55 protein-coding genes and 1 tRNA gene (1 of these 56 only partly in view) are annotated in these 56,217 nt (G+C 59.7%); 32 read left to right on the top strand and 24 right to left on the bottom strand.

Annotation, left to right across the window (positions count from 1 at the left end; all coding sequences use genetic code 11):
* From AC27VO_RS12610 to AC27VO_RS12590, 5 genes are all read right to left on the bottom strand, one after another.
* Window positions 1-311: the 5' portion of a methyl-accepting chemotaxis protein gene (locus AC27VO_RS12610; protein WP_488667064.1), read on the bottom strand. The gene continues 1,279 nt to the left of window position 1, outside the view; the window shows 311 of its 1,590 coding nt (coding positions 1-311); the start codon lies at window positions 309-311; its stop codon lies off the left edge, out of view.
* A gap of 447 nt (window positions 312-758) precedes the next feature.
* Window positions 759-2,348, bottom strand: coding sequence for a methyl-accepting chemotaxis protein (locus tag AC27VO_RS12605; protein ID WP_488667063.1), 1,590 nt, complete (start codon window positions 2,346-2,348; stop codon window positions 759-761).
* A 626-nt stretch (window positions 2,349-2,974) separates the two neighbouring features.
* Window positions 2,975-4,252 carry an amidohydrolase family protein gene (locus AC27VO_RS12600; RefSeq protein WP_488667062.1) on the bottom strand — a complete coding sequence of 426 codons (1,278 nt, stop codon included), beginning with the start codon at window positions 4,250-4,252 and terminating at the stop codon, window positions 2,975-2,977.
* Between the two features lie 95 nt (window positions 4,253-4,347).
* Window positions 4,348-4,791 (bottom strand): nitroreductase family protein, encoded by a 444-nt coding sequence (locus tag AC27VO_RS12595; RefSeq protein ID WP_488667061.1) that lies wholly within the window; start codon window positions 4,789-4,791, stop codon window positions 4,348-4,350.
* A gap of 23 nt (window positions 4,792-4,814) precedes the next feature.
* Window positions 4,815-4,979: a nitroreductase family protein gene (locus AC27VO_RS12590; RefSeq protein ID WP_488667060.1), complete on the bottom strand. Its 165-nt coding sequence runs from the start codon at window positions 4,977-4,979 to the stop codon at window positions 4,815-4,817.
* 577 nt (window positions 4,980-5,556) lie between these two features.
* On the opposite strand from AC27VO_RS12590, the gene xth reads away from it, so the two are divergent.
* Window positions 5,557-6,333: an exodeoxyribonuclease III gene (gene xth / locus AC27VO_RS12585; protein ID WP_488667059.1), complete on the top strand. Its 777-nt coding sequence runs from the start codon at window positions 5,557-5,559 to the stop codon at window positions 6,331-6,333.
* An 80-nt stretch (window positions 6,334-6,413) separates the two neighbouring features.
* The gene (locus tag AC27VO_RS12580; protein WP_488667058.1) at window positions 6,414-7,670 is read left to right on the top strand and encodes an MFS transporter; all 1,257 of its coding nucleotides are present in this window, start codon (window positions 6,414-6,416) and stop codon (window positions 7,668-7,670) included.
* A 70-nt stretch (window positions 7,671-7,740) separates the two neighbouring features.
* Here AC27VO_RS12580 and rarD read toward each other — a convergent pair whose 3' ends face one another.
* Entirely contained in the window at window positions 7,741-8,640 is a 900-nt protein-coding gene (rarD, locus tag AC27VO_RS12575; RefSeq protein WP_488667057.1) for an EamA family transporter RarD, read from the bottom strand.
* Between the two features lie 189 nt (window positions 8,641-8,829).
* On the opposite strand from rarD, the gene AC27VO_RS12570 reads away from it, so the two are divergent.
* On the top strand, window positions 8,830-9,642 hold the full coding sequence (locus AC27VO_RS12570) for a pseudouridine synthase (protein ID WP_488667056.1): 813 nt from the start codon (window positions 8,830-8,832) through the stop codon (window positions 9,640-9,642).
* Window positions 9,643-9,730: 88 nt separating this feature from the next.
* Here AC27VO_RS12570 and AC27VO_RS12565 read toward each other — a convergent pair whose 3' ends face one another.
* Entirely contained in the window at window positions 9,731-10,744 is a 1,014-nt protein-coding gene (locus tag AC27VO_RS12565; RefSeq protein WP_488667055.1) for a DHH family phosphoesterase, read from the bottom strand.
* Between the two features lie 349 nt (window positions 10,745-11,093).
* Here AC27VO_RS12565 and AC27VO_RS12560 point away from each other — a divergent pair, with 349 nt between their 5' ends.
* Together AC27VO_RS12560 and AC27VO_RS12555 are read left to right on the top strand one after the other, a co-directional pair.
* Complete coding sequence (locus tag AC27VO_RS12560; RefSeq protein ID WP_488667054.1) at window positions 11,094-12,284, top strand: M20 aminoacylase family protein; 1,191 nt, start codon at window positions 11,094-11,096, stop codon at window positions 12,282-12,284.
* A 59-nt stretch (window positions 12,285-12,343) separates the two neighbouring features.
* Window positions 12,344-13,339 (top strand): Bug family tripartite tricarboxylate transporter substrate binding protein, encoded by a 996-nt coding sequence (locus AC27VO_RS12555; RefSeq protein ID WP_488667053.1) that lies wholly within the window; start codon window positions 12,344-12,346, stop codon window positions 13,337-13,339.
* Here the strand turns inward: AC27VO_RS12555 and AC27VO_RS12550 are convergent.
* Both AC27VO_RS12550 and ylqF read right to left on the bottom strand, forming a co-directional pair.
* Window positions 13,326-15,200, bottom strand: a complete 1,875-nt coding sequence (locus tag AC27VO_RS12550; protein ID WP_488667052.1) for a putative bifunctional diguanylate cyclase/phosphodiesterase — start codon at window positions 15,198-15,200, stop codon at window positions 13,326-13,328. The genes AC27VO_RS12555 and AC27VO_RS12550 overlap by 14 nt on opposite strands.
* Before the next feature lie 160 nt (window positions 15,201-15,360).
* Entirely contained in the window at window positions 15,361-16,305 is a 945-nt protein-coding gene (gene ylqF, locus AC27VO_RS12545) for a ribosome biogenesis GTPase YlqF (RefSeq protein WP_488667051.1), read from the bottom strand.
* Window positions 16,306-16,386: 81 nt separating this feature from the next.
* Between ylqF and AC27VO_RS12540 the strand changes: the two genes are divergently transcribed.
* Window positions 16,387-16,632 carry a hypothetical protein gene (locus tag AC27VO_RS12540; RefSeq protein ID WP_488667050.1) on the top strand — a complete coding sequence of 82 codons (246 nt, stop codon included), beginning with the start codon at window positions 16,387-16,389 and terminating at the stop codon, window positions 16,630-16,632.
* Window positions 16,633-16,693: 61 nt separating this feature from the next.
* Here AC27VO_RS12540 and AC27VO_RS12535 read toward each other — a convergent pair whose 3' ends face one another.
* The 3 genes from AC27VO_RS12535 to AC27VO_RS12525 form a co-directional block, all read right to left on the bottom strand.
* Window positions 16,694-17,134, bottom strand: a complete 441-nt coding sequence (locus AC27VO_RS12535; protein ID WP_488667049.1) for a hypothetical protein — start codon at window positions 17,132-17,134, stop codon at window positions 16,694-16,696.
* Between the two features lie 219 nt (window positions 17,135-17,353).
* Entirely contained in the window at window positions 17,354-18,883 is a 1,530-nt protein-coding gene (gene gshA, locus AC27VO_RS12530; RefSeq protein WP_488667048.1) for a glutamate--cysteine ligase, read from the bottom strand.
* Window positions 18,884-19,068: 185 nt separating this feature from the next.
* On the bottom strand, window positions 19,069-19,989 hold the full coding sequence (locus AC27VO_RS12525; RefSeq protein ID WP_488667047.1) for an SDR family NAD(P)-dependent oxidoreductase: 921 nt from the start codon (window positions 19,987-19,989) through the stop codon (window positions 19,069-19,071).
* Between the two features lie 604 nt (window positions 19,990-20,593).
* Between AC27VO_RS12525 and AC27VO_RS12520 the strand changes: the two genes are divergently transcribed.
* The 12 genes from AC27VO_RS12520 to AC27VO_RS12465 all read left to right on the top strand — a co-directional run bounded on the left by AC27VO_RS12520 (window position 20,594) and on the right by AC27VO_RS12465 (window position 31,133).
* Complete coding sequence (locus tag AC27VO_RS12520; RefSeq protein WP_488667046.1) at window positions 20,594-20,890, top strand: 2Fe-2S iron-sulfur cluster-binding protein; 297 nt, start codon at window positions 20,594-20,596, stop codon at window positions 20,888-20,890.
* Window positions 20,891-21,106: 216 nt separating this feature from the next.
* On the top strand, window positions 21,107-22,228 hold the full coding sequence (ribBA, locus tag AC27VO_RS12515; protein WP_488667045.1) for a bifunctional 3,4-dihydroxy-2-butanone-4-phosphate synthase/GTP cyclohydrolase II: 1,122 nt from the start codon (window positions 21,107-21,109) through the stop codon (window positions 22,226-22,228).
* Between the two features lie 5 nt (window positions 22,229-22,233).
* Entirely contained in the window at window positions 22,234-22,698 is a 465-nt protein-coding gene (ribH, locus tag AC27VO_RS12510; protein ID WP_488667044.1) for a 6,7-dimethyl-8-ribityllumazine synthase, read from the top strand.
* 2 nt (window positions 22,699-22,700) lie between these two features.
* Window positions 22,701-23,240: a transcription antitermination factor NusB gene (nusB, locus tag AC27VO_RS12505; RefSeq protein ID WP_488667043.1), complete on the top strand. Its 540-nt coding sequence runs from the start codon at window positions 22,701-22,703 to the stop codon at window positions 23,238-23,240.
* A 102-nt stretch (window positions 23,241-23,342) separates the two neighbouring features.
* Entirely contained in the window at window positions 23,343-24,527 is a 1,185-nt protein-coding gene (locus tag AC27VO_RS12500; RefSeq protein ID WP_488667042.1) for a pyridoxal phosphate-dependent aminotransferase, read from the top strand.
* Between the two features lie 11 nt (window positions 24,528-24,538).
* Window positions 24,539-24,952, top strand: a complete 414-nt coding sequence (ybgC, locus tag AC27VO_RS12495) for a tol-pal system-associated acyl-CoA thioesterase (protein ID WP_488667041.1) — start codon at window positions 24,539-24,541, stop codon at window positions 24,950-24,952.
* Window positions 24,949-25,659: a protein TolQ gene (gene tolQ, locus AC27VO_RS12490; protein ID WP_488667040.1), complete on the top strand. Its 711-nt coding sequence runs from the start codon at window positions 24,949-24,951 to the stop codon at window positions 25,657-25,659. Before ybgC ends, tolQ begins: the two co-directional genes overlap by 4 nt.
* A 14-nt stretch (window positions 25,660-25,673) precedes the next feature.
* A complete protein-coding gene (locus tag AC27VO_RS12485; protein ID WP_488667039.1) occupies window positions 25,674-26,102 on the top strand; it encodes an ExbD/TolR family protein in 429 nt (142 codons plus the stop codon).
* Between the two features lie 39 nt (window positions 26,103-26,141).
* Window positions 26,142-27,287 (top strand): cell envelope integrity protein TolA, encoded by a 1,146-nt coding sequence (tolA, locus tag AC27VO_RS12480; protein WP_488667038.1) that lies wholly within the window; start codon window positions 26,142-26,144, stop codon window positions 27,285-27,287.
* Between the two features lie 183 nt (window positions 27,288-27,470).
* Window positions 27,471-28,847 (top strand): prephenate-dependent tRNA uridine(34) hydroxylase TrhP, encoded by a 1,377-nt coding sequence (gene trhP / locus AC27VO_RS12475; RefSeq protein WP_488667037.1) that lies wholly within the window; start codon window positions 27,471-27,473, stop codon window positions 28,845-28,847.
* Between the two features lie 198 nt (window positions 28,848-29,045).
* Window positions 29,046-29,918, top strand: a complete 873-nt coding sequence (locus AC27VO_RS12470; protein WP_488667036.1) for a plasmid replication/partition related protein — start codon at window positions 29,046-29,048, stop codon at window positions 29,916-29,918.
* Between the two features lie 111 nt (window positions 29,919-30,029).
* Window positions 30,030-31,133, top strand: a complete 1,104-nt coding sequence (locus tag AC27VO_RS12465; RefSeq protein ID WP_488667035.1) for an NADH:flavin oxidoreductase/NADH oxidase — start codon at window positions 30,030-30,032, stop codon at window positions 31,131-31,133.
* 235 nt (window positions 31,134-31,368) lie between these two features.
* On the opposite strand, the gene acnB is transcribed toward AC27VO_RS12465, so the two are convergent.
* The 4 genes from acnB to AC27VO_RS12445 all read right to left on the bottom strand — a co-directional run bounded on the left by acnB (window position 31,369) and on the right by AC27VO_RS12445 (window position 36,820).
* A complete protein-coding gene (gene acnB, locus AC27VO_RS12460) occupies window positions 31,369-33,960 on the bottom strand; it encodes a bifunctional aconitate hydratase 2/2-methylisocitrate dehydratase (protein ID WP_488667034.1) in 2,592 nt (863 codons plus the stop codon).
* Between the two features lie 64 nt (window positions 33,961-34,024).
* Window positions 34,025-34,591: a hypothetical protein gene (locus AC27VO_RS12455; RefSeq protein ID WP_488667033.1), complete on the bottom strand. Its 567-nt coding sequence runs from the start codon at window positions 34,589-34,591 to the stop codon at window positions 34,025-34,027.
* Between the two features lie 49 nt (window positions 34,592-34,640).
* Entirely contained in the window at window positions 34,641-35,639 is a 999-nt protein-coding gene (locus tag AC27VO_RS12450; RefSeq protein WP_488667032.1) for an HpcH/HpaI aldolase/citrate lyase family protein, read from the bottom strand.
* 194 nt (window positions 35,640-35,833) lie between these two features.
* Window positions 35,834-36,820, bottom strand: coding sequence for a malate dehydrogenase (locus AC27VO_RS12445; protein WP_488667031.1), 987 nt, complete (start codon window positions 36,818-36,820; stop codon window positions 35,834-35,836).
* Window positions 36,821-37,047: 227 nt separating this feature from the next.
* Here AC27VO_RS12445 and AC27VO_RS12440 point away from each other — a divergent pair, with 227 nt between their 5' ends.
* The 8 genes from AC27VO_RS12440 to map all read left to right on the top strand — a co-directional run bounded on the left by AC27VO_RS12440 (window position 37,048) and on the right by map (window position 44,113).
* A complete protein-coding gene (locus AC27VO_RS12440; RefSeq protein ID WP_488667030.1) occupies window positions 37,048-37,842 on the top strand; it encodes a GntR family transcriptional regulator in 795 nt (264 codons plus the stop codon).
* Between the two features lie 134 nt (window positions 37,843-37,976).
* Window positions 37,977-38,411, top strand: coding sequence for a succinate dehydrogenase, cytochrome b556 subunit (sdhC, locus tag AC27VO_RS12435; RefSeq protein ID WP_488667029.1), 435 nt, complete (start codon window positions 37,977-37,979; stop codon window positions 38,409-38,411).
* Between the two features lie 15 nt (window positions 38,412-38,426).
* Window positions 38,427-38,792, top strand: coding sequence for a succinate dehydrogenase, hydrophobic membrane anchor protein (gene sdhD, locus AC27VO_RS12430; protein ID WP_488667028.1), 366 nt, complete (start codon window positions 38,427-38,429; stop codon window positions 38,790-38,792).
* Between the two features lie 36 nt (window positions 38,793-38,828).
* The gene (gene sdhA, locus AC27VO_RS12425; protein ID WP_488667027.1) at window positions 38,829-40,634 is read left to right on the top strand and encodes a succinate dehydrogenase flavoprotein subunit; all 1,806 of its coding nucleotides are present in this window, start codon (window positions 38,829-38,831) and stop codon (window positions 40,632-40,634) included.
* A gap of 30 nt (window positions 40,635-40,664) precedes the next feature.
* Window positions 40,665-41,369, top strand: coding sequence for a succinate dehydrogenase iron-sulfur subunit (locus AC27VO_RS12420; RefSeq protein ID WP_488667026.1), 705 nt, complete (start codon window positions 40,665-40,667; stop codon window positions 41,367-41,369).
* Window positions 41,370-41,372: 3 nt separating this feature from the next.
* The gene (locus tag AC27VO_RS12415) at window positions 41,373-41,648 is read left to right on the top strand and encodes an FAD assembly factor SdhE (protein ID WP_488667025.1); all 276 of its coding nucleotides are present in this window, start codon (window positions 41,373-41,375) and stop codon (window positions 41,646-41,648) included.
* Between the two features lie 60 nt (window positions 41,649-41,708).
* Entirely contained in the window at window positions 41,709-43,019 is a 1,311-nt protein-coding gene (locus tag AC27VO_RS12410; protein WP_488667024.1) for a citrate synthase, read from the top strand.
* A gap of 287 nt (window positions 43,020-43,306) precedes the next feature.
* Window positions 43,307-44,113 carry a type I methionyl aminopeptidase gene (map, locus tag AC27VO_RS12405; protein ID WP_488667114.1) on the top strand — a complete coding sequence of 269 codons (807 nt, stop codon included), beginning with the start codon at window positions 43,307-43,309 and terminating at the stop codon, window positions 44,111-44,113.
* Between the two features lie 157 nt (window positions 44,114-44,270).
* Here the strand turns inward: map and AC27VO_RS12400 are convergent, their stop codons facing one another.
* The 3 genes from AC27VO_RS12400 to AC27VO_RS12390 form a co-directional block, all read right to left on the bottom strand.
* Window positions 44,271-44,930 (bottom strand): nitroreductase, encoded by a 660-nt coding sequence (locus tag AC27VO_RS12400; protein WP_488667023.1) that lies wholly within the window; start codon window positions 44,928-44,930, stop codon window positions 44,271-44,273.
* Window positions 44,931-45,108: 178 nt separating this feature from the next.
* On the bottom strand, window positions 45,109-45,984 hold the full coding sequence (gene cysE, locus AC27VO_RS12395) for a serine O-acetyltransferase (protein ID WP_488667022.1): 876 nt from the start codon (window positions 45,982-45,984) through the stop codon (window positions 45,109-45,111).
* A 36-nt stretch (window positions 45,985-46,020) separates the two neighbouring features.
* Window positions 46,021-46,821 (bottom strand): RNA methyltransferase, encoded by an 801-nt coding sequence (locus tag AC27VO_RS12390; RefSeq protein ID WP_488667021.1) that lies wholly within the window; start codon window positions 46,819-46,821, stop codon window positions 46,021-46,023.
* A gap of 201 nt (window positions 46,822-47,022) precedes the next feature.
* Between AC27VO_RS12390 and AC27VO_RS12385 the strand changes: the two genes are divergently transcribed.
* Both AC27VO_RS12385 and AC27VO_RS12380 read left to right on the top strand, forming a co-directional pair.
* Window positions 47,023-47,913: an inositol monophosphatase family protein gene (locus AC27VO_RS12385; protein WP_488667020.1), complete on the top strand. Its 891-nt coding sequence runs from the start codon at window positions 47,023-47,025 to the stop codon at window positions 47,911-47,913.
* 123 nt (window positions 47,914-48,036) lie between these two features.
* Window positions 48,037-48,357, top strand: coding sequence for a hypothetical protein (locus AC27VO_RS12380; protein WP_488667019.1), 321 nt, complete (start codon window positions 48,037-48,039; stop codon window positions 48,355-48,357).
* Between the two features lie 71 nt (window positions 48,358-48,428).
* Here the strand turns inward: AC27VO_RS12380 and AC27VO_RS12375 are convergent, their stop codons facing one another.
* Complete coding sequence (locus AC27VO_RS12375; protein ID WP_488667018.1) at window positions 48,429-49,073, bottom strand: DUF6988 family protein; 645 nt, start codon at window positions 49,071-49,073, stop codon at window positions 48,429-48,431.
* A gap of 285 nt (window positions 49,074-49,358) precedes the next feature.
* Between AC27VO_RS12375 and mutS the strand changes: the two genes are divergently transcribed.
* The 4 genes from mutS to AC27VO_RS12355 all read left to right on the top strand — a co-directional run bounded on the left by mutS (window position 49,359) and on the right by AC27VO_RS12355 (window position 54,190).
* On the top strand, window positions 49,359-51,953 hold the full coding sequence (mutS, locus tag AC27VO_RS12370; RefSeq protein WP_488667113.1) for a DNA mismatch repair protein MutS: 2,595 nt from the start codon (window positions 49,359-49,361) through the stop codon (window positions 51,951-51,953).
* A gap of 69 nt (window positions 51,954-52,022) precedes the next feature.
* Complete coding sequence (locus tag AC27VO_RS12365; RefSeq protein WP_488667017.1) at window positions 52,023-52,844, top strand: proteasome-type protease; 822 nt, start codon at window positions 52,023-52,025, stop codon at window positions 52,842-52,844.
* Between the two features lie 35 nt (window positions 52,845-52,879).
* Complete coding sequence (locus tag AC27VO_RS12360; RefSeq protein ID WP_488667016.1) at window positions 52,880-53,710, top strand: alpha/beta fold hydrolase; 831 nt, start codon at window positions 52,880-52,882, stop codon at window positions 53,708-53,710.
* A gap of 111 nt (window positions 53,711-53,821) precedes the next feature.
* Complete coding sequence (locus AC27VO_RS12355; RefSeq protein WP_488667015.1) at window positions 53,822-54,190, top strand: hypothetical protein; 369 nt, start codon at window positions 53,822-53,824, stop codon at window positions 54,188-54,190.
* Between the two features lie 35 nt (window positions 54,191-54,225).
* Here AC27VO_RS12355 and AC27VO_RS12350 read toward each other — a convergent pair.
* The 4 genes from AC27VO_RS12350 to AC27VO_RS12335 all read right to left on the bottom strand — a co-directional run bounded on the left by AC27VO_RS12350 (window position 54,226) and on the right by AC27VO_RS12335 (window position 56,126).
* Window positions 54,226-54,299, bottom strand: a tRNA-Gly gene (locus AC27VO_RS12350).
* Between the two features lie 379 nt (window positions 54,300-54,678).
* A complete protein-coding gene (locus AC27VO_RS12345) occupies window positions 54,679-55,143 on the bottom strand; it encodes a hypothetical protein (RefSeq protein ID WP_488667014.1) in 465 nt (154 codons plus the stop codon).
* A 61-nt stretch (window positions 55,144-55,204) separates the two neighbouring features.
* Window positions 55,205-55,813 carry a glycoside hydrolase family 108 protein gene (locus tag AC27VO_RS12340; protein ID WP_488667013.1) on the bottom strand — a complete coding sequence of 203 codons (609 nt, stop codon included), beginning with the start codon at window positions 55,811-55,813 and terminating at the stop codon, window positions 55,205-55,207.
* Between the two features lies 1 nt (window position 55,814).
* Window positions 55,815-56,126: a hypothetical protein gene (locus tag AC27VO_RS12335; RefSeq protein ID WP_488667012.1), complete on the bottom strand. Its 312-nt coding sequence runs from the start codon at window positions 56,124-56,126 to the stop codon at window positions 55,815-55,817.
* Between the last annotated feature and the right edge of the window lie 91 nt (window positions 56,127-56,217).

The raw sequence follows: 56,217 nt of genomic DNA, 5'->3' as shown, positions 1-56,217 counted from the left end.
GGTTCAATCTGCTTGAGCACATCGGCCGTGCTCTTGGCCGTGGCTGCTGCTTCTGCCGCCAGGAAAGGCACCAGGCTCGCATCGCTGCTCTTGGCAATCGCTGTGGTGCGCGCCACAGCCACGCTGACATTGCTGTTCCAGTCGCTGATCAGTCGCTCCTTGGACAGGGGCTCCTGCATCATGTGCTTCGTGGCCAGCCCCACCGAATGCAGCTGCCACATGCCGATGGCCGTGATCACGACGGCAAACGCCAGCACAATGGCGAACCCCAGCCCCAGGCGGGTACCAATGTTCAGGTTGGAAAATTTCATCGCTTCAATCCAAAAAAGGTGCGCACAACCTCAGTGCGTCATACCGCGCTTGGCAGTGACTGCGGGCTAAACAAAGGGGGAGGTTGGCAGGCCGTGCGGCGCTTACCGCAAAAGTAACAAAACGTTTTGCCGATTATCAATGAATCGGCTTTGGCCTGCAGATGTTGGCGTTGCCTCACTCCGCCAGCGATGCAGGTGCTGCGGCACTGGCACCTGCTTTGAATACCGCAATCGCATCAAAATAAATAGCTAATTGCACACAACTGGTGCGTGCCAGCCCACAAAAAGACTGTGATTATTATTAGGATCGATAAAGACCATTACCAACCCGATTGAGGCCCCAAATGCCCCCTTCGGAGCCAACCGCTCGCACCAAAGTCGGGGTTGTAAACAGGGTTAAACCCAAGGGCTGGCGCCCTCGCGCCCCAGCAGGTTTTCACCAAAGCCTTAGCGCAGACGCAAGCTGGCGGCGATGGCACCCTGGCCCTCACCTTGCTTGAGACGGAAGACGCTGACCATCTGCGACAGATCACCGGTTTGCTGCTGCATGGACTGGGCCGCCGCAGTCGACTCTTCCACCAGCGCCGCATTCTGCTGGGTGACCATGTCCATCTCGGCCACGGCGCGGTTGATCTGCTCGATACCGCTGGTCTGCTCCAGGCTGGCCGCCGTGATCTCGCCCATGATGTCTGTCACGCGCTGCACGCTGCTGACAATCTCGTCCATGGTGCGCCCAGCCTGGCTGACCTGCTCGCTGCCTTCTTCGACCTTGTCGACCGAGGCGTTGATCAGCAGCTTGATTTCCTTGGCCGCTTCCGCACTGCGACCGGCCAGCGAACGCACTTCCGAAGCCACCACCGCAAAGCCACGGCCTTGTTCGCCAGCACGGGCCGCTTCCACGGCGGCGTTCAGCGCCAGGATGTTGGTCTGGAAGGCGATGCCGTCGATCACGCCAATGATGTCGGCGATTTTCTTGGACGAGGTGCTGATGGCGCTCATGGTCTCCACGACCTGGGCCACCACACGGCCACCCTTGACGGCCACGTCCGAGGGGGACAGGGCCAGCTGGTTGGCCTGGCTGGCGTTGTCAGCGTTTTGCTTGACGGTGGAGGTCAGCTGCTCCATCGACGCAGCGGTCTGCTGCAAGGCGCTGGCCTGCTCTTCGGTGCGCGAGGACAGGTCGTGGTTGCCCGAGGCAATTTCACTGGAAGCGGTGGCAATGTTGTCGGTGCCCTGGCGCACCTGGCCCACCAGCTTGCCCAAGCTGGCATTCATGTCGTGCAGCGCCTGCAGCAGCTGGCCGGTTTCATCGGTGCCGCTGACGGTGATCTGGGTGCTCAAGTCGCCATCGGCCACACGGCGGGCCACGGCCACGGCGTTGCGCAGCGGGGCCGTAATACCCACCGTCAAGCGCCAGGCGCACAGCGCACCCAGGGCTACGGCCAGCACCGCCAAAATCACAAAATACGTCTGGCTCGTGCTTTCAATCGCTTTCACGTCGGCCGCATTGGCATCGAGATTGCTGCGCTGCAGATTAAGCAGCTGGTCGAGCTGCTGCAGATAGGCCTGTGCCACCGGCGTGTAATCGCTCGCCAGAGCGGCTTCGGCCTCTGTGGCCAGCCCATCGGCTTTGAGTTGCCCCACCTTGTCACGTGCGGCCAGATAGCCCTTGCGGATCTCCAAAATTTTGTCGAGGATAGCGCGCTCTTGCGGCATGGAGATGCGCTTTTCAAAGCTGGTGAGCAGCTCCACCGAGTTCTTGGAAGAAGCGGCAGCCTCGGCGGCGAAGAAAGGCACCAGGCTGGCATCCGTGCTTTTCGCAATGGCGGTGGTGCGCGTCACCCCCACCGTGACGAACTTGTTCCAGTCGCTGATCAGGCGCTCCTTGGTCAGGGAATCCTCCAGCATCTGCTGCGTAGACTGGCTGACCGCATGCATCTGCCACATGCCAATCACCGTGATCACCACGGCAAACCCCAGCACCATGGCAAAGCCCATGCCCAGCCGGGCGCCAATATTCAACTTGGAAAAATTCATTGTCTCGACCCATTGTTTTAATAGCCACCTACCCGCACGCGCTGCCATGACTGCAGTGCTGCGCCGGGCCGTTGAAAGCGACAGAAGGTACGCCGGCCACGGAGTAAGTAACAGAAAGTAAGGGTAATTATCGAGAGATCGCGACCTTTTATCACCTGTTGAACCGCTCCACCATCCGATCTCACAGATAGCTTGACGTTCCAGAAAATCTATGAAACGCCATATATTTCAATGATGTAAGCGCAAACAAACGCCAAAATCTGTCACTTGCCAGCGGTGTAACTGTGCCTGATCTGCCACAGTTTTCAGCAGCCAGACGATGCCCGATGCATACCGCCACTGCCCAGCCACCAAGAGAAGTACAAAGCCAACGACGGGCTGTCGCCTGCAGCCTCAGCATCCAACGGTGTGCCCCTGCGCCAGCACCGCGCTTTACGGGGACCACATGCCCATCTCAACCACGGCAGCGCCCCACCACTGCGCAGTGTTCATCTCGCCCCAGCTCTTGCAGCGCTCAAGCCGCGTTGCCACACGCCACGGCGCAATGCAAAAAGGCCTGGCTCCTTCACGGGGCCAAGCCTTTATTGTTTCGATGAATTGTTACGGTGAATGAGGGCTTCACTCTGTCATGGCGCTCGTCGATCCACCGCCACCTTCCCATCCTTGATGAGCAGCTGCACACGGGTCAGTGCGTTCAAATCTTGCAGCGGATTGCCGTCCACCATGATCAAGTCGGCCAGTTGCCCTGGCTCCAGCGTCCCGAGATCTTTTCGCCCTAACAGCCCACGCGCGGCATCGCGGGTTGCAGACAGCAAGATGCTACGGTTGTCGATGCCCACACCCGACATCACGCGGATGACTGTGGGCACGACGTCTTCAGGCGGCAGGCCTGGCATGTCAGAGGCAAAGATAGGCATCGCGCCCGCCTTCAGCATGACTTTGACATTGGTCAGCAGCGTGTTGTACTCCTCCAGATCTTTCGGGGTACCGTAGCCTTCTGCCAAATAGCGCTGAAAGAACCCCAAAGTGATCGCCAGCGGCAATTGACGCTCTCCCACAATCGAGAGCAGCTTGCCATCCACATCGCGCGTGACAGTCGGCGGGTGCACAAACCCGTCCACACCTGCTTTGACCATCGCAGCCGCATCTTTCGCATTGGCATTGTGCGAAACAATGCGCAAGCCATGGCGATGGGCTTCGTCCACCATGCTTTTGAATGTCTCGGCATTGAATTGAGGCTGGTTGGTCACGGCATCAAACACCGCCACATCCGCACCATCTTTGACCAGTTGCTGAATCGCTGCACGGGCTTTGTCTGGCGTATCGTTGAACAGCGCAATGTGCTCGTCACACCATTTTTTGGCAGCAGGCTGCTCTGACGCACACGCGTAATGTTCCCCTTTGTTCACCAAAATAGGCCCCCCCACAAACAGCCGGGGCCCTGCAATTTGGCCACTGGCGAGTTGGGCCCGCAGGTCGTAGATGTAGGGCCAAAAGTCGATGGGCGAGAACAGCGAGGTGATGCCGTGCGACAGGTGGCCTTGGAGGCGAGCAGGCATCTTGTCGCGCAGGTAGGCACGGGCTTCTGCATCACTACCGGCAGGGTTGCCACTGTTGCCGGAGTAGTAGTCGAACATCAAATGAAAGTGCCCGTTGATCAGGCCAGGCATGACCGTTTTGCCCGCAGCATCGATGACCACTGGGGCTGTGGCTTGCGATGGCCCTTGCTCCACACGCAGTACGCGCCCTTTTTCGATGGTGATGCTGGCGTTGCGCAACATGTCACGTCCGGTCCCATCAAACACGGTGGCGTTGGTGATCAGAATATCTGCGGCCTGCGCAGGCAGTGCGCAACCCAAAGCCAGAGCAAGCACCGGGCCAAAACGACGGATAGAGAGATGCATAAGAGATGTATTCCAAGTTGTGCAGGGCTGCTGCAAAAGTGCGGGTCACGCACAGGCTCCATCTGCCCACCTTAGCCACGGTGAGCAAGGAGGGATCAGTTCATTTCAATGACAAATTCACTGCGAGGAATTCGCACCTTCTGCAGCGTCACCAGACAATCGTTTTCGGCCGAACGACGCCCCAACGCCAGCAGCGCCACAGACTTCAACCCGAGCTTGTCCAGCTCCAGCAGCTTATCAATGCCCTCGTTGTCAAAGCCTTCCATGGGCGTGGCATCGACCTTGAGCAAAGCCGCTGCAGCAATGGCCATCCCCATACCGATGAAGGCCTGCTTGGCCGAGTGGTGGTATTGCTGCTCCTTCGTGAAGCCTGCAAACAGATTTTTGAGGTTTTGCACCACATCCATGGTCACATCCACGGGCTGGTTGCGGATCGCACGGCCAAACGCATCGCGCGCTTCAATGCGCGCGTCGTCCATTTGGTCCCACGAAGCGAAGGCCAGCAAGTGGGAAGACTCGATGATTTGCGGCTGATTCAATGCAACCGGGGAAATCGCCTTTTTCAACGCCGGGTTGCTGATGGCGATGATGTGAAAGGCTGCAGGCCCGCAGAAGTGGGCGCCAAGCGCGCAGCCTCCAAAGCCTGATCGACCAGTGCCTGATCTATCTTTTCACCCGTCATGCGCTTGGTTGCATAGCGCCAGTTCAATGCATTCAGAAGTTCCATGGGGCTCCATAGCGTGAGAAATAGACAAAATCGGTGCAACCAACGTAACGTGCATGGGGCGTACCGACCAAAAAATGAGGTCTAAAGCCACCTTCGATGCGAGAAGCTTTTGCGGCCTGTCTCGCCGCACGTTGCTGTTTCTGTCTTTGCTTCCCATCGTGATCGCCTTTAACACTGCGCTACGTCCCCTTGATCAGCTTGGCGATTTAGTCCGACAGCGTGGCAATAGCAGCGAAAAGGCTCCGGCCGCGTGACGGCTTGCGCGCCCCCACAACACGGACCTGGGATTCGGCGGCGTAAGCTATCCGCCCAACAAGTCATGCACCTGGTTAATGGCCTGGCGTTGTTGTCTGGCTTGTCCTTGCGACATGTGGTTGATCCGCTGGCGTTGTGTTGCCATGAGCCACAGCGTTGATTCACGGCGATGGTTTGGGAGAACTCACCGCACGATGGCTTTATGCAGCAACTCAAAGGCACAATCCATGGATTGCTGCATCAATGCCCTCTTGCGTAGCCCGCTGTGCAGCGGCCATACGAACTTCCCAAGCAGTACATTGATTTAAAAAAATTTCAAACCATGCAAATTGCCACCTGGAACATCAACTCCCTGAACGTACGCCTGCCCCAGCTGCTGGATTGGTTGCAAGCCAACCCTGTCGATGCGGTGGGGCTGCAGGAACTCAAGCTCACGGATGACAAGTTCCCGTTCATGGAGCTGGAAGCTGCTGGCTACCAAGCGGTATGCCACGGCCAGAAGACCTACAACGGCGTGGCGATTGTGAGCCGCCACCCCATGCGCGACGTGGTGCGCAACATTCCTGGCCTGGACGATGAGCAGGCCCGCGTGATTGCCGCCACCCTGGACACCCCGCTGGGCGCTGTGCGCCTGATCAACTGCTACTTTGTGAATGGTCAGGCACCGGACTCCGACAAGTTTGTCTACAAGCTGCGCTGGCTGGCGGCCCTGGAAGCCTTTGTGAAGGCCGAGGTGGCGCAGCACCCGCAGCTGGTGCTGGTGGGCGACTTCAATGTGGCCCCCGAAGACCGCGACTCGTTCGACCCCGAAGGGCTGCGCGGCACCATCCACCACACCCCCGAAGAGCGCGCGCATTTCCAGGCGCTGCTGGACTTGGGCCTGACCGATGCTTTCCGCATGTTTGAGCAGCCCGACAAGAGCTTCTCCTGGTGGGACTACCGCATGCTGGGCTTCCAGAAAAACCGGGGCCTGCGCATTGACCACATTCTGGTCAGCGACGCCCTCAAGGCCCAAACCACCGCCTGCGTGGTCGACCGCGCACCGCGCAAGAACAAACAGCCCAGCGATCACGCCCCCGTGGTGGTCACACTGGCCTGATCCTGCCCCCTACTGCAGCCGCTGCCCCAGCGGCTTTTTTGCGCGCCTCGCACGGTGCGCACGTTTTTTGGTGATCTGTTGTGCCCAGCCTCTCGCCCTTTCGCAACGCGGCCTTGCGCCAGCCCGGTTTCCTCTCGTTTCTCAGCGCCCGCATGTTCGGGGTCTTTGCCCAGCAAATGCAGGCCGTGGTGGTGGCCTGGCAGGTCTATGAGATCACACGCGACCCCATCTCTTTGGCCTATGTGGGGCTGGCGCAGTTTCTGCCCATGCTGTTGCTGCTGATTCCCGCCGGCGATCTGGCCGACCGCATCAGCCGCAAACGCATGCTGGGTGCCAGCTGGAGTGTGGCCGCGGTCTGTGCGGCGCTGCTGTGGTGGCTGAGCTCGCTGGGTGAGCACGGTGTGGGCGGTATTTATGCCGTGCTGGTGCTGTTTGGCTGCAGCCGCGCCTTCACCGGCCCGGCCATGCAAAGCCTGCTGCCGCAAATCGTGCCCCGCGAATACCTGGCCCAGGCCCTGGCCACCAACAGCATGCTGATCCGCATGGCCACCATTGTCTCCCCCATTCTGGGTGGAGTGCTGTTTGGCCTAGGCGGGGGCGAGCTGACCTACGCCGTCTGTGCGCTGGCGCTGGGCCTGTCCGTGCTGCTGCTGTGGCGTGTGCCGATCAAATACGCCGCGCCGCGCCAGGTGCTGGAAGGCACGATGTGGCAGCGCGCAGCCGATGGTTTCCGCTTCATCCGCAGCCGCCCGATTGTGCTGGGCACCATCTCACTGGACTTGTTTGCCGTGCTGCTGGGCGGCGTGGTGGCACTGCTGCCCATCTATGCCAAAGAGGTGCTGCATACCGGCCCTGAAGGGCTGGGCCTGCTGCGCTCGTCCATGGCCGGGGGCGAAGTGCTGATGGGGCTGTGGCTCAGCGCTCGCCCCATCCAGCGCCACGTGGGCAAGGTGATGTTTGCGGCCGTGGCCGTGTTTGGCCTGGCCAACCTGGTGTTTGCGCTGTCGCACTGGTTCTGGCTGTCCATGACCATGCTGGCGCTGGCCGGAGCAGCTGACATGGTGAGCGTGTACATCCGCTCGGCACTGGTGCAGTTCTCCACGCCCGACACGCTGCGCGGGCGCGTGAACGCGGTGAACATGCTGTTCATCAGCTCTAGCAACGAGCTGGGCGAGTTCCGTGCCGGCGCCATGGCTGCGGCACTGGGCGGCGTGCCGGCCGCCATCGTCGGCAGCCTGTGCACGCTGGGCGTGGTGGGTACCTGGACGCAGCTGTTCAAACCGCTGCGCGATGTGGACCGGCTGGAAGATGCCAGCCGCTCCACGCCAACGCCTTAAAAAGCAGAGCTGCAAGCGCTGGTTCTGCCTGGTTTTGAAGGTGTTTTCATCCTCATCGCATTGAAAGATCTCAGGCAGCCACCGCTGCCGGGCGGCGCAGCTGCAGCGCCCCTTCCAGCGCCAGCACGGCCACGGCCGCACCGATCAGGGCATACATGGGCTCCTGCCCCGGCTGCACGCGCTCGCCCATGAGCAAGGCGGCCAGCACCAGCAGCATGGGCTCCACATACGACAGCAGGCCAAACAGGCCCAGCGGCAACAGGCGGCTGGCCATCATATACAGCGCCAGCGCCACCGCGCTGATCACACCCAGCAGCGGCACCATCCAGTTCAGCACCTCGGTGCTCCACACAGCCTGCCAACCGGTCATGCCCGCCGATGCATCACCCAGCGCCAGCCAGGCGCACACGGGCAGCATCAGCAGCACATCCAGCCAGTGCCCTGCCAGGCTGTTGGTGTGCAGCATGCGGCGCAGCACAAAGTACGCGGGGTAGCCAATCACCACCACCCAGGTCGACCAGGCCAGGCCACCGGCATGCCAGATTTCCCAGGCCATGCCGCAGGCGGCCAGGGCCGTGGCCACGGTTTGCCAGGTGGTCAAGCGCTCTTGAAACACCAACCGCCCCGCCAGCACCATGGCCAGCGGCAACACAAAGTAGCCCAGCGACACCGGCAGCGCATGGCCGTGCAGCGGCGCCCACATGAACAGCCACAGCTGCACCCCGGCCAGTGCCGAAGACAGCAGCAGCGCCAGCGCAAAGGGCCAGTTCCGGCCCACACGCTGCAGCAGCGCCCACACCGCCGCGCCCTGCCCGCTGTAGAGCAGCCAGGCCGTGGTGAACGGAATCGTCATCAACATGCGCCAGCCGAAGATTTGCTCTCCGGTCAACGGCTGCAGCAACGGTGCCAGGTAGTAAATCGCCCCAAAAATGCACGATGCCACCACCGATGCCACAACGCCCTGAAACATGCCCCACCCAACTTTCTTGCTTAGTCCTGCAGGGCGCACCCGCAGTGCCACGCCCCCACGGTGCCCATGCACCAAACCGGGGATTCTCTGCCAAATTCAGCCCCCCATGCACGCACATTGACCGCCGCAGCGGCATGCCCACCGCCGCGCCACTACACTTGCCCGCTTTGTGCTGTTGCCTGCCCCACCATGACCGACGCCCCTGATCGCCCCTGCTACACCCACCCACTGGAGATTCTTTGGCAGGACGAAGACATGGTCGTGGTCTACAAACCCGCGGGTTGGCTGGTGCACCGCACGGCCATTGCGCGCCATGAAACCCGCTTTGTGCTGCAAACCCTGCGCGACCAAATTGGCCAGCACGTGTGGCCGGTACATCGTCTCGACCAGGGCACCTGCGGCGTGCTGGTGTTTGCGCTGAGCAAGGAAAGCTGCCAGAAGCTGGCCGCCTGCTTTGTCGAGCACACCGCAAAAAAACACTACATGGCCCTGGCGCGCGGCTGGCTGCCCGATGAAGTAGAAGTGGACTACGCCCTGCAGCCCGACGATGCCCCCGAAGACGCGCCGGCCCAGCCCGCGCAAACCACGCTGCGCTGCCTGGCCCACCTGGAATGGCCCGAGGCCTATGACAAACGCCACGCCAGCACGCGCGTGTCCCTGGTGGAGGCTTTGCCCAAAACCGGCCGTCGTCACCAGATTCGCCGCCACTTGAAGCACGAATCCCACCCCATCATTGGCGACGCCACCCACGGCAAAGGGCCGCTGAACCGCTGGTGGGCCGAGCGCATTGGTCTGCACCGCCTATGGCTGCACGCGCATGCACTGGAGATTCCCCACCCGCGCACCGGCGAGGTGATGCGCTTTTGCGCCGACTGGCGCCAGCTGGCCCATGTGCCAGAAGTACAGCAGTGGCAGCAGTTGCTGGCCGTACCCGGCTGGCAAGCCACCGCACGGGGCCTGCCGGACAGCTGCGGCCTGACGCTGCCTGCCAAGGCAGATTAAAAAAGAGAGCTGTTAGTGCTCAAAAACAAAGGACTTCAGATAGATATCCATCTGTAGTCCTTTTCTCATCAGCGCAAGCCGCTATCTTTTATTTAGCCGCTACCGCCTTCTTGGGCTTGATCCACTTGCCTTCTTCGTCAAACTCCAGCAGCGGGGCTGCAACGAAGTCATACGTAGCATTGGGATCGGCGTTCAGCGTGCCGGTCAGCAGCTCCAGCAAGCGGGTGTTGTCCATCTTGAAGCCACAGGCCTGGGCGTGACCGCCGCCGCCAAAGCTTTCCGCCAGCGGAATGCAGTTGAACTCCGAACGCGAACGCAGGCCCACTTTCACGCCCTTGGTGCCCGCGTGCCACATCAACGCAAAACTGCCGCTTTGGCGCGAGAGAATGTCACCGACTTGGCTGTGGAACACGCCAGGGCTGTTGACCATCAAGCCTTGCTGGCCGTTGAAGGTGAGCACCTGGGCGCCACCGGCAATGTCTTCGCACAGGCTCTGGAATTTTTCATCCATGGCACCGCCGCGCGCCATGAAGGCGGTTTCCTGCTCGGGGCTGAAAGCGGCAATCTCGGCCCAGCGTTCAAAGCTGCGCACCTCCATGTCCAGCGCGGCCAGGAAAGGTGCGCTCTCGGCGAATTCCCACTTCCAGATGTCGCGGTCTTCGATGTATTTGATGAGGCCGGGCACGGGCTTTTCAGGGTGGAAAAACTCCCACGCCAGCTTGGCGCCGGACTTGTTCATGTCAAAGTGCACCACACCGCACTGGCACTGGTAGCCGGTCAGCTTCTCGGCCGCGCTCTTGTGGTGATCCAGCACCACCAGCTTGCTGACCAGGGACTCAATCTCGGCCATCAGCACAGGCTCGAAGGCAAAGTCCACCACATACACGGCGCGGCCTGCCAAGTCTTCACCCAGATCCGCTGCGGTTTGAATTTCCCCGTGGTCCAGACCGCGGTATTCGGCCTTGTCCCCGTAGAACAGCCAGGCAGCCAGTGCCGCGCCGTAGCCGTCCGAGCAGCGGCGGCCGTGGTAGAGGATCAGGGGGCGCACGTCTTCCAGTGAAGGCTGCACCAGCAATTGCAGTGGGAGGATGGTGTTTTTCATGTGGTTGCCATTGTCGCCGCCCCGCCCATTCCATGCACGCGTCCAGCGCATCCGCAAGGATGCGTGCACTGAAATACCTGCGCCGTGCACGCCATGCCCAAGCGCACCACAACGATTGATGCAAGTTTGGAATGATTCGATTTCACGGCATCATGCCAAAAAAACTCAAAAAATCACCAATTAATTATTCAAAATCAATCACCTACAAAAACGCACCACACACCCGGCGAGTACCTGCACGCGACAGAGGACATTCCACACACGCAGACAGTTTCACAGCCAAGCCACATAATGGATTCATCCTTGTATCAGTGACTGGTGCACGAAGCTGTGCCAGCCACCCGAACTGATGAATACCGTCAACGACATCACCCCTTATCTGGGACAACTGCTCAACTTCCGTCACGACCTGCACGCGAACCCTGAGCTGCGCTACGAAGAAAACCGCACGGCCGACAAGATTGCCGCCTTCCTTCAAGCGCTGGGCCTGCCTGTACACCGCGGCCTTGGCAAAACCGGCGTCGTCGCCACCATTTACGGCCAAGGCCGCTCCAAAGACAATCCCGGCCGCTCCATCGGTATCCGCGCTGACATGGACGCGCTGCCCGTGACCGAGACCACCGGTGCCGCCCACGCCAGCTGCGTGCCCGGCAAGATGCACGCCTGCGGCCACGACGGCCACACCACCATGCTGCTGGGCGCGGCCACACTGATGGCCAAGAACCCCACATTCGACGGCACGGTGCACCTGATTTTCCAACCCGCCGAAGAAGGTGGTGCGGGCGCCAAGGCCATGATGGAAGACGGCCTGTTCAAGCTCTTCCCCTGCGATGCCGTGTTTGCTCTGCACAACTGGCCTTCGCTGCCCCAAGGTCAGATGGCCGTGCGCGTGGGCCCCATCATGGCGTCCACCATGCGCTTTGAAATCCAGGTGCGCGGCAAGGGTGGCCACGCCGCCATGCCCCACAAGACGCTGGACCCCATCCCGGTCGCCTGCACCATCGTCGGTCAGCTGCAGACCCTGGTCTCGCGCGGCGTCGACCCACTGGACAGCGCCGTGCTGACCATTGGCAAGATCGAAGGTGGTACCGTGGAAAACATCATCCCGGATGCATGTTCCATCTACGGCACGGTGCGCACGCTGAAGAAGTCCACCCAGGAATACATGATCGAGGGCCTCAAGCGCATCTCGAGCAGCATTGCCGCTGCGCACCTGTGTGAAGCCACCTACATCCACAAGCCTGGCTACCCCAACACCACCAACACTGCCGATGAAGGCCGCTTCATGGGTGAAGTGATGCAAGAGATGGTCGGCAAGGGCAATGCCTTCCCCGATATTGACCCAGCCATGACTGCGGAAGACTTTGGCTTCATGCTCGAAGAAGTTCCGGGTGCCTATGGCTGGATCGGCAACGGCCCCAACGGCCAACCCGGCATTGGCCTGCACAATCCGGGTTACGATTTCAACGACGACAATATTGAACTGGGTTCGCACTTTTGGGACACACTGGCTCGCCGCTGGTTTGAACAAAAGCGCTAAACAAGCGTTTGACAACCACAAACCGCGCCCAGGCGCGGTTTTTTATTGGGAAAAACATCATGAACACCACCAGCAGCCGCTCCCTCAACCGCCGCAGCCTGTTGCTTGCCGGCGCCAGCATGGCCGCCGCAACCCTGCCCGGTATGGGGCATGCCGCCAGCCGGTGGCCCAGCAAGCCCATTCGCATGATCGTCCCCTACCCTGCTGGCGGCATCAACGATGTGGTGGCACGCATGTTCGGGGACTTGATGGGCCAAGCGCTGGGCCAGCCCTTTGTGGTGGACAACAAACCCGGCGCCGGCGGCACGATCGGCATGGCGGAATTGGCCAAGGCCGATGACCAGCATACGTTTGCGTTTGCCGCCATCAGCCCGCTGACCCTGAACCCCTACCTGATGAAGGTGGGTTATGACCCGATGCAGGACATCATTCCTGTCGCCAGCGTGATGTATGCCCCCGTGCTGGTGCTGGCCACCACCGCGTTCAAGGGCAAAAGCTTTGCGGACGTACTAGCACAATCCAAGACCGCTAAGGGCGTGAGTGTGGCCACATCCGGCTACGGCACCCTGGCACACATCATGGTGGAGCAGCTGATCCGCGCCACCGGCGGCAAGTTTGTGCACGTACCGTACAAGGGCGGCAGCCAGCTGATTACCGATGCGGCTGGCGCACAATTTGACCTGCTGCTGGCCAACCCCTTCGCGCCCGTCAATGCGCTGATTGAGCAAGGCAAGCTGCACGTGCTGGCCACCACCGGCCCGCAGCGCGTGAGCAGCTTCAAGGACGTACCCACATTGGGTGAACTGGGCTTTGACAAGGCCAACCAGACTTCGCTGTTTGGCTTTTATGCGCCCAGAAACACGGCACCAGCCGTGGTGGAGCGTTTTCACGCCGAGGTCAACCTCATTTTGCACAACCCGGACATGCAACAGCGCCTGCGCAAGCTGGACAACGTGCCACGCGCCTCCAAGCAAGAGACCTTCGCTACGGCGGTGCGCAAGGACTATGCGCTCAACGGTTTGGTGATTGAGCAGGCAGGCATCAAGGCTGAATAAGCGTCTGGTGTGACAGCTGCAGCAACCATTCCTCCACCGGAATGGGGCGGCTGTACAAATAGCCTTGGCACAGAATGGGCGGATACCAGGCGCGCAAGGTATCCGCCTGTGTTTCTTCCTCCACCCCTTCCGCGACCACCCGCAGCTGCATGCTTTTGGCCACCATCAGCAGCGCCTGCACCAGGGCGCCGCTTTGGGCATCGGGCTCCAAGTCGTGAATGAAGGACTGGTCGATCTTGATTTCCTGAATCGGCAGACGGTGCAGGTACGACAAGGACGAGTAGCCCGTTCCAAAATCATCCAGCGCACACTGCACGCCAAAGGCATTCAAGCGTGTCATCTTCTGGATGGCATCTTCCACATTGGTGAGCACCATGCTCTCCGTCACTTCCAGCGTCAGGCGCCCTTGCCCCAAGTGTTTGCCGCGCAGCAAAGCCGCTACTTTGTCGACAAAGTCCACCTGCGCAAACTGACGGGCACTGATGTTGACCGCCACCACCATGGACGTATGGCGCACCAGCGGGTGCTGTAGCAGGTTCACCGCTTGCTGCAGCATCCAGTCGCCCAGACGCACAATCAGCTCCGAATCTTCCGCAATCGGGATAAATGCCCCCGGAGGCACCAGCGATTCGCCCGGTGGCTGCCAGCGCAGCAAGGCCTCCACGCCATGCACCTGCCCATCAATATCCACCTGCTTTTGCACATACATGCGCAAGTGCCCATGGGCCAGTGCTTCGTACAGTCCTTTTTCGACCGCCAGCTTGCGCTGGCTGGTCTCTTCCAGCGCCTCTGAAAATGCATGCACCTGGCCCAGCCCCTGCGCTTTGGCCTGGTACAGCGCAATGGTGGCGCGGCGGTAAATGTGGTCTTCCGAATCACGCTTGCGGGCAGGCTCCGCAAACGGGAACACCGTGATGCCCACGCTGAACGTCAGCTGCACCACCTCCATCTCCTCGCGTGCCAACACCACGCTGGACAAGCCGCGCTGCAGCTCGGTGGCCAGTGCATAGGCCATCATGCGCCCATCGTTGCGGCTTTTAGCCGCATCTTTCAAGATCACGGCAAATTCATCCCCCGAGGTGCGTGCCACCCAGGCGGTTTGCGGCACCAGGCTTTGCAGTTTTTTGCCCACAGCACGCAGCAAAGCGTCCCCCCACTCCAAGCCTCTGCCAGCGTTGAATTTGGAGAACTTGTCCATATCAAACAGCAGCAAGGCATTCCAGTGCTCAGGCACAAACGGGTAGCTTTGCGCGGACTTGATCATCTCTTCCAGGCGTTGCGAGAGTGCCCAGCGGTTGGGCAACAGGGTCAGCGCATCAAAGTTCAGTAGTTGACTGACCCGTGCACGCGCCTGCAGCAACTCGGTCATGTCTTGCTTGAGTTCCACCAAGCCCTGCACCGTGCCACTGGCCGACAGCAAGGGGAAGATGCTCACCCCCTCCTGCATTTCGCTGCCGTCTTTGCGCCGGTTCACCAGCACGCTGCGCCATACGCCGCCTTCGGTCACGATTTGGCGCATTTGCCGGTGCTGCTCATCCGTCATGCCATTGGCAGAGATCTGGCGCGCTGGCTTGCCCAGCACCTCGGACAAGCTATAGCCCGAGCGCAGCAAAAACGCGCGATTGGCGTAGAGCAAATGGCCACCAAAATCAGCCACAGCCATGCTTTCCGGGCTTTGCTCCATGGCGGCAAACACCAAGTCGGTCTGTGTCAGCGGTGCCGTTGCCAATGGCTGCACGGCGGGGCGCGATGCCTTCCACCAGTACGCAGCCGCCACCATGAGGGCCACAATCACCAGCGTGATCAGTGCCACCCCGATACTGCCCCCCACCCAGATTGCGGCCACCAGCACTGCGCTCATCAGCAGTGCGGCAATGACACTGTGCCTGCCCCCAGCCTGGCTTGGTTCAGTTTGAAAAGCAGGTAACGCGGTCATACGGCCTTGCGAGAATTTTGCGGTTCATCAGCGTGTCACGCCCATTGGGGTGCTGACGTAGGTCAAATTCTCGACTGCGGCCGTACTACCAGCGCTTTTTGCCCTTCTTCTTGGCCGCAGCAATGGCCTCCTTGCGCGCGGCACGTTCGGCGTCTGCCACTGCAGCCACGGCAGCCCATTGCTCGAACTCTTCTGGCGTCTCCAGCGTGATGTTCCCCAGCACATGCGTGCGGTAGTCGGTGATCACGATTTCTGCGGCTTTCTGGGTGTTCACGCGCCCGCCGTTCATGACGCAGCCGCGCTTGCGGCCAATGGCATCCAGCAGTTCGTCATCGTGCATGGCCTGAATTTTGGCCACGCCCAAACCCAGCTTGAAGCGGTCTTCCAGGTTCTGGGGGTAGTGCTTTTGCAAAATCAACAGCAACTCCAGCGCCACCAGTTCCTCATCGTAGGCATTGCGCCCGACGGAGCCTGACGCTGCCAGGTTGAAGCCGCTTTGCTCGATCGAGATGCGCGGCCACAACATGCCGGGGGTGTCCCACAGGTAAAAGTCCGAGTCCAACACAATGCGCTGTTCGTCCTTGGTCACACCGGCCTCATCGGCCGCTTTGGCCTGCTTTTTACCGCTCATGGTGTTGATCAGCGTGGATTTGCCCACATTGGGCACGCCGCAGATCAGCACGCGCATGGGTTTGGCCATGCCGCCGCGGTTGGGCGCCAGCTGGCGGCAGGTTTCCACCAATCGACGGGCAGGCATCACTTCTTCCGCATCCATGGCAATGGCACGGGTGTCGGGCTGGGCGTTGTACCAGTCCAGCCACATCTGGGTGCGCACCGGATCGGCCACATCCTGCTTGTTAAGCAGCTTCATGCGGGGTTTGTGCCCCGTCAGCTCTTGCAGCAAGGGGTTGAAACTAGAGCCGGGAATGCGCGCATCCAGCACCTCAATGACCACGTCAATGTCTTTCACGCGCTCTTCAATGAGCTTGCGTGTGGAGTTCATGTGACCGGGGAACCATTGGATTGCCATGGGCGTGCTTTCTTGTTTTGAATGGAGGCTTGGGGCCGCAAGGATAATCGCAAGCTGTACTCTCGTCACAATGCTTCGATCATGACCTCCCAACGCTCCAAACCTTCTGCCTCTCCCTTGAACAATGACATGCTGGTGCGCGGCGTGATTCTGGTGCTGATCGGGCTGGTGCTCATCATTGCGCCACACTTCATGTCGGCCAACGAGGTGCGTGAGCTGTTTGTGCACGCCCGCATCCCCGCCTGGTTCGCGCTGGTGCTGGGCCTGGCCTTTGTGGGCCAATACGCGCTGCGTCAGCGCAAGCGCCAACAGTCGCAGCAAAAATAAGCATCCAAAAAGCCTTCAGCGCTTATCGACAAAGCGCCAACAGCTATCAATTTAACCCGACTCACGCCGTCGCCTGCAGCCGGAAGATGGCCACTTGCTGCGCCAGGTGCCCGGTCTGCTCGTGCAAGCTGTCTGCCGCCTGGCTGCTGGCCTGCACCAGGCGCGCGTTGTCCCGCGTCATCCCGTCCAGCGCCACCATGGTCTGGTGCAACTGCGCCATGCCTGCGCTTTGCTCCTGGGCTTGGTGCGTCAGGGCCTGCGCCATGTCGTGTTCGTGCTGCTGCAAGCGGGCCGCAGCGTTGTGCTCTACATGCTGCAGATAGGCAATCAAGCCGCCAGCCACCAAGACACCGCACAGCAGCAAGCCGCCAAACACGACCCCGATCTTGGTGGCCACCGCGCAGTTGCGCAGCCCGCCAAACGGCATGAAACGCGATGCAGAGAGTGTGAGACGCCCCTGCGCCATGGGTGCAGGGGCCAGCGAAACAGAGGACAGCGGCATGGCAGCAAACAGCTCAACGGAAGATGCTTGCCAATTTAGTGCTACAAAATGTCAACACCGTGACGGTGCAGTGACACAGCACAGAGCAATACGGTGCTTGCAGCCACCTAAAAAAAAGAGCAGCTTGCGCTTGATTTTTCAGCAATTCACAGTGTTTTAGACCGGAAATTGAGGAAATACGAGCGCTAGCTGCTCACTTTTTCAAGGTACGCGTGTACCTCAGCCCAAGGCTGCCGGGTCCATATAACGCTGGCGCCAAGCTTCAAACGTACCCGTGTCTGCGGCTTCAATCGCCTGCTGTGCATGCTCAGATTGGGCCGCCATGTCGGCAAACTGCGCTTGCTGCGCCTCGCTCCACGGCAGGTTCAGCAAATGCTCACGCGCCCACAGCGATTGCGTCAGTCCAAACTGCTCAAAGCTGTTGCCATGCAGGCGGCGCATGTGTTCCAGCACCCGGGCCGACGGGGTGGTGTCTGGCTGCGCCACGCGCGCCAGGGCCTGCGCCAGCGCATCGCTGTACGCCGAGGAGCCGTCGGTGGCATCCAGCGCCGCAGCAAACGGTGCGCATTCGGTCAACACCTGCTGCGCCCATGCGCTGAGCGTGATCGACGCGTCACCACGCTGCAGTTGCAGGCCCGGCTCGCGCCCACGTTCAGCCACGAGGTGCTGGTTGTTTTTGAGCTGGGCAATTTCTGCGGGCGAGTCATCGGGGCTGTCGCTGCACAGGCAGTGCAGCAAAAACACATCCAGCATGCGCATGGTGGTGGTGTTGATGCCCACGGGCTCAAACGGATCCAGATCCATCAGGCGCACTTCCACATATTCCACGCCGCGCTCACGCAGGGCATGCAGGGGACGCTCGCCGCTGTGCGTGGTGCGCTTGGGACGGATGGTGCCGTAGAACTCGTTTTCAATCTGCAGCAAGCTGGTGCCCAGCTGGTTGTAGTCACCACCGGGGTTGCGAATGCCCAGTTGCTCGTACGCCGGATAAGGCTGGGTCAGTGCCTGATAGAGCGAGTCGGCATAGCCTTCCAGTCCGTTGTAGCTGACGTTGATGGAGGCCTGGGCATCGCTTTGGTAACCCAAGCGCCCCATGCGCAGCGAAGTGGCATAAGGCAAATACAGCGCTTTGTGCGCATCGCCCAAAGGCTGCAGGCGGTGCTCACGCCCTTCCACAAAGCAGGGGCTGAGTGCTGGGGATGCACCAAACAAATACAGCAGCACAAACGCATGGCGGCGGAAATTGCGAATCAGCGCGAAATACTGCTCGCTGCTGACGCCAGGCAGCGACCAGTTGTAGTGAATGCCAGAGATGGTCTGCATGCGGCGGCCATAGCGGTGACCCAGCCCCATGCGGTACACGCTTTTGGAGCGGCCCGAGTGCGAGGAGCCATAGCGCCCCAGCGGAATCGTCTCATCCGTGGGCAAATAGCACGGCATGCTCGAGGCCCAGACCATCTCTTCACCCAAGGCAGCCATGCTGCGCAAGGTGTACTGGTGCACCTGCTGCAACTCATCCAGACATTCCTGCACACCTTGGCGGGCGCCGGTAATCAGCTCCAGCTGAGACTCGCTGTAGTCGGTCGTGATGTGCGGGTGGGTCAAGGCAGAACCCAGGCCGGCGGGATGCGGCGTCAGCGCCAGGTTGCCTGTGGGCAGAACGCGCAAACCTTCTTTTTCAATACCGCGACGTATGCCGGCCAGGCGCTCGGCAGCGGGAAGGGTAGAAGGCTTGGGCGTTGGATTCATTCTTATCGGGTGTTACGGTCAAAAAACGGGGAGGCAACCTTAGCATGCCCACCGTATGCATGACGCATGATAGGCACATGGCAGAAGCTGTAGCGCCCCGCCCCCCCGCATAACCACGCAGCGGCTATGTTGCCACGCTACGTGATTGCACACTGACTTTGTAACAGTTAGAGGAGGCGCGTCAATCAGACAGCGGCTGCACGCGCCGCCATCGCCTTGCCCACTTCCAGCTGCCCTTGGGCGGATCCGCTCTGGGGCACTTGCTCGCCCGCACGATCGGTCACCGCCCCGAGCTGCATCGCCAAGCGCTCCGGCGCGTCATCGCCAGCCCCCACATACACACCTTGCGTCAGCGTGATGTGCGCGGCTTCAAAACCGCCAGCACCTGCACACAAAATAGTGCGCGTAGGTGCGCTGGCATGGGCCAGTACCAGCATGGCGGGCACTACCGCCTCGGGTTTCAACGCAGCCAGCACCGCCTCGGGCATCAACCCCTCGGTCATGCGCGTGGCCGCCGTCGGTGCCAGTGCGTTCACATGGATGTGGTGCTTGGCCCCTTCCAGCGCCAGCGTTTGCATCAGACCGACCTGCGCCATCTTCGCGGCACCGTAGTTGCTCTGACCAAAGTTGCCGTACAGGCCCGAAGAGGATGTCGTCATCACAATGCGGCCATAGTTTTGCGCCTGCATCACCGGCCACACCGCTTTGCAGCAATTGGCAGCGCCCATCAGGTGCACCTCGACCACCAGGCGGAAGTCATCCATCTCCATCTTGGCAAAGCTCTTGTCGCGCAAGATGCCTGCGTTGTTGACCAGAATGTCTACACGGTCCCAGGCATCTACGGCCTGTTGCACCATGGCCTGCACTGCAGCCAGATCCGTCACGGAGGCGCCGTTGGCCATGGCTTCGCCGCCCATGGCACGGATTTCATCCACCACGGCCTGGGCGGCCGATACCGAGCCGCCCGAGCCATCCACCGCGCCACCCAAATCATTGACCACCACCTTGGCACCACGGCGCGCCAGCGCCAGTGCGTGCTCACGACCCAAACCACCACCAGCCCCCGTCACGATCGCGACCTGGCCTTCAAACGACAACGCTTGCATCTCCATCTCTCCTTGTTGTGCAGGACTGCATATCCCGCCGTGGTGGCCACTGTACGCACCCGGCATGGCGACCGCTTTCTCCGAAGTGACTCCCGCAACAAAAGGCTTATCCACGGATACACGGCACAAGCATGTGGACAAGCTCTGCACCGTTGCCAAAAACCACGCTAAACCCTTGTTTTACAAGCCTCCACAACATCTGCACATTTTTTAATCACACCCAATTCACAGCACTGCATTTGCCCCCAAAAAACCTGAACAATCCTGTGCATAAGTCTTTACAAGCACAACAACAACAACAACAAGTTATTGTTTTTATTTAATTTAAATTGCACTGAGCATTTTTTAATCAATGCAAACAACGATCATTCCGGTGATCACAAAATCCGATGCAGCCCCCTCAAAATTGGCAGTTGCCCCCAATTCGACTGAACAACCATGTGGATAAGCCTGATTAAAGTCCATCGCTGGCGCACAAGTACTTGATCTGCAAGGCGCGACAGTTCTGTGCTTATTTTTTAGGCAAAACATATTCACTGTCACAGCCACCTGATGCGGCGACAATTTGCGCCATTCTTTTGCATGCTCTTGCCTCGGGAAAACCATGAATGCACCACTGACACCTGCACTTTTCACTGCCAAGCTGGAGCCCAGCGGACAGCAATGTGACGCCTGGGCCACCGACACCTTGCTGGACTCTATAGAGATGGGTGGCCTGCAGTGGCCCAGCTCATGCCGCAATGGCACTTGCAGAACCTGTTTGGGAACACTCACTTCCGGATCGGTGCATTACGAAATTGACTGGCCCGGACTGACGGCCGAAGAAAAAGCCGAAGGCTGTGTACTGCCCTGCGTGGCCTACCCCGACGGCGATGTCACCTTGCAAGACCCCGCAAACTGAAGCTGCGCACTCCACCAATCCCGACAGAGATGCTGCAAAGCATTAAAATACCTGCTTTACATAGGATTGGGCACCATCCGGCGCCGATTCATCGCGAAGACGGCCACCGTCTGCACACATGTTCTTTGGAAGCATGCACTGACGCATGCTGGGCGGGTGCCCACACCAAGGCCGTGCTGGCAGCAACCCGACAGGCTATCCAAGGAACGAGACATCATGAATTCCCCCCTCACACCCGTGCAGATTTCGCCGGTGGAAGATATCGTTGCAGACATGCGCGCTGGTCGCATGGTCATCCTGGTCGATGAAGAAGACCGCGAAAACGAAGGGGACCTGGTACTGGCTTCCGACCATGTCACGCCTGAAGCCATCAACTTCATGGCCAAGTTTGGCCGTGGCCTGATTTGCCTGACGCTGACCCGCGAGCGCTGTGAATACCTCAAGCTGCCGCCCATGGCCGCGCGCAATGGCACGGTTTACAGCACCGCATTCACTGTCTCGATCGAAGCCGCAGAAGGTGTGACCACCGGCATTTCTGCAGCCGACCGCGCCCACACCATCAAGACCGCTGTTGCCAAGGATGCCAAGCCCACCGACTTGGTGCAGCCTGGCCACGTCTTCCCCTTGCAAGCCATGGACGGCGGCGTCCTCATTCGTGCAGGCCACACAGAAGCAGGCTGCGACTTGGCGGGCATGGCAGGTTGCACACCGTCTTCCGTGATTTGCGAGATCATGAAAGACGACGGCACCATGGCTCGCTTGCCCGACCTGCAATTGTTTGCAACCGAGCACGGCCTGAAGATCGGCACCATCGCCGATTTGATTCAATACCGCAGCCGTGACGAGTCACTGCTGCAAAAAGTAGGCACTCGCCCATTGCAAACGCCTTGGGGTGAGTTCACTGCCCACTTGTTCCAAGACAAGCCCAGCCAGTCTGTACACATGGCACTGGTTAAGGGCACTTGGGCTGAAACCGATGAAGTGGCCGTGCGTGTACACGAGCCCTTGTCTGTTCTGGATGCGCTGGAAGTCAACCGGGCCATGCACTCATGGGGCTTGGACACCAGCTTGCAGTACTTGAATGCCCAAGGCCAAGGTGTGGCCGTGCTACTTAACTGCGGCGAAAGTGCTGGCCAATTGCTGGCACAGTTTGAAGGCAGTGCCCGCTCCGCCCAGGCCCCTGAACGCGGCCGCATGGATCTGCGTACCTACGGCATTGGCGCGCAAATTCTGCGCGAATGCGGTGTACACAAGATGAAATTGCTGGGCCAGCCCCGCCGCATGCCCAGCATGGCCGGCTATGGCCTGGAAATCACTGGCTATATCACCAAGGAATAAAAAAGATGCTGAACGCTGAAAAAGGCTCTGCTGCAACGCTCAACGGGCAAGGACTGCGCATCGGCATCGTTCAGGCCCGCTGGAATGAAGGCATCACGCATGCCCTTGCCCAAGCGTGCCACCAAGAACTGCTCGCCACCGGTGTGGCCGCTGATGCAATCGACCACGTTCTGGTTCCCGGTGCGCTGGAAGTGCCTGTGGCCCTACAAGCCATGGCCGAGCGTGGCGGCTACGATGCACTCATCGCACTGGGTTGCATCATCCGTGGGGAGACATACCACTTCGAGCTGGTGGCCAACGAATCGGGCGCGGGTGTCACCCGCCTGAGTCTGGACTACCGACTGCCGATTGCCAATGCAATCATCACCACTGAAAACCTCGAGCAGGCTATTGCCCGCCAGACCGAAAAAGGTCTGGATGCCGCACGTGTAGCCGTAGAAATGGCCAGCCTGCTCAAAACCTTGAAATAACCATGAGCGACGAACAATCCAACCCCAGCAGCAAGCGCCCTCCCCGCCAAAAACGCACCGGCCTGACCAGCACAGGCGTGCGCAAGGCAGCCTCCAAGTCGGCACGCAGCCGCTCGCGCGAATTCGCACTGCAAGCGCTCTACCAGCACCTGGTGGGCAAGAACAGCGCCACGTCCATCGACATGTTCACACGTGATCTGGCGGGCTTTCACAAGTGCGATGCTGCGCACTACGATGCACTGCTGCACGGCTGCATCCAGATTGAGGAAGATCTGAATGCCTTGATCCTGCCCAAACTCGATCGCAAGCTGGAAGAGCTCTCCCCCATTGAACATGCCTGCATGTGGATTGGTGCTTACGAGCTGATGCACTGCATGGACGTACCATGGCGCGTCGTGCTCAACGAAGTGATTGAGCTGGCCAAGGAATTTGGCGGCACCGACGGACACAAGTACGTCAACGGTGTGCTCAATGCGCTGGCCCCAGAGCTGCGCGCCGCCGAAGTTCAGGCGGACAAGGCCAAGGCAGAGCAAAGCGCCTAAGCCCCCCGCCCCAGGCAGCGTGCTTTCAGCCGCTGCCTTTTTTCATGTTTGTTGTCTTGTTTGTGTTTTACCTGTGACAGCGCTTTTGCGCTTGCCAAGCCCATGAAGTTTTCTACGCGCGCCGAAAAGATCGAACCTTTTTATGTGATGGAAGTGGCCAAAGCGGCCCAGCAACTGGCCAAGGAAGTGGCCCATGGCCCTGAGCCCATGATCTTCCTGAACATCGGCGAGCCCGACTACACCGCGCCCCCACAGGCACAAGCTGCCGCCAGCCAGTGCGTAGCAGCAGGTGCCACGCAGTACACCAACGCCCTGGGCCTGGAGCCCCTGCGCGCAGCCATCAGCGCGTGGTACCGCACCCGTTTTAACGTGGATGTTCCCGCGCAGCGCATCGTGATTACGGCCGGCGCTTCTGCCGCACTGCAGCTGGCTTGCCTGGCGCTGATTGAGGCCGGTGACGAAATTCTGATGCCCGACCCCAGCTACCCCTGCAACCGCCACTTTGTCAGTGCCGCAGAAGGTGTGGCCAAGCTGATTCCTACGGGCGCTGCCGAGCGCTACCAGCTCAGTGCAGACCAGGTCGCGGCCCATTGGGGGGAGAAAACCCGTGGCGTCCTGCTGGCCTCGCCCTCCAACCCCACCGGTACATCCATTGACCCCGCCGAGCTACGCCGTATCCACGACGTGGTGCGATCCAAGGGTGGCATCACCATCGTTGATGAAATCTATCTGGGCCTGTCATACGAAGAAGCCTTTGGCCACAGCGCGCTGGCCATCAGCGACGACATCATCTCCATCAACAGCTTCAGCAAATACTTCAACATGACCGGCTGGCGCCTGGGATGGATGGTGGTGCCCGAAGCCATGGTGCCCGTGGTGGAGCGCATGGCACAAAATCTGTTCATCTGCGCCTCCACCATCTCCCAGCATGCGGCGCTGGCGTGTTTCACACCCGAGAGCATTGCCATCTTTGAAGCCCGCCGCGCAGAGTTCAAAGCCCGCCGCGACTACTTTTTGCCCGCCTTGAAAGAGCTGGGCTTTGGCATCGACGTCATGCCCGACGGCGCTTTCTACGCCTGGGCCGACTGCACCCCGCTGTGCGCCAAACTCGGCGTCAAGGACAGCTGGGACTTTGCCTACGCCTTGATGGACAAGGCCCATCTGGCCATCACCCCCGGGCGCGACTTTGGCACGGCAGACACCGCCCGCTACGTGCGCTTTTCCACGGCCAACTCGATGGAGCAGTTGCAAGAGGCCGTGCGCCGCATGCAGCAGTTGTTCAAGTAAAGGGAACTTCCATGGTTTTCACCTTTCCCATCCGGGTGTACTGGGAAGATACCGATGCCGGCGGCATCGTCTTCTACGCCAACTACCTCAAGTTTTTTGAGCGTGCACGCACCGAATGGCTGCGCAATCTGGGCGTCGAGCAGCAAAAACTGCGCAACGAGGTGGGGGGCATGTTTGTCGTCACTCAGGCAGAACTCAACTATCTCAAGCCTGCGCGTCTGGATGACATGATCGAAGTTACCGCTGTGTTGCAATCTGCAGGCCGTGCCTCCATCACAATCGCTCAGCAGGCTTTTTTGAAGCCCATGTCATCCGATGCAGCCCCGCAACTGTTATGTGAAGGCAGCATTCGCATTGGCTGGGTCGATTCCGCCACCATGCGCCCTGCCCGTATTCCGAACTCCATCGTGGAAAAACTCTCATGAACGCAGCCCAAGACATGTCCATCTTCAGCCTCATCCTCCAGGCCAGCTGGGTGGTGCAATTGGTCATGTTGATTTTGGTCGTCGCCTCGGTCGCAAGCTGGGCCACCATCTTTCGCAAGTCCCAGGCGCTCAAGCAAGTGCGCCAGTTCAACGAATCCTTTGAGCAGGACTTCTGGTCGGGCCAAAGCCTCAATGATCTGTACAACAGCGCCACCCAGAACGCCAAGCACGGCGGCCCCATGGAACGCATTTTTGCCAGCGGCATGCGCGAGTACAAAAAACTGCGCGAACGCCGTATCAGCGACAGCGGCACCCTGATGGACGGTACGCGCCGCGCCATGCGCGCCAGCTTTCAGCGCGAAATGGACGAGATCGAATCAGGCCTGTCCTTTTTGGGCACCGTCGGCTCCGTAGCTCCTTATGTGGGTCTGTTCGGTACCGTCTGGGGCGTGATGCACGCCTTCACCGGTTTTGCCAACATGGAACAGATCACGCTGGCCACCGTGGCCCCCGGCATCGCCGAAGCGCTGGTGGCCACGGCCATGGGCCTGTTCGCCGCGATCCCTGCCGTGACCGCCTACAACCGCTACGCCAACAGCATTGACCGCATCGCCAACGGGCAAGAGACCTTCATGGAAGAGTTCACCAACATCTTGCAGCGCAATGTGAGCGGCCCAGCGGCCAGCGCCACGGCCTCCGGCTACTGAGGCAGGAGCACACCATGGCTGCAGTCAGCTCCCGAGGTCGCGGTCGCCGCACCGTCAATGAAATCAATATGGTGCCCTTCATCGACGTGATGCTGGTGCTGCTCATCATCTTCATGGTGACAGCGCCCATGCTCACGCCAGGCGCCATCAATGTGCCCAGCGCTGGCAAGTCCACCAAGCCAGCGGTGAAGAACGTGGCCCACGTGCTGATGGAAGCCGATGGCAGCATCCGCATCAAAACGCCCAATGGTGAGCAAGCCGTCTCACTGCAAGAGCTGGGCGTGGTGGCTGCCACCTGGCAGTCCAACCAGCCGGAAGACAGCGCCGTCATGATCCAGGCCGACAAGGGCCTGACCTATGAGGCCGTGGTCACCGCCATGGGCGAACTGCAGGCTGCAGGCGTCAAGCGTGTGGCCCTCGGCGTGAAATCCGCCGCCAAATAAACTTTTTTACTCGCTCCATCCACAGCGTTTTTTCTGTCCATGTCCTCTCGCCTTGCTCACGACCCCTTTGCCCCCCCTCGCCAGTCCAAGCGACTGCGCAACTGGGTGATGGCGTTGCTGGCACACGCCCTGCTGGTCGGTGCCTTCATCTGGAAGGTGAGCCCCCCTGTGACGGTGGAACAGGCCGCTGTGGAGGCCGAGCTGTGGTCGGAGAACTTCGAGCAGGCCGCGCCCCGTGCGCCCACGCCACCACCTCCAGCCCCCGTGCCGGAGCCCACCCCTGCGCCACCGCCTGAACCGGTACCCGAGCACGTTCCGCTGCCTCCACCACCACCGCCGCAACCCAGCCAGCAAGAGCTGCAGGCCCAGCGCGATGCAGAGCTGGCGCTGCAAGAGCGCAAGCAAAAGGAAGCCGAGCTGAAAAAGCAGCGTGAGCTGGAAGCGCTCAAGGCCAAGGAAAAGGCCGAGCAAGAAAAGCAGGAGAAGGCTGAAAAAGCCAAGCAGGACAAAGCCAAGCTCGAAAAAGAGAAGGCGGAGCAGGCGCGCAAGGACAAGATCGAGCAAGACAAGCGCGAGAAGCTGGAACAGCAAAAACGCGACAAGGCCGAGCAGGAAAAGAAAGAGCGACTCGAGAAAGAAAAGCGCGAGAAGGCGGAAAAAGACAAGACCAGCAAAGAGAAGGCCGAGAAGGAAAAAGCCGAAAAAGCCAAGCAGGAGGCCGAGAAAAAAGCCGCCGACGACAAACGCAAGAAAGAGCAAGCCGCCAAAGACGCTAAGGCCGCCAAGGAACTGGACCGCATGCGCCAGGAAAACCTCAAGGCCATGGCAGGACTGGCAGGCTCAGGCGGCAGCGGCAGTGCAGAAAAGAGCAGCGGCCCCAACGGCGGCAAAGGCACCGGCGGTGGCACGGCGGGCATTTCTGCCGGCTACGGCGCCCGCGTGGCGGCCAAGGTCAAGCCCAATATCGTCTACCCCGACATGGTCAGCGGCAATCCCCGCGCCGAGGTCGAAGTGCGTGCCGCACCCGATGGCACCATCACCAATGTGCGCCTGACCAAATCCAGCGGCAACAAGGCCTGGGATGACGCCGTAGTGCGCGCCCTGCACAAGACCGACACCCTGCCCAAGGACACCAACGGCAAGGTGCCCTCTGAGTTCAGCTTTGGATTCCGTCCACAGGACTAAAACTTCTATAGCGCTTAGCGCTTGACCATCAAGGACTTCAGCTACATAAATGGCTGAAGTCCTTATTTATTCAGCGCTAGCAGCTCTTTTTTTAAAAGCACTGCGGGCGCTACCACGTTGCAAACGGGTACATGCCTGCCCTGCCGTGACGAACTGATGCCAATCAAGGAAAATACGCCTCCTATGAAAGCCCCTGAACTGTTGCTTCCCGCTGGCTCGCTCGACAAGATGCGCGCCGCCTATGACTTTGGCGCCGACGCTGTGTACGCGGGCCAGCCGCGCTATTCCCTGCGTGCGCGCAATAACGAGTTCCGCATGGAACAGATTGCACAGGGCATTGAAGAAGCCCATGCACGGGGCAAGAAGTTCTTCCTGACGTCCAACGTCATTGCGCACAACGACAAGGTCCGCACCTACCTGCGCGACATTGAGCCCATCATTGCGATGAAGCCCGACGCCATGATCATGGCCGACCCCGGCTTGATCATGATGGTCAAGGAAAAGTGGCCAGAGCAAGAGATTCACCTCTCGGTGCAGGCCAACACCACCAACTACGCCACCGTCAAGTTCTGGCAGAAGATGGGCGTCTCGCGCATCATCCTCTCGCGCGAGCTGAGCCTGGACGAGATCGAGAAGATCCGCCAGGAATGCCCCGACATGGAGCTGGAAGTGTTTGTGCACGGCGCGCTGTGCATTGCCTACTCGGGCCGCTGCCTGCTGTCGGGCTACTTCAACCGCCGCGACCCCAACCAGGGCACCTGCACTAACGCCTGCCGCTGGGACTACAAAACACACGATGCGGCTGTGGACCCCAACACCGGCGAAGCACTGGGCCAGACCATGGAGCAAGGCTTCAACTTTGAAGACGCCAAGAACGACGCCGACAACCAGTTCACCAGCACCTGCGGTGACCAAAAGCGCCACCCCAAGGCCGACGCCATCTACCTGTTGGAAGAAAAAGGCCGGCCCGGCGAGATGATGCCCATCATGGAAGATGAGCATGGCACCTACATCATGAACTCCAAGGACCTGCGCGCTGTCGAGCATGTGGAGCGCCTGACCAAGATTGGTGTCGATTCGCTCAAGATCGAAGGCCGCACCAAGAGCCTGTACTACGTGGCCCGCACCGCGCAAACTTACCGCCGCGCGATTGACGATGCCGTGGCCGGTCGCCCCTTCAACCCCCACCTCATCACCGAGCTGGAAGGCCTGGCCAACCGTGGTTACACCGGCGGCCTGCTGGAGCGCCGCCCCGCCAACGACTACCAGAACTACGAAACCGGCCACTCGGTGCTGCAGCGCAGCCACTTTGTGGGCCAGGTGCGTGGCTATGAAAACGGCATGGCCGAGATTGAAACCATGAACCGCTTTGCCGTGGGTGACATGATTGAAATCATCCACCCCACAGGCAACCGCACCATGAAGCTCGAGCAGATGTTCAACCTGGAAGGCGAGCCCGTGCAAGTCGCTCCAGGCAACCCTGTGCGCGTGCGCATTCCGGTGGAAGGCCCGGTCGAAGGCGGTTTGATCTCGCGCGTGCTGCAGCCTGATAACGCTTAAAACTTCATAGCTGCTTGCGCAGACCACATAAGGGCTAGAAGCCAATAACACTTCAAACCCCTTATCCCTCCGCAACGCAGCTTCTGCACCAAAGGCACCTTCGGGTGCCTTTGCCTTTGGCGTGTCACCCTTTGATGTGCCGCTTTGACTTTCGCAGGCAGACCGCTACAGTGCACTGCCCGCTTGCATTGGAATTTCATGAGCCCCGAAGAAATTGTTGTCCTGCCTGAACTCAAGGCCTATATCGACCCCCTGACCCCTGACGAACACGAAGCACTGGAGCGCAGCATCCTCGACGAAGGCTGCCGCGATGCCCTGGTGCTGTGGGGCAATATTTTGGTGGACGGCCACAACCGCTTTGGCATCTGCCAAAAGCACGGCCTGCCATTCAAGACGGTGCAAAACGAGCGCTTTCAGAACATGGAAGACATCCACCTGTGGATGATTGACCAGCACCTGGGCCGCCGCTCGGTCTCTGACTTCCAGCGCGGCGTGCTGGCCCTGCGTAAGCGCGAAATCATTGCCGAGCGCCGCGCCGCTGCCGCCGCTGCGGTCAATGCCGCCAAAGCGGAAACCAGCGAAAGTGCCGAAGCGCCTTGGGAGGGAGACACCGATCCCGCCGTGGCCAAAGCCCTGGCCAATGTGCCCAAGGTGCCTGACCAAGCCTTGGACACGCGCGAAGCCCTGGCCCGTGCCGCCCGCCTGTCGGCCGGCCAGGTCAAGATGATTGAGACCATCCAGGAAAAAGCGGCCCCCGAAGTGGTGGCCGCAGTGAAGGCCGGTGAGCTGTCGCTGAACGCCGCAGCCGTGGTGGCCACCTTGCCTGTGGAAGAACAACAAGCTGTGGCCGCCGAAGGTGCCGACGGCCTCAAGCAAGCCGCCAAGCGCGTGCGCGATGCCAAGAAAAAGCCCAAGGCCGAAAAGCCCATGGCTGAAGAGGACGATGCAGAGAGCACGCCCCTCGCATCGGCCGAAGAACTGCAAGCCCGTGTGACCGAGCTGGAAGCCGAAAACGAGCGCCTGCGCCTGCAAGTCAAAACGCTGCAGGAGCTGCTGGCCGAACAAGGCTAAGCACGGCGCTGCACCATCCCCAGCGGGGTCACCGACATGATCAGCGGCCCCGTTTTTTTATGCCATGCTGCGCGCTGTTTTTTGCCTGCATTTGCTAGGAGCATTGACGCCATGTCCGCCTTGTTTTCGCCCGTTCGCTTTGGTGCGCTGGAGTGCGCCAACCGCATTGTCATTCCGCCCATGTGCACTTACTCGGCCGAAGAGGGTTGCGCCACCGACTGGCACCTGATGCACTACGGCAACCTGGCGCAATCCGGTGCGGGCCTGTTGATTGTGGAAGCCACCGCCGTTGAAGCACGCGGGCGCATCAGCCCATACGACTTGGGGCTGTGGAACGATGCACAAAGCGATGCGCTCCAACCCGTGCTGGCGCACATTCGCCGCTTTAGCGCCATGCCTGTTTGCATTCAACTGGCCCATGCCGGGCGCAAAGCCAGCAGTCTGCGGCCCTGGGAAGGCGGTGGCGCCATGGCAGCCAACCATCCCCAGGCATGGCCCACCATCAGCGCCAGCGCACAGGGTTATCTGCCCACCGATCCCACGCCTGCCAGCGCCACGCTGCAAGACCTTGCCACCATCCACCAAGCTTTTGTTGATGCGGCCCTGCGCAGCCATACGCTGGGCTTGGACGCCATTGAGCTGCATGCGGCGCATGGCTATTTGCTGCACCAGTTTCTCTCCCCCTTGTCCAACCAGCGCAGCGACGCCTATGGTGGCAGCCTGGACAACCGCATGCGCCTCACGCTAGAGGTGTTTGACGCCATGCAGGCCGCGTTGCCCACGGGCTTTCCCATCGGGGTGCGCATCTCGGCCACCGACTGGGTAGAAGGCGGCTGGGACGTCGAGCAAAGCCAGGCCCTGGCCCATGCCTTGGCGCAGCGTGGTTGCGCATTCCTGCACGTATCGAGTGCGGCACTCAGCCCTGCCCAGCAAATTCCGCTAGGCCCCGGCTACCAGGTACCACTGGCCCAGGCTTTGCGGGACAGCCTGACCCTTCCCATGCCCGTGATCGCAGTGGGTCTGATTACCGAACCCCACCAAGCAGAAGCCATTGTGCAAAGCGGCCAGGCCGATGCCATTGGTGTGGCGCGTGCCATGCTCTACAACCCGCGCTGGCCTTGGGAAGCCGCCCGTCAGCTGGGTGCACAGATTCATGCTGCCCCTCAATACCTGCGTTGCCAGCCGCATGGGGCCAAAAACCTTTTTAACGCTTGATACGCATGCGCTTCAAGCTCACAAAAAAGGAGTCCAAGGACTCCTTTTTTATTGCTCCAGCACTTCTTGCGCATTCGTACAGTGCATTCACCCTCACGGCTTGGGCACCCAAGGCGCGGCCGGCGCCATGGCGGCTGCCGACAAACGCTACATGCAGCCGTTTGCCGCTCCATTGCTGGAGCGCTGAAACACAAAACCCGCCAGAAGGCGGGTTTTGTCATGCAGGGGAAGCGCCTTAGGCGTTCACACCCTTGGCCACATCAGCGTATTCGTCGATCTGGTCAAAGTTCATGTAGCGGTACACCGAAGCCTTGTCCGCATCGATCACGCCCATTTCCTTCAGGTACTCTTCCTTCGTAGGCAGCTTGCCGATGCGCGATGCGATCGCAGCCAACTCGGCCGAGCCCAAGAACACGTTGGTGTTCTTACCCAAGCGGTTGGGGAAGTTACGAGTGGACGTGGAGATCACGGTAGCACCTTCGCGCACTTGGGCCTGGTTACCCATGCACAGCGAGCAGCCAGGCATTTCAGTACGTGCACCGGCCGTGCCGAATGCCGCGTAATGACCTTCCTTGATCAGCTCGCTCTGGTCCATCTTGGTGGGAGGTGCCACCCACAGCTTGACGGGAATGTCACGCTGGCCGCCCAGCAGCTTGGCTGCCGCACGGAAGTGACCGATATTGGTCATGCACGAACCAATGAAGGCTTCATCGATCTTGGTGCCGGCCACGTCGGACAGGAACTTGGCGTCATCGGGGTCGTTCGGGCAGCAAACGATAGGTTCTTTGATGTCGGCCAGATCGATTTCGATGATGTGCGCGTACTCGGCATCCTTGTCGGCTTCCAGCAGATCGGGCTTGGCCAACCAGGCTTCCACCTTCTCGATACGGCGCTGCAGCGTCTTGGCGTCGGAGTAACCGTCGGCGATCATGTTCTTCATCAGAACGATGTTCGAAGTCAGGTATTCCTTGATCGGCTCAGGGTTCAGCTTGATCGTGCAACCAGCGGCAGAGCGCTCGGCAGACGCATCAGACAGCTCAAACGCCTGTTCAACCTTCAGGTTGGGCAGACCTTCAATTTCCAGGATACGACCCGAGAACTCGTTGATCTTGCCGGCCTTGGCTACGGTCAGCAGACCTTGCTTGATGGCGTACAGCGGAATCGCGTGCACCAGATCGCGCAGGGTCACGCCGGGCTGCATTTCGCCCTTGAAGCGCACCAGCACGGATTCAGGCATGTCCAGAGGCATCACGCCAGTGGCAGCGCCGAAGGCGACCAGACCGGAGCCCGCTGGGAAGGAAATACCGATAGGGAAACGGGTGTGCGAGTCACCACCGGTACCGACGGTGTCAGGCAGCAGCAGGCGGTTGAGCCAGCTGTGGATCACGCCGTCACCAGGACGCAGGGCCACACCGCCGCGGTTGCTGATGAACTGAGGCAGTTCACGGTGGGTCTTCACGTCCACAGGCTTGGGGTAAGCCGCGGTGTGGCAGAAGGACTGCATGACCATGTCGGCCGAGAAGCCCAGGCAAGCCAGGTCTTTCAGTTCGTCACGGGTCATAGGGCCGGTGGTGTCTTGCGAGCCGACGGTGGTCATGCGGGGTTCGCAGTAGGTACCGGGACGCACGCCTTGGCCTTCGGGCAGACCGACCGCGCGGCCGACCATCTTCTGCGCCAGTGTGAAACCAGCGTTGGAAGCAGCAGGCGCTTGGGGCAGACGGAAAGCTGTCGAAGCGGCCAGACCCAGGAATTCACGGGCTTTGGCAGTCAGCGAACGGCCGATGATCAGGTTGATACGGCCACCAGCTTGCACTTCGTCCAGGAGCACATCGCTCTTCAGAGCGAAATCAGCCACCTTGGCGCCGTTCTTTTCGATCTTGCCGTCATAAGGGTAGACGTCGATCACGTCGCCCATTTCCAGCTTCGACACATCGACTTCGATGGGCAGCGCGCCGGAGTCTTCTTGGGTGTTGAAGAAGATAGGAGCAATCTTGCCGCCCAGCGTCACACCACCAAAGCGCTTGTTAGGCACGAACGGGATGTCCATGCCAGTGGCCCAGATGATGGAGTTGGTGGCCGACTTGCGCGAAGAACCGGTACCGACCACGTCGCCCACGTAGGCCACGAGGTTGCCCTTCTTCTTCAGGTCCTCGATGAACTGCATCGGGCCGCGCTTGCCGTCTTCTTCGGGCTTGAACGCTGCGTCAGGACGCGTGTTCTTGAGCATGGCCAGGTAGTGCAACGGAATGTCGGGGCGGCTCCAGGCGTCAGGAGCGGGCGACAGATCGTCGGTATTGGTTTCACCGGGCACCTTGAAGACGGTGACGGTGATCTTCTTTTCCACTTCAGGGCGCGAAGTGAACCACTCGGCATCGGCCCAGCTTTGCATCACTTCCTTGGCCTTGGCATTGCCAGCCTTGGCCTTGGTCGCCACGTCGTTGAAGAAGTCAAACATCAGCAATGTCTTCTTCAGCGCATCGGCAGCCACAGCGGCGACTTCAGCGTCGTCCAGCAGCTCGATCAGAGGGTGGACGTTGTAGCCGCCCACCATGGTGCCCAGCAGCTCGGTAGCCTTGGACTTGGAAATGAGAGCCACGCTGATGTCGCCATGCGCCACAGCGGCCAGGAAAGAAGCCTTGACCTTGGCTGCATCGTCCACCCCTGGAGGCACGCGGTGGGTCAGCAGGTCGAGCAAGAAGGCATCTTCACCAGCAGGAGGATTTTTGATCAGCTCAATCAACTCTGCCGTTTGCTTGGCATCGAGGGGCAGCGGGGGAATGCCCAATGCAGCACGCTCGGCTACATGGTCACGATAGGCTTTCAACATGGTTCTCTCTCCATTGGTTTTCTAAGAGTGGGGCAATGCTTCTGGAAGCTTGAACTGTGTGAAATTACTTTCCAGAGGCTTCCAGCAAACTGGGTGGCGGGCTCTTTTTAATGGCCTCTGCCACCTGAAGCTGTTCAGGACTCATGCACTCGTCAGCCAGGCGCTTGCCTTGCTTTTGGTTCATGAGCATCGACTTGTTGGCAATCTGCAGCCAGACTGCACCGGCTTTGGCATCTTCCAGACGCACCACACCGGTGCTCGTGCCCACAGGGCTCATATGGAAGTTAAAGCCATTGCCGCTAACCAGGAAATGGCCCGCGTTGTTGCCATCTTTGGTCACGTTGACGTGCTGACCGAGTTCGCAGGCGATACGGCCTGTATGCACACGGTCAGCCAACGCCAGCTCATCCGCACTCAGGGCGCGGGGTGCCATGACTGCCGCAGCGGCTGCGCCTGTCGCAGCAGTCGCCGCAGCGGCTTTGCGCACGGTCGTCTTCTTGACAGGTGCGGCGGTTTTCTTGGTGGTGGTGGCGACTTTCGTCGTAGCAGGCTTGGTAGATGCGGCTTGCGCAGTGGTGACCAAAGCCAATGCAGGAGCCATCAGCAAAACGGAGGCAATCAGTTGTTTCATGCGAACTCCAGCGGGGGTAAAAATAAATCGTTGAACATGTGCAGCACCGTCATGCTGCACTCCCATCCAGCCATTGTCGCGCTTGCGGTGGCAATGGCATGGCCGTGCGTTGTGCACGCTCGAGCAACTGCCAGTAATAACGGTAACTGGCGCGATCGTGCAGCACGCCGTTATAACTAATGGGGGCCCAGTTTTCGTTGACGGCTGCAAGCAAAATATCTGTGGCTTCTTGCACTTCCTGCATGGCTGGCGCGAAAGCAGCCAAGATGGGGCGAATCTGCGCTGGATGGATGCTCCACATCCGGGTATAGCCCAGCTCTTTACTGGCCTTCGATGCTGCGGCTTGCAGCGCCGTGGGATTTTTGAACTCTGTGACCACGCAATGCGCAGGCACTTTGCCGTGTGCATGGCATGCCGCTGCAATCTCCAGCTTGGCACGCACCACCAAAGGATGTTCAAACTGGCCTTGCACGCCCATTGCAGCGCCTGGAATGGCACCGCCGTGTGCCGAGACAAAATCCATCAGGCCAAAAGACAAGCTCTGCACACTGGGGTGTGCCGCAATATCAAACGCCCGGTGCACTGCCGCCGGTGACTCGATGAGGGCATGCAAGGGAATATGGCCACCCGAAGCACGCTCCAGCGCACGCTGGGCACGCAAGATGTCATCCACTGACTCGACCTTGGGCACCATGATGTGAGCCAGCTTGTGACCGGCTTCACCAACGATGGTGGCAATATCTTCTTCAAAAGCGCTGTGATCTACCGCATGGACCCGGGCAGCGACGCGGCAACCGTCCTGAGAGGACTTCACCAGACTGGCGACTAACTGCGCGTGGGCTTTTTCCTGTCCCACCGCTGCACCGTCTTCACAATCGAGGGTCACATCAAACACACAGGCGCCGAACTCTTGCTGCATCTGTGCCTGCAGCTCAAGGCTTTTGCGCATACGCACTTCCACACCGCTGTAATGGTCACAAACGGGCAGCATATTGGCGGCTGCTTGAGCGCCCAACAAAATTTCGCGGGGATGGGTAACGGTACGCATGGGCAACAAAGATGAACAGAGCGCACTCGACAAGGCAGCCATGGTCTTGATGTGCCACGACAGCCTGAGGAAACACCTTTTGCTCAACCAGCAAACTGCATGCTGTGCAAAAGATCTCTCTGAAATTTCCCCGGCCGCACATGCAATGCGTGGCCGGGGAACTGGATCAACAAGGATTCAGTGGGAAGCTTGCCTTACAGCAGGTGCTTCACGCCGTCTTGCTCGCCTTGCAGCTCAGCCAGAGTCTTGTTGATGCACTCTTGCGAGAAAGCATCGATAGCCAGGCCTTCAACGATCTTGTACTCGCCGTTGGCAGTGGTCACTGGGAAGCCAAACACGATGCCGGCAGGGATACCGTATTCGCCATTGGATGGCACACCCATCGTCACCCACTCGCCATTGGAGCCCAGGGCCCAGTCGCGCATGTGGTCAATGGCAGCATTCGCAGCCGATGCAGCCGAAGACAGGCCACGTGCATTGATGATGGCGGCGCCGCGCTTGCCCACGGTAGGCAGGAACACATTGGCGTTCCAGTCTTGGTCGTTGATAGCGTCCTTGACCGACTTGCCATCCACGGTGGCAAAACGGTAATCCGCATACATGGTGGGCGAGTGATTACCCCAGACGGTCAGGCTCTTGATGTCGCCAACCTTGAAGCCACCCTTGGCAGCCAGCTGGGAAGCAGCACGGTTGTGATCCAGACGCAGCATGGCGGTGAAGTTCTTGGCTGGCAGATCAGGTGCCGACTTCATGGCGATGTAGGCGTTGGTGTTGGCGGGGTTGCCCACCACCAGCACCTTCACGTTGCGCGAAGCCACGGCGTTCAGTGCCTTGCCTTGTGCCGTGAAGATCTGTGCGTTGGCCGCCAGCAGGTCGGCACGCTCCATGCCTGGACCACGTGGACGAGCGCCCACGAGCAAGGCGTAATCGGTATCCTTGAAGGCCTGCAGCGGATCGCTGTGGGCTTCAATGCCGGCCAGCAGAGGGAATGCGCAGTCTTCCAGCTCCATAATCACGCCTTTCAGCGCGTTCTGAGCCTTCTCGTCAGGAATTTCGAGCAGTTGCAAAATAACGGGCTGATCCTTGCCCAGCATTTCGCCGGATGCGATACGGAACAACAGGGCGTAACCAATTTGACCTGCGGCGCCGGTGACGGCAACTCGGACGGGCTTCTTGCTCATGGTGAAAACTCCAGATTTCGGAAATAAACAGTCGTCGGTGCACTGCTGCTCCAGCATCTGTAACCAGTAGCCCGTGCTCCGTAAACAGGCATGAAGTGTACTCTCGATTTTACCTTGCAGTCAATTTGTCTTATGTCTTATATAAGATATGATCTTGGCTGAGCTCCAACAAAACCCAAAGGCTCAAAAATTCGCATCCGGAGGCCTTGAACTTTCGTACATCCCCTATGTCCTCATCGCAATCATCCTCATCCGACAGTGCTTTTGGCGCGCCCGCGAATGCCGCCCCTGCACTCACCCCCGCTTTCAGCCCGCTCTACCAACAGATCAAAGGCTTGATTCTTCAAAGCCTGCAGGCTGGCGAATGGCGTCCCGGAGAGCTGATTCCCAGCGAAATGGAGCTGGCTGCACGCTTCAAGGTCAGCCAGGGCACCGTACGCAAGGCCATTGATGAGCTGGCTGCAGAAAATCTGGTCATGCGCCGCCAGGGCAAGGGAACATTTGTAGCCACCCACTCTGCACAGCAAGTGCAGTACCGTTTCCTCAAACTGCACCCCGATGTGGGCGATCTTGAAGGCGAAGGCCGCGCCCAGCGCACCATCCTGGAATGCAAGCGCTTGCGCGCCCCCGCAGAAATCGCACGCCTGCTGGCACTGCGCAGCGGCGACACGGTGGTGCAAGTGCGTCGGGTGTTGGCATTCAGCGATATCCCGACTATTTTGGAAGACATTTGGCTTCCCGGACATGCTTTCAAAGGCCTGACAGCCGAGCAGATGGCCACCTACAAGGGTCCGACCTATGCCATGTTCGAAGGAGACTTTGGCGTGCGCATGGTGCGTGCAGACGAAAAGCTGCGCGCAGTACTACCCGATGAAGCACAGGCCAAGCTGCTGGACGTTTCTCCCCTGACTCCATTGCTGAGCGTCGAACGTCTTGCCTATACGTACAACGATATTCCCATGGAGTTACGACGCGGTATCTACAGAACTGACACACACCACTACAAAAACGCCTTGAACTAACTACCCCGACAACAAGGCGATAAAAGGAAACAATCGCACGACCACCGACCAACGGTCATGTGAGTGCAATAGAATTTTGAATCTTTTGCTCCGCGCGATTACCACGCAGTTACATCCACGAAAGCACCCACGCTATGACAGAGCTTGAAAAAAAGAAGCGGCCAGAGTTCCGCAATATCAACGTTTTAGAAGGTCTGCCACATCGCTTGCCCATTGGCGGCTATGTGTCCATTCTTCACCGTATTAGCGGCATGCTGATGTTTGTGCTGCTGCCATTCGTGATCTGGATGCTGGACACCACCCTGTCCTCCGAGTTCTCGTTTGCGAAGTTCAAATCGGTATTTGCCGAAGGCTGCGGCTTTGTGCCCGGCTGGTTCATCACACTGGTGGCTCTGGCCATTATCTGGGCTTACCTGCACCACCTGATGGCGGGTTTACGCCACCTTTTCATGGATGTGAACCACAACCTGGTGAGCAAGTCCTACGCAAAGTCTTCTGCCATCACCGTGCTGGTTCTGAGCATTGGTTTGACGGTCGTTCTGGGCGCCAAGCTGTTCGGCCTGTACTAAAAAGAGGGATACATCATGTCTGTGAATTACGGCTCTAAGCGTACCGTCGTCGGTGGCCACTATGGTCTGCGCGACTGGCTGGTACAGCGCGTGACAGCGGTTTTGATGGTGATCTTCACTGTCGTTGTGTTGGCTCAGCTGATCTTTTCGCAAGGCGAAATTGGCTATGAACTGTGGGCGGGCATCTTCGCCGCTCAATGGATGAAGTTCCTCACCTTTGCTGTGATCGTTGCATTGATCTGGCACGTATGGGTGGGCGCACGCAATGTGTGGATGGACTATGCAAAGTCAGTGGCATTGCGTTTGTCTTTGCACGTATTGACTCTGATTTGGTTGGTTGGTTGCGCAGGCTGGGCATTCCAAGTGCTGTGGCGTCTGTAATCGGCGCAAGACTGCTTCCACGATTGAAAGTTAAGAATGAGCTACTCCAAAGCAAATATCACCAAGCGCAAATTTGACGTTGTCATCGTCGGCGCTGGCGGCTCCGGTCTGCGCGCCGCCCTGGAACTGTCCCGCGCGGGTTTGAGCGTGGCCTCCCTGTCCAAGGTATTCCCTACCCGCTCGCACACCGTGGCTGCCCAAGGTGGCGTGTCTGCCTCGCTGGGCAATATGTCGGACGACAACTGGCACTATCACTTCTACGACACCATCAAGGGTTCGGACTGGCTGGGCGACCAAGACGCCATCGAATTCATGTGCCGCGAAGCCCCCAACGTCGTGATCGAGTTGGAACACTTCGGCATGCCGTTTGACCGCAACCCTGATGGCACGATCTACCAGCGTCCATTTGGTGGGCACACCGCCAACTACGGTGAAAAGCCTGTGCAACGCGCATGCGCAGCTGCTGACCGTACCGGTCACGCCATGCTGCACACGCTGTACCAGCAAAACGTCGCTTCCAAAACCAACTTCTTCGTGGAGTGGATGGCACTGGACCTGATCCGCAACACCCAAGGTGATGTGGTCGGTGTAACCGCCCTGGAACTGGAAACTGGCGATCTGTACGAGTTGCACGCCAAGGCTGTGCTGCTGGCCACTGGCGGCGCCGGCCGTATTTTCCAAGCCTCTACCAACGCCTTCATCAACACCGGTGACGGCCTGGGCATGGCAGCGCGCGCTGGCATTCCTTTGCAAGACATGGAGTTCTGGCAGTTCCACCCCACTGGCGTGGCCGGTGCTGGCGTGCTGCTGACCGAAGGCTGCCGTGGAGAAGGCGCTATTCTTTTGAATAGCGAAGGCGAGCGCTTCATGGAGCGTTATGCCCCTACCCTGAAGGACTTGGCACCGCGCGACTTCGTGTCGCGTTCGATGGACCAGGAAATCAAGGAAGGCCGTGGCTGCGGTCCTAACAAGGACTACATCCTGATGAAGCTGGACCATCTGGGTGCTGAAACCATCCGCAAGCGTCTGCCTTCGGTGGAAGAAATTGGCCACAACTTCGCCAACGTCGACATCACCAAGGAACCTATTCCTGTGGTGCCTACCATCCACTACCAGATGGGCGGTATTCCTACCAACATCAACGGTCAGGTCGTGACCCATGACGGCGTGCAAAACCGCGTGGTCAATGGTCTGTACGCTGTGGGCGAATGCTCTTGCGTGTCGGTGCACGGCGCCAACCGCCTGGGCACCAACTCGCTGCTGGACCTGCTGGTCTTCGGCAAGTCCGCTGGCAAGCACATCGTTGAGTTCGTGAAGGGCTTTGGCGATCACCATGCCGTGCCTGCAGATGGCGCTGACCGCACCCTGGCGCGTCTGAACCAATTGGACGACTCCAAGGAAGGCACTTACGCCCAGGACATCGCCGGCGAAATCCGTCAATCCATGCAAACGCACGCAGGTGTGTTCCGCACCCAAAAGAGCATGGACGAAGGCGTGGTCAAGATCAACGCCATCCGCGAGAAGGTCGGCTCCGTGACCCTGAAGGACAAGTCCAAGGTCTGGAACACAGCCCGTATGGAAGCGCTGGAAGTGGACAACCTGATCGAAGTCGCTCAGGCCACCATGACCTCCGCTGCTGCCCGCAAGGAATGCCGTGGCGCGCACACCGTGTACGACTACGAACACCCTGCTGATCACCCAGAGTTCCCGCTGGGCCGTAACGACAAGGAATGGCTCAAGCACACCCTGTGGGACAGCGCAACCAACAGCCTGTCGTACAAGCCTGTGAATCTGAAGCCTCTGACCGTGGACTCCGTTCCACCCAAGGTTCGCACGTTCTAATCCAGCAGTAGCCCACGAGAGAATTTTCAAATGAAGCGTACTTTTAAGATTTACCGCTACGACCCCGATGTGGATACCAAGCCCTACATGCAAACCGTGGAAGTCGAACTCGACGGCCACGAGCGCATGCTGCTGGACGCACTGGTGAAACTCAAGGCCCAGGATCCTTCGATCTCGTTCCGTCGCTCCTGCCGCGAAGGTGTGTGTGGCTCTGATGCCATGAACATCAACGGCAAGAACGGCCTGGCCTGCCTGACGAACATGAACACCCTGCAGGGCGACATCATCCTGAAGCCCCTGCCAGGTCTGCCAGTGATCCGCGACCTGATCGTGGACATGACCCAGTTCTTCAAGCAGTACCACTCGATCAAGCCTTACCTGCAAAGCGACATCTACGCGACGACCAACAAGGAACGCCTGCAGTCGCCCGAAGAGCGCGAAGAGCTCAACGGCCTGTACGAGTGCATCTTGTGCGCCAGCTGCTCGACCAGTTGCCCATCGTTCTGGTGGAACCCCGACAAGTTCGTGGGACCCGCTGGCTTGTTGCAGGCCTACCGTTTCATCGCGGACAGCCGCGACACCGCGACAGGCGAGCGCCTGGACAACCTGCAAGACCCCTACCGTCTGTTCCGTTGCCACACCATCATGAACTGCGTGGACGTGTGCCCCAAGCACCTGAACCCCACGAAGGCGATTGGCAAGATCAAGGAACTGATGGTGCGTCGCGCCGTCTAATCCATGAGCGAGATGGACGCCATCCTCGAAGAGAGAGAACGCGACTTGCTACGGTGGCGCAGCCGCCGTGGCTTGGTCGAAAACGATCTCTACATCGAGAAATTTTTCGCCAGCTATGGCAACCAATTGACGCGGAGACACGCAATTGGTTTGTCTGCCTTGATGGACTTGGCAGACAACGATCTGATGGACCTTTTCCTGCGCCGCAAGGAGCCGGAGGGTGCACTGGATACCCCTGAAGTTAGAGAAGTACTGCAGATGGTGCGCAAGCCCATTTGATCAGTACAGCTTGCAAAAAAGGCCAGGCTTGATCCGGCCGACCAGAGAAGGAAGTTGGAAATGAAACTCGCTGACAACAAAGCAACCCTGTCATTCAGCAACGGCGCTCCCAGCGTGGAACTGCCTGTATACCAAGGCAATATCGGCCCGGATGTGATTGACATCCGCAAGTTGTATGGCCAGTCGGGCATGTTCACCTATGACCCCGGCTTCCTCTCTACAGCTTCTTGCCAGTCCTCGATCACCTACATCGACGGTGACAAGGGCGAGCTGCTGTACCGCGGCTACCCCATTGAGCAACTGGCCAAGAACTGCAATTTCCTGGAAACCTGCTACCTGCTGCTGTACGGAGAGCTGCCTAACGAAGCCGAAAAGGCCAAGTTTGAGAACACCGTGACCCAGCACACCATGGTCAACGAGCAGATGCAGTTCTTCCTGCGTGGCTTCCGCCGCGATGCACACCCCATGGCTGTGCTGACCGGTCTGGTGGGCGGCATGTCGGCCTTCTATCACGACAGCACCGACATCAACAACCCTGAGCACCGCAACATCGCCGCGATCCGTCTGATCGCCAAGATGCCTACGCTGGTGGCCATGGCATACAAGTACGGTGTGGGCCAGCCTTACATGTACCCCAAGAACGATCTGTCGTACGCTGGCAACTTCATGCGCATGATGTTCGGCAACCCTTGCGAAGACTACAAGGTCAACCCCGTGGTGGAACGTGCGCTGGACCGCATCTTCATCCTGCACGCTGACCACGAGCAAAACGCATCCACTTCGACCGTGCGTCTGTGCGGCTCGTCGGGCACCAACCCCTTCGCCGCAATTTCCGCTGGCGTGGCCTGCCTGTGGGGCCCTGCCCACGGCGGTGCGAACGAAGCCTGCCTGAACATGCTGGAAGAAATCCAGGCCAACGGCGGCATCGCCAAGGTCGGTGAGTTCATGGAAAAGGCCAAGGACAAGACCAGCGGCGTCAAGCTGATGGGCTTTGGCCACCGCGTCTACAAGAACTACGACCCCCGCGCCAAGCTGATGCAGGAAACCTGCAACGAAATCCTGGCCGAACTGGGTCTGGAAAACGATCCGCTGTTCGCACTGGCCAAGCAAGTCGAGAAGATTGCACTGGAAGACGACTACTTCGTCTCGCGCAAGCTGTACCCCAATGTGGACTTCTACTCCGGCATCGTGCAACGCGCCATCGGTATTCCAGTGAACCTGTTCACCGGCATCTTCGCGCTGGCCCGTACCGTGGGCTGGATTGCCCAGCTGAACGAACAAATGAGCGACCCCGAATACAAGATCGGCCGTCCTCGCCAGCTGTTCACCGGTTCTGTCGCCCGCGACGTCAAGCCTATCGCTCAGCGTTAATTTCCCCAGGCTGCCCACACGGCAGCCCGGCGAAACCACAAAGCCCGCATGCTGCAAAGCCTGCGGGCTTTGTTTTTAATAGCTGCTAGCGCTTGCTAAATATTGGTTTCCGATAGATTTCTTATCAAAACCAAGCCATATCCAGCGCTAGCCGCTCTTGTTTTTGCACCCATACCCGTGCCATCCACGTCAGTTGCGCACATTCCTGCACCCATCTGCCGCCAACGCGCTACAGTGCTGCCTATTGTTTTTACACCGACAGCTTGCCCGCTGTTGCCCTGATCGACATGGCCAAACGCCCTCTTCGCCGCCTCCCTCCCATTCACGACGCTGCCAACATTGCCAAGTCACGCGAGGCCGGCATGCTGGCCGCCCGGGTGCTGGAAATGCTCACACCCCATGTGCAACCCGGTGTGACCACCGAGCACCTGGACAATCTGTGCCATGACTTCATCGTCAATGACCTGCAGTGCATTGCTGCCAACATTGGCTACTACGGCTACCCCAAGACGGTGTGCACCTCGGTCAACCACGTGGTCTGCCACGGCATTCCGACACCCAAGGACGTGCTCAAGGACGGCGACATCGTCAACGTGGACGTAGCGCTGATCAAGGACGGCTGGTTTGGCGACACCTCGCGCATGTACACCGTGGGCAACGTCTCGGCCAAGGCGCAAAAGCTGATCGACACCACGTACGAAGCCATGGTGGCCGGCATTCGCGCCGTGAAACCCGGTGCTACCTTGGGTGACATTGGTCACGCCATTCAGACCGTAGCCCAGCGCGATGGCTTCTCCATCGTGCGCGACTACTGCGGCCACGGCATCGGCCAGACCTACCACGACGAGCCCCAGGTGCTGCATTACGGCTACCCCGGCCAGGGCATGAAGCTGCAAGAGGGCATGATTTTCACCATCGAGCCCATGCTCAATGCCGGCAAGCACGACACCAAAGAGCTGGACGATGGCTGGACCGTCATTACCAAAGACAAATCGCTGTCTGCGCAGTGGGAGCACATGGTGGTGGTCACCGCCGATGGCTACGACGTGCTGACGCCCTGGCCCGAAGGCACCGGCAAGTACGCCAAACCCTGATCTGCGGCCACAGCCCCATGCAGCCCCATGTAGCCTGATGCTGCGGGACTGCCGGGTGCATGCACCTCTGGCACCGCCAGCACAGCCCCCAAGGCTGCCCACCAAAAAAGCGCTTCCTAGGAAGCGCTTTTTGCATGGTGCCGCAGCAGCCTGCTGCTCAAAAGCCCTTGAGCTGCCCCCACTCTGCAAACTCCGCACGTGTGGCACGCATGGTGTTGATGGGCGCGTTCTTGTCCTCGTAGCCCAGGGCAATGCCAAACGTCACCAAATAGCCTTCAGGCACGGCGATGTGCTGCTTGACCACGGCGTCATAGCGGCGCCAGAAGCCTTGTGCACAGGTCGCCAGCCCCGCGGCGGTGGCGCTCAGCATGAACGATTGCAGATAGATGCCCAGGTCCATCCACTGCACCGGGCCCATGCGCTCTTCGGTGAACATGACAATACCCACGGGTGCGCCAAAGAACGAGGCGTTCTTGGCCAACTGCTTCAAGCGACCGGCCTTGTCCTCGCGCGTGACGCCAATGCTGGCGTACAGCTCTTCGCCATTGGCAAAGCGGCGTGTGCGGTAAGGCTCCCACAGGTTCGGTGGATACGACAGGTGCTGGGGGTTTTCTTCGCCCGGTGTCTGCGCCACATCGGCCAGCATGGCCTGCAGGGCATCACCAGAGATGGCTGCCACACGCCAGGGCTGCATATTGCCGCCGGATGCGGCCTGTGCGGCATCTTGCATCAGACGCTGCACCAGATCGGCGGCAGGCACTTGGGAGGTAAAAGCGCGTACCGAACGGCGTTCACGCAAGGCTTGGGACACATCCATGGAAGTTCTTCCTGTCTCTAGTGGGTCATCAAATCTAAGAACCCCCAAGGGTACAAGAGCCCCAGGCTGCCGCGCGCTACATTGGTGACTTTGTCGGCACAAATCACAAAGAGGCCCCTGGGGGCCTCTTTCTTATTGCTTATGGAGCGGGCGAAAAAGCCGCCGCTTCCTTGCTGGCTTACTTGCCCAGAATCTGATCGATCTTGGCTTTCTCGAAGTGCCCGCCGCGCTCGCTCTCGCAGGGCACGCAATCCGCCTTGAGTTGGGCAGACAGCTTCTCCACCGCCGCCCACAGCATTTGCAGCTGTTGCTCGTGCGTGGCTGCGCCTTCAGCCAGGCCCTTCATGGCCTGGCTGATGGGGTCATCCTCGGTCACGCCATAGGCGCTAAAGCCCTGGGCTGCATCGGCGCAGGGCTGTGCGACCTGGGGGACTGCTGCAGCTGCTGCGGCGGCATTGGCGGCGTGCAGACTCGGTACAGCAGCGGGCTGTGCAACAGGCTGCGCCCCAAGGTCGGTCACATCCGCGCTTTCACCCTTTTTGGAAGGGATGATGCGCGCCGGAATGCCCACAGCGGTTGCGCCCGCAGGCACGGGCTTGATGACCACGGCGTTGGAGCCGATCTTGGCGTCATCGCCCACTTCAAAGCCGCCCAGCACCTTGGCACCGGCAGACACCACCACGTTTTTACCCAGCGTAGGGTGGCGCTTGGTGCCCTTGTACAGCGAGGTGCCGCCCAGCGTCACCCCGTGGTAGATGGTGCAGCCATCGCCCACCACCGCCGTCTCACCAATCACCACGCCCATGCCGTGATCGATGAACACGCGCTGGCCAATCGTGGCGCCGGGGTGAATTTCGATACCAGTCAACCAGCGGCCGATGTGCGAGGTAAAGCGCCCCAGCCATTTGAGGTTGTGCGTCCAGCACCAGTGCGCTGGAATGTGCCACCAGATCGCGTGCAGACCGGGGTAACAGGTGATGACCTCCCAGGTGCTACGCGCCGCAGGATCGCGGTCAAGAATGCACTGGATGTCAGAACGCAGTCGGGCAAGCATCAGAGGCCATTGGTGGTGATAAGAGGGCTGCACAGTTTAGTGCTTTGGCGGCGTACTTTGCAGCATGGCCTTGGCGACACCGCGCAAGATGTGGATTTCTTCCTGCGTCAGCTGCGCGCGGTTGAACATCTGGTTCAGGCGCGGCAGCAGCTTTTTAGGAGCTGCCGGGTCCAGAAAACCGATGTGCGCCAGCGCCTGCTCCCAGTGGCCCAGCATGCCCGCCACCTGCTGCATGTCAGCGCGTTCTGGGCGCGGGGTGTGCTCCACCACCGGAAATCCGCCCAAGGCCTCCCGCCACTCATACGCCAGCACCTGGATGGCTGCCCCCAGATTGAGGGAGCCAAACTGCGGGTTGGACGGAATCGAGAGCGCCACATTGCAGCGGTACACATCCTCGTTGGCCATGCCAAAACGCTCGCAGCCAAACATCAGGCCGATACCCCGCTCACCATGCACACTGCCCGAGGGTTCTGCGGCATCAGCCAAATTGGCATCTAGCCCTTTTTCAGCCTGCGCTTTCAGCTCACCTTTGATGAGCATTTCAAAGTGCTGGCGCGGTGTGCGCGTGGGCGGGCCAAAGTCGCGCGGCGTCATGGCTGTGGCGCACAGATGGCTCAGACCTTCCACGGCCTCATCCACGGTCTCCACAATGCGGGCGTTGTTCAGCACATCCAAGGCACCGCTGGCGCGCTGGATGGTCTCCTCCTTACGCAGCACATTGGCCCAGCGTGGGCGCACCAGCACCAAATCGTCAAAGCCCATGGTTTTCATGGCGCGGGCGGCAGCACCCACGTTGCCAGCATGGCTGGTCTCAATCAGGATAAAACGGGTTTTCATTCGAGCGTTGGCCCACATTGCACATGCAGGCAGCAGAAATCGGGCAAGCCGGTTAGAATTTGCGCCCTATTGTCGCTGCCCGCATCGCCGGGCGTGCGTAAACCCGTTCATCATCCGCGTTCAGCGGTGCGCCATCCCAGGTTGTGTGAGTAGAGATTGAAAAATTTGGGGGTGGTTCGCTGTGCGCCAACACCACAATCTATGTCGTCTTCCTCCCTGCACCCCATGCTCAACGTGGCCATCAAGGCTGCACGCGCCGCTGGCGCCATCATCAACCGCGCCGCTCTGGACGTTGAGTCGGTTCGCGTAGCGCAAAAGCAAGTCAATGACTTCGTCACCGAAGTGGACCAAGCTGCTGAGCGCACCATCATCGAAACCCTGCTGGGTGCCTACCCTGACCACGGCATTCTGGGCGAGGAGAGCGGCAACGAGTTCGGCAACAAGAACTCGGATTTCGTCTGGATCATCGATCCTCTGGACGGCACCACCAACTTTATCCACGGCTTCCCCGTGTACTGCGTCAGCATCGCGCTGGCCGTCAAGGGCAAGATCGAGCACGCCGTGGTGTATGACCCCACCCGCAACGACCTGTTCACCGCCACACGTGGCCGTGGCGCGTTCCTGAACGAGCGCCGCATCCGCGTCTCCAAGCGCACCCAGCTCAAGGACTGCCTGGTTTCCACCGGCTTCCCCTTCCGCCCCGGCGACAACCTGCGCGCTTACCTGCGCATGTTCAGCGAAGTCACCCAGCGCGTGGCTGGCGTGCGCCGCCCCGGTGCTGCCGCACTGGATCTGGCCTACGTCGCAGCAGGCTTCACCGATGGTTTCTTTGAAACCGGCCTGAACATCTGGGACGTGGCAGCAGGCAGCCTGATCATCACCGAAGCCGGTGGTCTGGTCGGTAACTTCACTGGCGAAGCCGACTTCCTGGAGCAAGGCGAGTGCCTGGCCGGTAACCCCCGCGCTTACGGCCAACTGGTCGGCATTCTGGGCAAGTACAGCAAGTTTGCAGGCGTGGAAGACAAGCTGGGCGTGGACGCTGGCATTGCCGCCGACAAAAAGGAAGAAGGCGAAGCCGACAGCAACGACTAAGCCCGGCAGGCACTGCTGCAGCGCCACCCGCTGTGCTTGACCATGCAACCGCCGCAGCCGGTCAGGCCCGGCGGTTTTTTCATCCCCACGGCCGCACCCACCTTCACTCACCGAGACACCGCTATGCCCGCACTCTCCAAAGCCGCCAAAGCCCAACTGCCCTATACCTTGCTGCTCGACCCCGAGACCGGCAAAGCCGCCGCCTACAACGCGACCAACCAGCTCATCACCGCCGATGCCAGCAAAGCCCTGATCGCTTTTGCACTGGAAAACGCACGCCAAAACCTGCCGTTTGACGTGGAAGGCCACGCCGCCACGCCTACGCGCCGCCCCCCTCCAGCCTGGGCCACCGCAGACGTGCAGCAACGCCTGCGCCTGATCTGGATTCAACTGCCCCACCAAGACGCCTACGACGAAGCTTGGTTGGCCGTGCCTGCCAAATAAAGCCAGCAGCGCAAAACCCTCTTCAAAAAAGAAAAACAGCCGCAAGTGCCCTTGGCCTTGCGGCTGTTTTTTTATGTAAGTTCAGACTCAAGAACAGACAGCGCATCCTGCTCTTTCGCAAGTTGCAACAGTGCCGACTTCACGTCGTCATCTCGCATAACTTCGGCAATCCACTGCGCAGCAGTCATGTCATAGAGAAACGCATTTTTCACAAGGGAACGTGTCTCCTCTTCAGTACCTAGCCGCCCTATTGACCCATTCGTATCAAATCTTCGAAGGATTTGTTGATGCCCACCATGTGCGAAGTCTGCATAGACATGCTTGACCTCTTTCATGTGCCTGTCCAAGGCATCAAATGCAAGTGGATGAATATGGCTTTGCAGTTCCTGCAAACACTTAACCCTTGAAGGGAACTCACTGTCCAAGTTGGACCGATATTTTTCAAACCCTTCGTCTGTTAAGTGCTTACCAAGCCAACCACCCGTCACACAAGCCTCCAACGCTGATCGCAGTAATGCAAGAGCAGAGGCATTCACATGCCCCTCACCAGCCTTGAGCAAAATAAAAATAGATAGGCAGTGGTCTCTGCACACCTGCAAAAGGGCCACGCTAGCACGCTGCCGCATCGTTAATTGAGCAGGCTTGACTTTGAGAGACCGAGCATGCGCTATCCAACGGCCAAGCAACTCCACACAATCTGTTTCACGTTGATTCATAAACATCGCTATGAGTTTCTTCAACCGCGATGCTATGGGGCACTTCGCTAAATAAATCGCACTCCCGCAAACCTTGCGGCTGTTTTGTTTGCGCCGCGCGACAGTACAAAGCATCTCGGATAATTCCTGCCTGATCTAGGCGGGCCACTCACGTACAGTACCCGCTCACCACAAGGAATTTGCGTTTTGTCTACCACCGAAGTTTCCACGCACAACCCGAACAACAACAGCGTGCAGACCCCCTCCAACTCACCGCTGACCGCCCCCATCGAGCTGCATACGCCGATGATGCAGCAGTACATCCGCCTCAAGGCGGATCACCCAGACACCCTGGTGCTCTACCGCATGGGCGACTTCTATGAAGTCTTCTGGGACGATGCCGAAAAAGCCGCCCGCTTGCTGGACATCACCTTGACCACACGTGGACAGTCGGCCGGATTTCCGGTCGCGATGGCCGGCGTGCCTTTCCACGCGCTGGAAGGCTATCTGGCGCGTTTGATCAAGATGGGTGAGTCGGTCGCAATCTGCGAGCAAGTGGGTGAAGTCGGTGCCAGCAAAGGCCCGGTCGAGCGCAAAGTGGTGCGCGTGGTCACTCCCGGCACGCTGACCGATACCGAGCTGCTCAGCGACAAAACCGAAGCCATGCTGGTGGCACTGCACACCGCTGGTCGCCAGCGCTGCGGCCTGGCCTGGATGAGCGTGACGCAAGGTCGCATCCATTTGGCCGAATGCGGCCAGGACGAGTTGGGCGAATGGCTGGCACGCATTGCCCCCAGCGAAGTGATTTACAGCGCCGGCGTGACCGAGCGCTTTGAGCAGGGCCTGTTCGCCCTCAAACACAGCGGTGCTGTGGCCTGCCCCTTGAGCCCACGCCCGGACTGGCAGTTTGATACTGGGCTGGGTGAGCGCAAGCTGCTGGAGCTGCTGGGAGCAGCCAGCCTGAAAGCCTGGGAGGCCGAAGACCTGCCACTGGCCCATGCTGCCAGTGCCGCACTGCTCAGCTACGCCGAGCACACCCAAGGCCGCAACCTCACGCACATTCACAGCCTGCAGGTGCAGCGTGATGACCAGCTCATCAACCTGCCGCCTGCCACGCGCCGCAATCTGGAACTGGTCAAAACCCTGCGCGGCGAAGACAGCCCCACGCTGTTTTCGCTGATGGACACCTGCATGACGGCCATGGGCAGCCGCTTGCTCAAAAACTGGCTGCTGGAGCCCCTGCGCGAGCGCGCTGCGGCCATGGCCCGCCACAGCGCCATTGAAGTGCTGCGCGGCAACGATGCACTGGGCGGCACCATGCCCTGGCAAACGCTGCGCGCGGAACTGAAGGGCGTGAGCGATGTAGAGCGCATCACCGCTCGCACAGCGCTGCGCCAGGTGCGCCCACGTGAGCTGGTAGCCCTGGGCAAGACACTGCAAAAAGCGAAGCTGCTTGCACAGTCCCCACAAGCGCCAGCGGCCTATTTGAATGATATTTTCAAAGACCTGCTGCCACCCGAAGGGTGTGCCGATTTACTGGCACGCGCCATCCTAGAAGAACCCGCCGCCCTGGTGCGCGACGGCGGTGTGATTGCGCGCGGCTTTGACGCCGAGCTGGATGAGCTGCGCGGCATTCAGGAAAACTGCGACGAGTTTTTGCTGGAGCTGGAAGCCAAGGAAAAGCTGTTCACCAACATCCCGAACCTGCGCGTGCAGTTCAACAAGGTGCACGGCTTCTACATTGAAATCACCAACAGCTACAAAGACATGGTGCCCGCGCACTACCAGCGCCGCCAGACGCTGAAGAACGCCGAGCGCTACATCACGCCCGAACTGAAGGCATTTGAAGACAAAGCCCTGTCGGCCCAAGAGCGTGGACTGCAGCGCGAGAAGCTGCTGTATGAGCAGATCCTGGATCAGCTGCAACCGCATGTGCCACACCTGACACGGGTGGCCCAAGCCATCGCCGCGCTGGATGTGCTGTGCACGCTGGCCGAACGCTCGCTCACACTGAACTGGAGCAAGCCGGAATTCACCAGCGTACCTTGCATCGAGATTGAAGCGGGCCGCCACCCCGTGGTGGAAGCGCGCATGGCCGAAACCTCCAGCGGCAGCTTCATCGCCAACCACACACGCATGAACGTGAACACGCGCATGCAAGTGATTACCGGTCCCAACATGGGCGGTAAATCGACGTATATGCGCCAAGTGGCCTTGATTGTGCTGCTGGCCAGCATGGGCAGTTATGTGCCCGCCAGCGCCTGCCGCCTGGGCCCGATTGACGCTATCCACACCCGCATTGGCGCGGCCGACGATCTGGCCAACGCCCAGTCCACCTTCATGATGGAGATGACGGAAGCCGCGCAAATCCTGCACGCCGCCACACCCCATTCGCTGGTGTTGATGGACGAGATTGGCCGCGGCACCAGCACCTTTGACGGCCTGGCCCTGGCCAGCGGTATTGCCACGCAGCTGCACGACAAAACCAAGGCCTTCACGCTGTTTGCCACGCACTACTTCGAGCTGACCGAGCTGCCCGCCAAGGCCAAAGCCGCCGTCAACGTGCACGTGGGCGCCGCCGAGTCGGGCAGCGACATTGTGTTTTTGCACGAAATCCAGCCCGGCCCTGCCAGCCGCAGCTACGGTGTGCAAGTGGCCAAGCTGGCTGGCATGCCGGCGGCGGTACTGAACCATGCGCGCCACTCGCTGGAAGCGCTGGAGGCGCGCGACGATGCAGGCAAAGACCAGGTGGACCTGTTTGCCGCACCGCCCATGCCCGCCTCGGCCCTGCAGGCCACCCCGGTGGAAGATGCGCTGGCGCAGATCAACCCCGATGCCCTCAGCCCGCGCGAAGCGCTGGAAGCGCTGTACCAGTTAAAGAAACTGGCGCAACGCGCATAAGGCCTTTACCCACCACGCACCACAGGCACTAGACTTGCTTGCACAAGCAGCTTTCCTGCATACATTGCCATGACCTATTGCATTGCCATCAAGCTCGACGCGGGCCTCGTCTTTTTGTCGGACTCGCGCACGAACGCCGGGCTCGATCAGATCAACTCTTTTCGCAAGATGATGATCTACGAGAAGACGGGCGAGCGCTTTATGACGCTGCTGTCAGCCGGCAACCTCTCGATCTCGCAATCGGTGCGCGAGCTGCTGCAGACCATGAGCATCCGCGACGAAGCCAGCGGTGAGGTGCTGACCATCTGGAACGCCCCCAGCATGTTCGATGCCGCGCGCGTGCTGGGCGCTGCCGTGCGCCATGTGTATGAGCGCGATGGCGTAGCCCTGCAACGCGCGGGGGTGGATTTCAATGTCTCCATGCTCTTTGGCGGCCAGATCCGTGGCGAGGGCATGCGCCTGTTCCAGGTGTACTCGGCCGGCAACTTCATCGAGGCCACCGCCGAGACGCCTTACTTCCAAATCGGTGAGGCCAAATACGGCAAGCCCGTGCTGGACCGCGTGCTCACCCCGGAGCTGCCGCTGGACGAGGCCGCCAAATGCGCCCTGGTGTCCATGGACAGCACCCTCAAGTCCAACCTCTCGGTCGGTCTGCCGCTGGATCTGGCGGTGTATGACGTGCACAGCTACACCTGCAACAAGCTGGTGTGCATCGACGAACACAACCCTTACTTTCAGATGCTGCGCAGCAACTGGGGCGAGCGCCTGCGCGCGGTGTTTGACAGCATTGAAGACCCCCAGTGGTTCGGCGGCAACAGCCACGTCCCGCTGGTGATGGACAAACCCAGCCCCATCAAGAAAATCACCACTCCCGAAGAAAAGCTGGTGTAGGGCAGGCAGGGCCTGCGTGCACCACCACCGACCGCATGCAGCCCCTGATTTTCTCGCACGCCAACAGCTTTCCCGCTGGCACCTACCGCCTGTTGTTTGACTTGCTGCGCGCGCGTGGCTTTGAGGTGCATGCCATCGACCGCTTTGGGCACGATGCACGCTACCCCGTCACCAACAACTGGCCGCACCTGGTGCAGCAGTTGGCCGATTTTGCCCAGCCACTGGTGCAGCGCTGGGGCCAGCCTGCATGGCTGGTGGGCCATTCGCTGGGCGGCTTTCTGAGCGCCATGACCGCCGCCCAACACCCGCAGCTGGCACGCGGCATGCTGATGCTGGACTCCCCACTCATCAGCGGCTGGCGCGCCACATCGCTGGAGATGGCCAAACGCACCCAGCTGATGGACAACGTCTCTCCCGGCAAGATCAGCCGCAAACGCCGGAACCTGTGGCACAGCCGCGAGGAAGCGCTGATCATGTTTCAGAGTAAAAAAGCATTTTCCCGCTGGCACCCGCAAGTGCGGCAAGACTATCTGGCCGATGGCCTGTCCCCCACCAACGACGGGCGCCTGACCCTGCACTTCACGCGTGAAGAAGAGACCGCCATCTACAACACCTTGCCGCACAACCTGAGCCGCACGCTGCGCCAGCAACCGCTGCGCTGCCCGGCGGCCTTCATCGGCGGCATGTACTCCAAAGAGATGAAGCAAGTGGGCATGGATCTGACACTGCGCATCACCCATGGCCGCACCATGCTGGTGGACGGCAGCCACCTCTTTCCCATGGAGCAGCCGCACATGACTGTAGCCGCCATTGAGGCCAGTTTGCTCAACCTGCAAGTGGCCAGCGCGCGGCTGCACAAATCCTAAAAAAGAAGCTGCTAGCGTTGGCAAAACCTTGGCCTTGGGGTGTTTTGAAGCACAAACACAGCCAGTACCTGCGCAGATAGCTATTCTTTTCGCCAGTTAGGAAGGAAGCACATGGCTTTGGATTACCTGGATTTCGAATACAGCGAAGATGAAGACCGCAACGGCACCTGGGATGCCATGGCCAGTGTGGCAGACAGCCGCTGGCCTGCACTGCTGGATGAAGTTCGCGAGGTGCTGCACTGGGCAGACCGCTCGTTCCGCGGCCGCCGCGCACCGCTGGACGAAGGTGGTGACTGGGACTATGACCTGAGCGCCCAGGACGATGACAACGACCGCGCCCTGCGTATTCGCTGGGACAGCGCCCAGCAAACCGTGGAAGCCGAAACCGCGCAAGCTGGCAGCTACACCACGCTGACACTGACGCTCACGGGCGGCATAGCCTTTGGCGACGCACTGCGTCAAGCGTTTGATCTGGAGTAAAAGAGAGAAAACCGTTGCCGCGAATGGGCGAAAGATGGAGCGGGTGATGGGAATCGAACCCACGCTATTTGCTTGGGAAGCAAAAGTTCTACCATTGAACTACACCCGCCTGTGTTTCACCCACATGTCGATGTGGGGCACTGAACGCCCGTAAATTTATCACAGACCAGCGTGTGCCAAACACTGCACAGGCTGGTACTTCAAGAATTTCTCTGCATGACCACCTTGCCCACTCCCGCGCCCTACGCCGTTCTCATGGTGTGCATGGGCAGTAAGCCATTTACTATTCGTTATTAACGCTTATTTTTAATATAAAACAATCACTTATACAAATTTACCCACAATCAAAACGCCCTGTGGATTGTGCAAAACTGCATTAATAAAATCAAATACTTGTGCATTAGTTAGGTGACACTTTGCGATAGCCCATCACGCTCGATACAACGCCCCGATGCAATTAAGCACCGGGGCGTTTTTTTTATAGAACTTTAGGGACTTGTCATCACTGGCCAAGCTGCCCAGCAGGTTCGCGCATCAAGGGCGTGTCCATCAGCTTTTGCAGCCAACTCTGTGTATCGCTGGCTGCACTGTCTGAGTAGCTGATTTGCGGTTGCGGCGTACTCTCTGACGGCGGCGGCGGAAGCCGTGGCAATTCGCTTGTCGGCTTCAGTGAGCTGGTCGCGCAACCGGCCAGCATTGCGAGTGGCAACAGCAGCAGCGACAGCCAGGCGCGCTTGTTCTTGGATGGATGCATTGAGTGCCCCTTGGTAATTGGTATCGATTGCCTGAGCCACCGCAAAAGTGCCCGCATCGCGTGCGTTCAGCTCCTGGGTGTGGGCCAGCTGGATCTGTGCAATGTCCTGGCCCAACCGCCAACCGTTCACTGCCCAGCCTGCGCTAAAAACAATAGCTACCAGCGCAAGAACAATCAGTGCTTTGGTTCGATGCAGCATAGGTACTGCTCCCACATCAGCTGCCAGTAAATGGCTGGCGCCAGGATAAAGAACGGGTGCATCAGCCTTCACCCACGGTTTCTGCGCAGCGTGTAGCTGGCACGTTGCCAATGCGATGGTCCAGCCAGCCGACTAGAAAGCTGGCCTGCCCTGGGTTCTTCGCAAGGGTTGTGTAATGCGCAGCCTGGTAGCCATCCAATAGTTTCAATGTCAGCTCACAGGCTTTAATGCGGCCACGTCGTTTTTCCAGCGCGCGATAGGCGTCAAGCGTTTGACCGCCGATGGCACCATCCACACTGATCAATGCGTAATCACGCCCTGCCCGACTCAGATCATTGAGGGATTGCTGAAACGCGCGACTGGCGCGCCCGGTCCCGGTGTTCACCCCCGCATCCACCAGCTTGGTGCCCACTGCTGGCGACATCAGCAGCACATCGTCGTAGCGTGGTGCCTCTATATAGGTAGCGATGTAGATTTCTTGGGCCATGCCCTTGGGCAAGCTGGCCATAGCGCCCTTGTATCCATGAGCACGCGCCACTTGCTCTGTCACGCCATGGTTCGTGGCACCGCCTGCATCGTTGGGATCGTTGACGTAGCCGCCCTCGATCGCAAAGACACCGCCGACAACCGCCAACACAAGTGCGCCCAGTGTTTTCCATTTGTGCTGCATGTCACTTCTCCAGTGATTCAAGCTGCAGTCCAGCTGCAGTACGTGCCGAGTCAATCTTTGCTTGCCTGCGCCACTTCCAGACCAGATGCGCAATCTGCAAGCTGATGAAAAACAGACTGGCAAACACCACCCATGTATTGCCTGCAAAACCTAAAAAACTTCCCTCTGTCACTGGTGCCATGCTTGCCCCTACTCCTGCCGTTCCTGCTGGGGCTGCTTGCACTCCCGCTTTAACAATGTCGTGCTTCTGCTCGGTACTTAGACCGTTTGCCATGCCCAAGAGCGCTTTGATGTACTGGATAAATTCGTGCATTTTTTGGGCGTAAAAAAACCGCCCGAAGGCGGCGGTTTGTGGGTTGCTTGCCTTCTTGCTGGCAAGTGTCTGGAATTGGTGGCTGATTTAC

The organism is Comamonas sp. 14P8.1.4 (genome assembly GCF_057799285.1).
Note: the sequence above shows the minus strand (reverse complement) of the source record. Positions and strands in the feature narration are given on the sequence as shown.

Bases quoted from the DNA above. Each gene is read 5' to 3' on its own strand.
- trhP (WP_488667037.1), top strand. From the start codon at position 27,471: ATGAAAGCCCCTGAACTGTTGCTTCCCGCTGGCTCGCTCGACAAGATG.
- AC27VO_RS12335 (WP_488667012.1), bottom strand. From the start codon at position 56,126: ATGCACGAATTTATCCAGTACATCAAAGCGCTCTTGGGCATGGCAAAC.
- AC27VO_RS12380 (WP_488667019.1), top strand. From the start codon at position 48,037: ATGCCCGCACTCTCCAAAGCCGCCAAAGCCCAACTGCCCTATACCTTG.
- sdhA (WP_488667027.1), top strand. From the start codon at position 38,829: ATGAGCTACTCCAAAGCAAATATCACCAAGCGCAAATTTGACGTTGTC.
- cysE (WP_488667022.1), bottom strand. From the start codon at position 45,984: ATGCTTGCCCGACTGCGTTCTGACATCCAGTGCATTCTTGACCGCGAT.
- sdhC (WP_488667029.1), top strand. From the start codon at position 37,977: ATGACAGAGCTTGAAAAAAAGAAGCGGCCAGAGTTCCGCAATATCAAC.
- AC27VO_RS12600 (WP_488667062.1), bottom strand. From the start codon at position 4,252: ATGCATCTCTCTATCCGTCGTTTTGGCCCGGTGCTTGCTCTGGCTTTG.
- AC27VO_RS12605 (WP_488667063.1), bottom strand. From the start codon at position 2,348: ATGAATTTTTCCAAGTTGAATATTGGCGCCCGGCTGGGCATGGGCTTT.
- ribH (WP_488667044.1), top strand. From the start codon at position 22,234: ATGCTGAACGCTGAAAAAGGCTCTGCTGCAACGCTCAACGGGCAAGGA.
- AC27VO_RS12590 (WP_488667060.1), bottom strand. From the start codon at position 4,979: ATGGAACTTCTGAATGCATTGAACTGGCGCTATGCAACCAAGCGCATG.
- AC27VO_RS12500 (WP_488667042.1), top strand. From the start codon at position 23,343: ATGAAGTTTTCTACGCGCGCCGAAAAGATCGAACCTTTTTATGTGATG.
- map (WP_488667114.1), top strand. From the start codon at position 43,307: ATGGCCAAACGCCCTCTTCGCCGCCTCCCTCCCATTCACGACGCTGCC.
- AC27VO_RS12440 (WP_488667030.1), top strand. From the start codon at position 37,048: ATGTCCTCATCGCAATCATCCTCATCCGACAGTGCTTTTGGCGCGCCC.
- AC27VO_RS12365 (WP_488667017.1), top strand. From the start codon at position 52,023: ATGACCTATTGCATTGCCATCAAGCTCGACGCGGGCCTCGTCTTTTTG.
- tolA (WP_488667038.1), top strand. From the start codon at position 26,142: ATGTCCTCTCGCCTTGCTCACGACCCCTTTGCCCCCCCTCGCCAGTCC.
- AC27VO_RS12345 (WP_488667014.1), bottom strand. From the start codon at position 55,143: ATGCTGCATCGAACCAAAGCACTGATTGTTCTTGCGCTGGTAGCTATT.
- ybgC (WP_488667041.1), top strand. From the start codon at position 24,539: ATGGTTTTCACCTTTCCCATCCGGGTGTACTGGGAAGATACCGATGCC.
- AC27VO_RS12340 (WP_488667013.1), bottom strand. From the start codon at position 55,813: ATGCAGCACAAATGGAAAACACTGGGCGCACTTGTGTTGGCGGTTGTC.
- AC27VO_RS12360 (WP_488667016.1), top strand. From the start codon at position 52,880: ATGCAGCCCCTGATTTTCTCGCACGCCAACAGCTTTCCCGCTGGCACC.
- AC27VO_RS12485 (WP_488667039.1), top strand. From the start codon at position 25,674: ATGGCTGCAGTCAGCTCCCGAGGTCGCGGTCGCCGCACCGTCAATGAA.
- tolQ (WP_488667040.1), top strand. From the start codon at position 24,949: ATGAACGCAGCCCAAGACATGTCCATCTTCAGCCTCATCCTCCAGGCC.
- AC27VO_RS12355 (WP_488667015.1), top strand. From the start codon at position 53,822: ATGGCTTTGGATTACCTGGATTTCGAATACAGCGAAGATGAAGACCGC.
- AC27VO_RS12470 (WP_488667036.1), top strand. From the start codon at position 29,046: ATGAGCCCCGAAGAAATTGTTGTCCTGCCTGAACTCAAGGCCTATATC.
- AC27VO_RS12525 (WP_488667047.1), bottom strand. From the start codon at position 19,989: ATGCAAGCGTTGTCGTTTGAAGGCCAGGTCGCGATCGTGACGGGGGCT.
- gshA (WP_488667048.1), bottom strand. From the start codon at position 18,883: ATGAATCCAACGCCCAAGCCTTCTACCCTTCCCGCTGCCGAGCGCCTG.
- AC27VO_RS12570 (WP_488667056.1), top strand. From the start codon at position 8,830: ATGACCGACGCCCCTGATCGCCCCTGCTACACCCACCCACTGGAGATT.
- nusB (WP_488667043.1), top strand. From the start codon at position 22,701: ATGAGCGACGAACAATCCAACCCCAGCAGCAAGCGCCCTCCCCGCCAA.
- AC27VO_RS12555 (WP_488667053.1), top strand. From the start codon at position 12,344: ATGAACACCACCAGCAGCCGCTCCCTCAACCGCCGCAGCCTGTTGCTT.
- AC27VO_RS12520 (WP_488667046.1), top strand. From the start codon at position 20,594: ATGAATGCACCACTGACACCTGCACTTTTCACTGCCAAGCTGGAGCCC.
- sdhD (WP_488667028.1), top strand. From the start codon at position 38,427: ATGTCTGTGAATTACGGCTCTAAGCGTACCGTCGTCGGTGGCCACTAT.
- AC27VO_RS12560 (WP_488667054.1), top strand. From the start codon at position 11,094: ATGAATACCGTCAACGACATCACCCCTTATCTGGGACAACTGCTCAAC.
- AC27VO_RS12550 (WP_488667052.1), bottom strand. From the start codon at position 15,200: ATGAGCGCAGTGCTGGTGGCCGCAATCTGGGTGGGGGGCAGTATCGGG.
- AC27VO_RS12465 (WP_488667035.1), top strand. From the start codon at position 30,030: ATGTCCGCCTTGTTTTCGCCCGTTCGCTTTGGTGCGCTGGAGTGCGCC.
- xth (WP_488667059.1), top strand. From the start codon at position 5,557: ATGCAAATTGCCACCTGGAACATCAACTCCCTGAACGTACGCCTGCCC.
- AC27VO_RS12455 (WP_488667033.1), bottom strand. From the start codon at position 34,591: ATGAAACAACTGATTGCCTCCGTTTTGCTGATGGCTCCTGCATTGGCT.
- mutS (WP_488667113.1), top strand. From the start codon at position 49,359: ATGATGCAGCAGTACATCCGCCTCAAGGCGGATCACCCAGACACCCTG.
- AC27VO_RS12450 (WP_488667032.1), bottom strand. From the start codon at position 35,639: ATGCGTACCGTTACCCATCCCCGCGAAATTTTGTTGGGCGCTCAAGCA.
- AC27VO_RS12540 (WP_488667050.1), top strand. From the start codon at position 16,387: ATGACCTCCCAACGCTCCAAACCTTCTGCCTCTCCCTTGAACAATGAC.
- AC27VO_RS12415 (WP_488667025.1), top strand. From the start codon at position 41,373: ATGAGCGAGATGGACGCCATCCTCGAAGAGAGAGAACGCGACTTGCTA.
- AC27VO_RS12385 (WP_488667020.1), top strand. From the start codon at position 47,023: ATGTCGTCTTCCTCCCTGCACCCCATGCTCAACGTGGCCATCAAGGCT.
- rarD (WP_488667057.1), bottom strand. From the start codon at position 8,640: ATGTTTCAGGGCGTTGTGGCATCGGTGGTGGCATCGTGCATTTTTGGG.
- AC27VO_RS12390 (WP_488667021.1), bottom strand. From the start codon at position 46,821: ATGAAAACCCGTTTTATCCTGATTGAGACCAGCCATGCTGGCAACGTG.
- ribBA (WP_488667045.1), top strand. From the start codon at position 21,107: ATGAATTCCCCCCTCACACCCGTGCAGATTTCGCCGGTGGAAGATATC.
- AC27VO_RS12410 (WP_488667024.1), top strand. From the start codon at position 41,709: ATGAAACTCGCTGACAACAAAGCAACCCTGTCATTCAGCAACGGCGCT.
- AC27VO_RS12375 (WP_488667018.1), bottom strand. From the start codon at position 49,073: ATGAATCAACGTGAAACAGATTGTGTGGAGTTGCTTGGCCGTTGGATA.
- acnB (WP_488667034.1), bottom strand. From the start codon at position 33,960: ATGTTGAAAGCCTATCGTGACCATGTAGCCGAGCGTGCTGCATTGGGC.
- AC27VO_RS12445 (WP_488667031.1), bottom strand. From the start codon at position 36,820: ATGAGCAAGAAGCCCGTCCGAGTTGCCGTCACCGGCGCCGCAGGTCAA.
- ylqF (WP_488667051.1), bottom strand. From the start codon at position 16,305: ATGGCAATCCAATGGTTCCCCGGTCACATGAACTCCACACGCAAGCTC.
- AC27VO_RS12535 (WP_488667049.1), bottom strand. From the start codon at position 17,134: ATGCCGCTGTCCTCTGTTTCGCTGGCCCCTGCACCCATGGCGCAGGGG.
- AC27VO_RS12565 (WP_488667055.1), bottom strand. From the start codon at position 10,744: ATGAAAAACACCATCCTCCCACTGCAATTGCTGGTGCAGCCTTCACTG.
- AC27VO_RS12400 (WP_488667023.1), bottom strand. From the start codon at position 44,930: ATGGATGTGTCCCAAGCCTTGCGTGAACGCCGTTCGGTACGCGCTTTT.
- AC27VO_RS12420 (WP_488667026.1), top strand. From the start codon at position 40,665: ATGAAGCGTACTTTTAAGATTTACCGCTACGACCCCGATGTGGATACC.